Annotated in this window: 47 protein-coding genes, 3 tRNA genes and 4 pseudogenes (1 of these 54 running past the window's edge); 25 read left to right on the top strand and 29 right to left on the bottom strand. The window is 69.1% G+C overall.

Going from position 1 to position 56,293, the window contains the following annotated elements; translation table 11 throughout:
* Positions 1-215: 215 nt before the first annotated feature.
* The 4 genes and pseudogenes from ACZ4WQ_RS28040 to ACZ4WQ_RS28025 all read right to left on the bottom strand — a co-directional run.
* Positions 216-524: pseudogene (locus tag ACZ4WQ_RS28040) on the bottom strand (hypothetical protein); the annotation flags it as partial.
* A 230-nt stretch (positions 525-754) separates the two neighbouring features.
* The gene (locus tag ACZ4WQ_RS28035) at positions 755-1,429 is read right to left on the bottom strand and encodes a hypothetical protein (protein WP_398376074.1); all 675 of its coding nucleotides are present in this window, start codon (positions 1,427-1,429) and stop codon (positions 755-757) included.
* A gap of 124 nt (positions 1,430-1,553) precedes the next feature.
* The gene (locus ACZ4WQ_RS28030) at positions 1,554-1,799 is read right to left on the bottom strand and encodes a hypothetical protein (RefSeq protein ID WP_398376076.1); all 246 of its coding nucleotides are present in this window, start codon (positions 1,797-1,799) and stop codon (positions 1,554-1,556) included.
* On the bottom strand, positions 1,796-2,221 hold the full coding sequence (locus ACZ4WQ_RS28025; protein ID WP_398376077.1) for a DUF1622 domain-containing protein: 426 nt from the start codon (positions 2,219-2,221) through the stop codon (positions 1,796-1,798). The genes ACZ4WQ_RS28030 and ACZ4WQ_RS28025 overlap by 4 nt, the downstream gene beginning before the upstream one ends.
* Before the next feature lie 1,042 nt (positions 2,222-3,263).
* On the opposite strand from ACZ4WQ_RS28025, the gene ACZ4WQ_RS28020 reads away from it, so the two are divergent.
* From ACZ4WQ_RS28020 to ACZ4WQ_RS28010, 3 genes are all read left to right on the top strand, one after another.
* Complete coding sequence (locus tag ACZ4WQ_RS28020; RefSeq protein WP_398376078.1) at positions 3,264-4,700, top strand: hypothetical protein; 1,437 nt, start codon at positions 3,264-3,266, stop codon at positions 4,698-4,700.
* Between the two features lie 87 nt (positions 4,701-4,787).
* Complete coding sequence (locus ACZ4WQ_RS28015) at positions 4,788-4,925, top strand: hypothetical protein (protein ID WP_398376080.1); 138 nt, start codon at positions 4,788-4,790, stop codon at positions 4,923-4,925.
* 793 nt (positions 4,926-5,718) lie between these two features.
* Positions 5,719-6,849, top strand: coding sequence for a hypothetical protein (locus tag ACZ4WQ_RS28010; protein WP_398376082.1), 1,131 nt, complete (start codon positions 5,719-5,721; stop codon positions 6,847-6,849).
* Positions 6,850-7,041: 192 nt separating this feature from the next.
* On the opposite strand, the gene ribD is transcribed toward ACZ4WQ_RS28010, so the two are convergent.
* Both ribD and ACZ4WQ_RS28000 read right to left on the bottom strand, forming a co-directional pair.
* Positions 7,042-7,926, bottom strand: a complete 885-nt coding sequence (gene ribD / locus ACZ4WQ_RS28005; protein WP_398376084.1) for a bifunctional diaminohydroxyphosphoribosylaminopyrimidine deaminase/5-amino-6-(5-phosphoribosylamino)uracil reductase RibD — start codon at positions 7,924-7,926, stop codon at positions 7,042-7,044.
* Positions 7,926-9,473 (bottom strand): hypothetical protein, encoded by a 1,548-nt coding sequence (locus ACZ4WQ_RS28000; RefSeq protein WP_398376086.1) that lies wholly within the window; start codon positions 9,471-9,473, stop codon positions 7,926-7,928. The genes ribD and ACZ4WQ_RS28000 overlap by 1 nt, the downstream gene beginning before the upstream one ends.
* A 137-nt stretch (positions 9,474-9,610) precedes the next feature.
* Between ACZ4WQ_RS28000 and ACZ4WQ_RS27995 the strand changes: the two genes are divergently transcribed.
* Positions 9,611-10,096 carry an ATP-binding protein gene (locus ACZ4WQ_RS27995; protein WP_398376088.1) on the top strand — a complete coding sequence of 162 codons (486 nt, stop codon included), beginning with the start codon at positions 9,611-9,613 and terminating at the stop codon, positions 10,094-10,096.
* 520 nt (positions 10,097-10,616) lie between these two features.
* Here the strand turns inward: ACZ4WQ_RS27995 and ACZ4WQ_RS27990 are convergent.
* The 4 genes from ACZ4WQ_RS27990 to ACZ4WQ_RS27975 form a co-directional block, all read right to left on the bottom strand.
* A complete protein-coding gene (locus tag ACZ4WQ_RS27990; RefSeq protein ID WP_398376090.1) occupies positions 10,617-10,925 on the bottom strand; it encodes a hypothetical protein in 309 nt (102 codons plus the stop codon).
* A gap of 151 nt (positions 10,926-11,076) precedes the next feature.
* Positions 11,077-11,149 (bottom strand) — tRNA-Arg (locus tag ACZ4WQ_RS27985).
* 270 nt (positions 11,150-11,419) lie between these two features.
* Positions 11,420-11,509, bottom strand: a tRNA-Ser gene (locus tag ACZ4WQ_RS27980).
* A gap of 187 nt (positions 11,510-11,696) precedes the next feature.
* Positions 11,697-11,837: a hypothetical protein gene (locus ACZ4WQ_RS27975; RefSeq protein ID WP_358846678.1), complete on the bottom strand. Its 141-nt coding sequence runs from the start codon at positions 11,835-11,837 to the stop codon at positions 11,697-11,699.
* On the opposite strand from ACZ4WQ_RS27975, the gene ACZ4WQ_RS27970 reads away from it, so the two are divergent.
* Both ACZ4WQ_RS27970 and ACZ4WQ_RS27965 read left to right on the top strand, forming a co-directional pair.
* Positions 11,776-12,165, top strand: a complete 390-nt coding sequence (locus ACZ4WQ_RS27970; RefSeq protein WP_358846676.1) for an SSI family serine proteinase inhibitor — start codon at positions 11,776-11,778, stop codon at positions 12,163-12,165. The two genes, ACZ4WQ_RS27975 and ACZ4WQ_RS27970, sit on opposite strands and share 62 nt — an antisense overlap.
* Positions 12,166-12,390: 225 nt before the next feature.
* Positions 12,391-16,920 (top strand): response regulator, encoded by a 4,530-nt coding sequence (locus ACZ4WQ_RS27965; protein ID WP_398376091.1) that lies wholly within the window; start codon positions 12,391-12,393, stop codon positions 16,918-16,920.
* Between the two features lie 34 nt (positions 16,921-16,954).
* On the opposite strand, the gene ACZ4WQ_RS27960 is transcribed toward ACZ4WQ_RS27965, so the two are convergent.
* On the bottom strand, positions 16,955-17,614 hold the full coding sequence (locus ACZ4WQ_RS27960) for a TetR/AcrR family transcriptional regulator (protein WP_358846656.1): 660 nt from the start codon (positions 17,612-17,614) through the stop codon (positions 16,955-16,957).
* A gap of 285 nt (positions 17,615-17,899) precedes the next feature.
* On the opposite strand from ACZ4WQ_RS27960, the gene ACZ4WQ_RS27955 reads away from it, so the two are divergent.
* Positions 17,900-19,528 carry an IS200/IS605 family accessory protein TnpB-related protein gene (locus tag ACZ4WQ_RS27955; protein WP_398376093.1) on the top strand — a complete coding sequence of 543 codons (1,629 nt, stop codon included), beginning with the start codon at positions 17,900-17,902 and terminating at the stop codon, positions 19,526-19,528.
* Between the two features lie 12 nt (positions 19,529-19,540).
* Positions 19,541-20,838, top strand: a pseudogene (locus ACZ4WQ_RS27950) (MFS transporter).
* On the opposite strand, the gene ACZ4WQ_RS27945 reads toward ACZ4WQ_RS27950, so the two are convergent.
* From ACZ4WQ_RS27945 to ACZ4WQ_RS27910, 8 genes are all read right to left on the bottom strand, one after another.
* On the bottom strand, positions 20,810-22,474 hold the full coding sequence (locus ACZ4WQ_RS27945; RefSeq protein WP_398376094.1) for a long-chain fatty acid--CoA ligase: 1,665 nt from the start codon (positions 22,472-22,474) through the stop codon (positions 20,810-20,812). The pseudogene ACZ4WQ_RS27950 and the gene ACZ4WQ_RS27945 sit on opposite strands and share 29 nt — an antisense overlap.
* A gap of 176 nt (positions 22,475-22,650) precedes the next feature.
* A complete protein-coding gene (locus tag ACZ4WQ_RS27940; RefSeq protein ID WP_311726116.1) occupies positions 22,651-23,181 on the bottom strand; it encodes a SigE family RNA polymerase sigma factor in 531 nt (176 codons plus the stop codon).
* Positions 23,182-23,357: 176 nt separating this feature from the next.
* Positions 23,358-24,239: a DUF1906 domain-containing protein gene (locus ACZ4WQ_RS27935; protein WP_311726115.1), complete on the bottom strand. Its 882-nt coding sequence runs from the start codon at positions 24,237-24,239 to the stop codon at positions 23,358-23,360.
* A gap of 53 nt (positions 24,240-24,292) precedes the next feature.
* On the bottom strand, positions 24,293-25,459 hold the full coding sequence (locus tag ACZ4WQ_RS27930) for a lipid-transfer protein (RefSeq protein WP_311726114.1): 1,167 nt from the start codon (positions 25,457-25,459) through the stop codon (positions 24,293-24,295).
* Positions 25,456-25,911, bottom strand: coding sequence for a MaoC family dehydratase (locus ACZ4WQ_RS27925; RefSeq protein WP_385342359.1), 456 nt, complete (start codon positions 25,909-25,911; stop codon positions 25,456-25,458). The genes ACZ4WQ_RS27930 and ACZ4WQ_RS27925 overlap by 4 nt, the downstream gene beginning before the upstream one ends.
* On the bottom strand, positions 25,908-27,026 hold the full coding sequence (locus ACZ4WQ_RS27920) for an acyl-CoA dehydrogenase family protein (RefSeq protein ID WP_398376098.1): 1,119 nt from the start codon (positions 27,024-27,026) through the stop codon (positions 25,908-25,910). Before ACZ4WQ_RS27920 ends, ACZ4WQ_RS27925 begins: the two co-directional genes overlap by 4 nt.
* Positions 27,026-27,979, bottom strand: a complete 954-nt coding sequence (locus tag ACZ4WQ_RS27915; protein ID WP_385342355.1) for a bifunctional MaoC family dehydratase N-terminal/OB-fold nucleic acid binding domain-containing protein — start codon at positions 27,977-27,979, stop codon at positions 27,026-27,028. The genes ACZ4WQ_RS27920 and ACZ4WQ_RS27915 overlap by 1 nt, the downstream gene beginning before the upstream one ends.
* Positions 27,976-29,145: an acyl-CoA dehydrogenase family protein gene (locus tag ACZ4WQ_RS27910; RefSeq protein WP_311726110.1), complete on the bottom strand. Its 1,170-nt coding sequence runs from the start codon at positions 29,143-29,145 to the stop codon at positions 27,976-27,978. Before ACZ4WQ_RS27910 ends, ACZ4WQ_RS27915 begins: the two co-directional genes overlap by 4 nt.
* A 668-nt stretch (positions 29,146-29,813) precedes the next feature.
* On the opposite strand from ACZ4WQ_RS27910, the gene ACZ4WQ_RS27905 reads away from it, so the two are divergent.
* Positions 29,814-30,563 carry a hypothetical protein gene (locus tag ACZ4WQ_RS27905; RefSeq protein WP_398376100.1) on the top strand — a complete coding sequence of 250 codons (750 nt, stop codon included), beginning with the start codon at positions 29,814-29,816 and terminating at the stop codon, positions 30,561-30,563.
* A 21-nt stretch (positions 30,564-30,584) separates the two neighbouring features.
* On the opposite strand, the gene ACZ4WQ_RS27900 is transcribed toward ACZ4WQ_RS27905, so the two are convergent.
* Entirely contained in the window at positions 30,585-30,911 is a 327-nt protein-coding gene (locus tag ACZ4WQ_RS27900; protein WP_311726108.1) for a helix-turn-helix domain-containing protein, read from the bottom strand.
* A gap of 324 nt (positions 30,912-31,235) precedes the next feature.
* Between ACZ4WQ_RS27900 and ACZ4WQ_RS27895 the strand changes: the two genes are divergently transcribed.
* From ACZ4WQ_RS27895 to ACZ4WQ_RS27885, 3 genes are all read left to right on the top strand, one after another.
* Positions 31,236-31,454, top strand: a complete 219-nt coding sequence (locus tag ACZ4WQ_RS27895; RefSeq protein WP_398376102.1) for a hypothetical protein — start codon at positions 31,236-31,238, stop codon at positions 31,452-31,454.
* 225 nt (positions 31,455-31,679) lie between these two features.
* Positions 31,680-32,291 (top strand): RNA polymerase sigma factor, encoded by a 612-nt coding sequence (locus tag ACZ4WQ_RS27890; RefSeq protein WP_311726106.1) that lies wholly within the window; start codon positions 31,680-31,682, stop codon positions 32,289-32,291.
* On the top strand, positions 32,288-32,890 hold the full coding sequence (locus ACZ4WQ_RS27885; protein ID WP_398376105.1) for a hypothetical protein: 603 nt from the start codon (positions 32,288-32,290) through the stop codon (positions 32,888-32,890). Before ACZ4WQ_RS27890 ends, ACZ4WQ_RS27885 begins: the two co-directional genes overlap by 4 nt.
* A 44-nt stretch (positions 32,891-32,934) precedes the next feature.
* Here the strand turns inward: ACZ4WQ_RS27885 and ACZ4WQ_RS27880 are convergent, their stop codons facing one another.
* A complete protein-coding gene (locus ACZ4WQ_RS27880; RefSeq protein WP_311726104.1) occupies positions 32,935-33,519 on the bottom strand; it encodes a TetR/AcrR family transcriptional regulator in 585 nt (194 codons plus the stop codon).
* A 67-nt stretch (positions 33,520-33,586) separates the two neighbouring features.
* Between ACZ4WQ_RS27880 and ACZ4WQ_RS27875 the strand changes: the two genes are divergently transcribed.
* On the top strand, positions 33,587-34,078 hold the full coding sequence (locus tag ACZ4WQ_RS27875) for a GNAT family N-acetyltransferase (protein ID WP_385342439.1): 492 nt from the start codon (positions 33,587-33,589) through the stop codon (positions 34,076-34,078).
* A 433-nt stretch (positions 34,079-34,511) separates the two neighbouring features.
* Positions 34,512-34,994, top strand: coding sequence for an SLATT domain-containing protein (locus tag ACZ4WQ_RS27870; RefSeq protein ID WP_385342345.1), 483 nt, complete (start codon positions 34,512-34,514; stop codon positions 34,992-34,994).
* 24 nt (positions 34,995-35,018) lie between these two features.
* Here ACZ4WQ_RS27870 and ACZ4WQ_RS27865 read toward each other — a convergent pair.
* A pseudogene (locus tag ACZ4WQ_RS27865) lies at positions 35,019-35,111 on the bottom strand (IS5/IS1182 family transposase); the annotation flags it as partial.
* 35 nt (positions 35,112-35,146) lie between these two features.
* On the opposite strand from ACZ4WQ_RS27865, the gene ACZ4WQ_RS27860 reads away from it, so the two are divergent.
* Positions 35,147-35,440 (top strand): hypothetical protein, encoded by a 294-nt coding sequence (locus tag ACZ4WQ_RS27860; RefSeq protein WP_385342343.1) that lies wholly within the window; start codon positions 35,147-35,149, stop codon positions 35,438-35,440.
* Between the two features lie 215 nt (positions 35,441-35,655).
* Positions 35,656-36,114, top strand: a complete 459-nt coding sequence (locus ACZ4WQ_RS27855; RefSeq protein WP_385342341.1) for a hypothetical protein — start codon at positions 35,656-35,658, stop codon at positions 36,112-36,114.
* A gap of 1,027 nt (positions 36,115-37,141) precedes the next feature.
* Here the strand turns inward: ACZ4WQ_RS27855 and ACZ4WQ_RS27850 are convergent.
* Positions 37,142-37,450 (bottom strand): annotated as a pseudogene (locus ACZ4WQ_RS27850) (tyrosine-type recombinase/integrase); the annotation flags it as partial.
* Positions 37,451-37,629: 179 nt separating this feature from the next.
* On the opposite strand from ACZ4WQ_RS27850, the gene ACZ4WQ_RS27845 reads away from it, so the two are divergent.
* A complete protein-coding gene (locus ACZ4WQ_RS27845; protein ID WP_385342339.1) occupies positions 37,630-38,364 on the top strand; it encodes a GntR family transcriptional regulator in 735 nt (244 codons plus the stop codon).
* Between the two features lie 384 nt (positions 38,365-38,748).
* On the opposite strand, the gene ACZ4WQ_RS27840 is transcribed toward ACZ4WQ_RS27845, so the two are convergent.
* Positions 38,749-40,119: a hypothetical protein gene (locus ACZ4WQ_RS27840; protein ID WP_398376112.1), complete on the bottom strand. Its 1,371-nt coding sequence runs from the start codon at positions 40,117-40,119 to the stop codon at positions 38,749-38,751.
* Complete coding sequence (locus ACZ4WQ_RS27835) at positions 40,119-41,951, bottom strand: hypothetical protein (RefSeq protein WP_385342335.1); 1,833 nt, start codon at positions 41,949-41,951, stop codon at positions 40,119-40,121. Before ACZ4WQ_RS27835 ends, ACZ4WQ_RS27840 begins: the two co-directional genes overlap by 1 nt.
* A 1,104-nt stretch (positions 41,952-43,055) precedes the next feature.
* On the opposite strand from ACZ4WQ_RS27835, the gene ACZ4WQ_RS27830 reads away from it, so the two are divergent.
* Complete coding sequence (locus tag ACZ4WQ_RS27830) at positions 43,056-43,931, top strand: ETEC_3214 domain-containing protein (protein WP_398376114.1); 876 nt, start codon at positions 43,056-43,058, stop codon at positions 43,929-43,931.
* Positions 43,932-44,377: 446 nt separating this feature from the next.
* Here ACZ4WQ_RS27830 and ACZ4WQ_RS27825 read toward each other — a convergent pair.
* Together ACZ4WQ_RS27825 and ACZ4WQ_RS27820 are read right to left on the bottom strand one after the other, a co-directional pair.
* A tRNA-Ser gene (locus tag ACZ4WQ_RS27825) sits at positions 44,378-44,464 on the bottom strand.
* Positions 44,465-44,508: 44 nt separating this feature from the next.
* On the bottom strand, positions 44,509-46,020 hold the full coding sequence (locus ACZ4WQ_RS27820; RefSeq protein ID WP_398376116.1) for a S1C family serine protease: 1,512 nt from the start codon (positions 46,018-46,020) through the stop codon (positions 44,509-44,511).
* Between the two features lie 216 nt (positions 46,021-46,236).
* On the opposite strand from ACZ4WQ_RS27820, the gene ACZ4WQ_RS27815 reads away from it, so the two are divergent.
* The 3 genes from ACZ4WQ_RS27815 to ACZ4WQ_RS27805 all read left to right on the top strand — a co-directional run bounded on the left by ACZ4WQ_RS27815 (position 46,237) and on the right by ACZ4WQ_RS27805 (position 48,912).
* On the top strand, positions 46,237-47,070 hold the full coding sequence (locus ACZ4WQ_RS27815) for a glycerophosphodiester phosphodiesterase (RefSeq protein ID WP_311726074.1): 834 nt from the start codon (positions 46,237-46,239) through the stop codon (positions 47,068-47,070).
* Positions 47,071-47,210: 140 nt separating this feature from the next.
* The gene (locus ACZ4WQ_RS27810) at positions 47,211-47,774 is read left to right on the top strand and encodes an ATP-binding protein (RefSeq protein WP_398376118.1); all 564 of its coding nucleotides are present in this window, start codon (positions 47,211-47,213) and stop codon (positions 47,772-47,774) included.
* A 169-nt stretch (positions 47,775-47,943) separates the two neighbouring features.
* Complete coding sequence (locus ACZ4WQ_RS27805; RefSeq protein ID WP_358846672.1) at positions 47,944-48,912, top strand: DUF5926 family protein; 969 nt, start codon at positions 47,944-47,946, stop codon at positions 48,910-48,912.
* Positions 48,913-49,479: 567 nt separating this feature from the next.
* Here the strand turns inward: ACZ4WQ_RS27805 and ACZ4WQ_RS27800 are convergent.
* On the bottom strand, positions 49,480-50,154 hold the full coding sequence (locus ACZ4WQ_RS27800; RefSeq protein WP_311726073.1) for a bifunctional DNA primase/polymerase: 675 nt from the start codon (positions 50,152-50,154) through the stop codon (positions 49,480-49,482).
* 579 nt (positions 50,155-50,733) lie between these two features.
* Here ACZ4WQ_RS27800 and ACZ4WQ_RS27795 point away from each other — a divergent pair.
* From ACZ4WQ_RS27795 to pdxR, 3 genes are all read left to right on the top strand, one after another.
* Positions 50,734-52,242, top strand: a complete 1,509-nt coding sequence (locus tag ACZ4WQ_RS27795; RefSeq protein ID WP_468022505.1) for a PP2C family protein-serine/threonine phosphatase — start codon at positions 50,734-50,736, stop codon at positions 52,240-52,242.
* 142 nt (positions 52,243-52,384) lie between these two features.
* Positions 52,385-53,881, top strand: a complete 1,497-nt coding sequence (locus tag ACZ4WQ_RS27790; RefSeq protein WP_311726071.1) for an aminopeptidase P family protein — start codon at positions 52,385-52,387, stop codon at positions 53,879-53,881.
* Between the two features lie 63 nt (positions 53,882-53,944).
* Entirely contained in the window at positions 53,945-55,561 is a 1,617-nt protein-coding gene (pdxR, locus tag ACZ4WQ_RS27785) for a MocR-like pyridoxine biosynthesis transcription factor PdxR (RefSeq protein ID WP_398376124.1), read from the top strand.
* Here the strand turns inward: pdxR and ACZ4WQ_RS27780 are convergent.
* Entirely contained in the window at positions 55,527-56,012 is a 486-nt protein-coding gene (locus tag ACZ4WQ_RS27780) for an ATP-binding protein (protein ID WP_311726069.1), read from the bottom strand. The genes pdxR and ACZ4WQ_RS27780 overlap by 35 nt on opposite strands.
* 213 nt (positions 56,013-56,225) lie before the next feature.
* Between ACZ4WQ_RS27780 and ACZ4WQ_RS27775 the strand changes: the two genes are divergently transcribed.
* Positions 56,226-56,293 carry the beginning of a hypothetical protein gene (locus ACZ4WQ_RS27775; protein WP_398376126.1) on the top strand. Its footprint extends 724 nt past the window's final position, so the window shows 68 of its 792 coding nt (coding positions 1-68); its start codon is at positions 56,226-56,228; its stop codon lies beyond the right edge, outside the window.

Raw genomic sequence — 56,293 nt, 5'->3', positions numbered from 1 at the left:
GTTCTTGCGGCGAGGTGGCTGAGTACGTCGGCGGAGCGGCTGAGTACGCGGACGGATCCGAACCGGGCGGCGGCCGGCCCAGCATCGTGGCCATGCACGACCAAGCAGGGAACGCCGGGACGGGCTGGCAGGTCGAGGCGGAGCACGACGCGGCGATGGCCGCAGCCCGCAAGGGGCGGCCGGATAGGGCCGGTATGGCGCTGAATGATCGTCCAGCAGCGCTCCTCGATGGTTGCGGTACTCGGGTACTCGTCCTTGTCGATCATGTTCTTGTCGAAGGTCTCGGCGTACAGACGCCTGGCCTCGTCGTCCATCCAGGTGCCGACGAAGGTCGCAAGGTTCAATCGCGCGTTGCCGTCGAGCATCGCCTCGTCGTGAACAAGCTGGTACGCGGTCTCCGGCAGCATCGGCTGCTCACCGATCTGGAGCCGCGACCGGCGGCGAGCCTCGCCAGGGCCTCGACGGAACCGTCCACGGAGTGCCGATCCGACATGCTCTCCACCTCGATTTGCCTGACGCGACAACCGGCCCAGCCGGGCGTCTTTTACCCCTTTGCGTCTTCGGGTCCTGCGGCGAGCGTTCTCACAGCAGATTAAGGACATACGACACGCTTTCGCCTCTCGGGAGTGAGACCGGCGAAGGCCCCGTGACCGGGGCGCACCGAGCGCTGCGCTTGCCGACTACCTCGTCCGTGCAGGTGGGAGAGAGTTTCCGGGGTGCTGGCCCGAGATCGCCCGCGTCGGTTTCCTGCGGGTCATTTCGTCGGCCCTTCCAGGTGCGGCGGACGGAAATTGATCACAAGGATGTGGCCGCTGACGACCAGGATCCACAGCGGGAACGCAAGCACGATCCATGTGGTGATGCCGACGACGAAGATCAGCCCCAGGAACACGAGGTAACCGAGCAAGACGAGCCAGCGCGGGAAGATGCCGAGGTGCTGCCCGATCATCGTGGTGGACATGGTGAAGACGGCGGCCAGGCGCGTGGCGTAGCTGGAGATCAGACCGAGGATGGTCTGACGGTCGTGCTCCCACAGGGGGAACAGTGCGGTGGCATGAGGGTTGTCGGCCACCGTGATGACGCCGAACGCCGTCCCGGCGAGGAGGAAGAGCACAGCGGCGAACAGGAACCCGCCGCCCAGGAAGATCGTGCTGAAGAACTTGTCCTCACTGGGTCCGATGTAGGCACGCACCGCACCTATGAACCAGAGGAAGAAGATCCCACCGAACGGCAGCAGACGCACGGCTGCCCGCAACTCGTCCCGTCTGGACGAGTCGGCGAACCAAACAGCCGGATCAGTGGACTCGGTCGGAACCGCGTCGCGGAACAGCAGGATGACGGTGGCCAGCAGCAGGGCTGAGATCACGCCTACCACCCCGGCGGCGCGCGGAGTGCTCAGCGCGGCACCTGGCGGCCTGTCAGCTTGCATGAGCTCTATGCTCGGGCGCGGCTGGGCACCCGAGCCCTCCGCCACGCGGTGACGGTCAACGATCACCCCGATGACCTCCGGTCCGGCCCGGGAATCAGGACGCCAAGCCGAGCGCCACGCTCGGTTACCGCTTCGGCTGGATGCGGAGGCTGGAGCTGACCAGCAGTCGTACGCCGATGACGGCTGCGGCTGCTGCCAGGGACGTCCAGGAGGGGTGGCCGGCGAGGTGGATGAGGCCGGCTGCCACGAGGAAGTCCGTGAGCACCGCCACGGCGGGCTGCACCCGGCGCATCCGGACGGCGACGCACACGGCGCTGATCAGTCCGAGAGCCGTGACCACAACGGCAGTCTGCGCCAGCAGCATGGTCACGGTGCGGTTCCTGGAGCCGTGGCATCGTCCCTGGGGGTGAGCCGCTCGATCTCCCGACGCTCTTGTTCGATCTCGCGGGCGAGGATGTAGTTCAGCGCGGTCCGGATCGCGGCGATCGCGGCCAGCTGGCCGATCTCGGTGAAGGAGGGCGCGATGGCTGTCCGCAGGATGTCTCCGGCGAGCTGGAACTCAAGCCCCAGGGCCAGGAAACGGCCGAGGGTCAGCCGGATCCGGTTGAAGCCGGAGGCGGCGGCCTCGGGCTCTCCCCGGCCGCGCAGCCGGCCGGCTCCGTACCGGACGAACTGCACGAACGCCCAGGCAGCGCCTGCGAAGATAACCAGCGCGCCAGCGAACTCGACAAGGCGTACGGCCAGGTCGACGACATCGCGCAGGGTGGATTCCGGCAGCAGATCCGCGTACATGGCAGCATTGTCCGTTCGCGCGGGCACCGCTACCTGCGCGCCACCCCCATGTGTTGGCGAGTACAAGGCGGACGCGGCGCAGCGGCCACGGCGGCCTGAGCCACCGCGCGGCAGCATCTGCCCCCCGGCCGGGCGCCCCGGAAGCCCTCGGACACAGCTCGATCCGCGTGACCATGGACGTGGCCATGCGGGGCCTGTCGTGGAAGGAACAGGCGCAAGCCATTCGTAATCACTCGATTACCGATCGCAATCAACCCGCGCGACGGTGCGCCATGCCGGAGGGCGGCTGCGGCCGGTGTTCGAAGCGCACGGCGGTTGCCGTCGACGACCGCCGCCAGGAAGGGGCCTCTGGGCTGGGGCGCGCTCGGCAGGATTCGAACCTGCAACCTCTTGATCCGTAGGTTCGGGCACAGCACTGGGCTAGGGCTCCGCTCTCCGCCGCGACGGTCGCCCGGGGTGGCTTTCGGCGGCTTGTATGTGCCGTCTGACCGGTCTCGTTTCCTCGCCCCTCGCACCCGCCACCACAGTGAGGGCAGCGGTGGGTTCTCGAATGCCCGTCATGTAGGCAGCGCCATACGGCTGAACCGCACCCGACACGACACCCGTCAGCCCAGCAGTGAGCGGACGACCTGGATAACTAGGTCTTCCAAACAATCACATGAGTCACCCGCCCTCATATTGTGGCCTCGAAGCGTGCCCCTGGCGCGCGGGGTCGCGGCAGCCCCCGTAAACGCGTGGGGTTCGTCTCGAATGCCGCCATCGCCACGCGGCCGAACGGGTCCGGCTCACCGACCCGTTCGGAGGTTTGATGCACGTATCCCGTGCCTTGCGTTCGATCGTTGCCGTCGCCTCAGTGGGGGCAGCGTTGCTGGCCTCCCCCGCGTGGTCCGCCGTGCCCGCCACCAGAACGGTACTCAAGACGGTCGACCACTCACAGGCCACTCGGTCCCCTGACTCCGGCCCCGCGGTGCACCATGACACCTCGCCACCGTTGCGTGAGCTGTCGCGAAGATCCGGACAGCCCCGGCGCGCTTCCGACCCCGTGCCCCCCAGAAAGGGGCCGCACCCGCGCTCCGCCAAGGCCACCGGTCCCGAGCAGGTGGTGCAGAACCGCAATGGCAGACGGGGTCGGATCCGGTTGGGCGTCAATTTCGAGGGCATCCGGGAGGGCGGGGGCACCCCTCCTGACCCCAACGCCTCGGTAGGCTCCCGCCAGGTCGTAGAGATCACCAACTTCAAACTCGCGGTGTACTCCAAGTCCGGTACCACGCTGCTGGGGCCGCTGACGACCCAAACCCTGTTCAGCGGGTTCGGCGGACCGTGCGAGACCGCTCAGAACGACTTCCTCGGGGACCCCGAAGTCCGCTGGGACTCCCTGGCCCACCGCTGGATCCTCAACCAGTTCGCCAGCGACCCCGTAACCAACACGAACCGACTGTGCGTGGGCGTCTCCCGCACCGCGGACGCCACCGGCGAGTACTACCGCTACGCCTTCGGGTATCAGACCCTCCCCGACCACCCGAAGTTCGCCGTGTGGCCGGACGCCTACTACGTGACCGCCACCGCCGCCGGGTCGCTCTTCGAGGCGTGCGCCTGGGACCGGCACAGGATGCTGCGCGGAGCCGACGCCGACCAGCAGTGCTACACCCTTCCGGCGTCGACCATCCCGCTCGGCTCGGACCTCGACGGCAAGACCCCACCACCGCGAGGCGAGCCCAACCTGCTGATCAACCTCGGCCCCACCGACGACAGGCTGCAGTACTGGCGGTTCCACGCCGACTGGACAGACCAGACCCGCACCACCCTCACGGGCCCGCAGGAGCTGAAGGTGGCCCCCTACACCCGGGCCTGCGAGAGTACCGATCCCACCCGCTGCGTCCCCCAGGTCGGCACCGCCCAGAAACTGGATTCGCTCTCCTACTCTCCTATGTACCGGTTCGCCTACCGCAACTTCGGCGACCACCAGTCCCTGGTCGTCAACCACGCGGTCGATGCCCGCGGCGGCGTGGGCGTGCGCTGGTACGAACTGCGGCTGCGTCACGGCCGACCGGTCGTCCGTCAGCAGAGCACCTACGCTCCGGACCCCACGTACCGGTGGATGGGCTCCGCAGCCATGGACAAGAACGGCGACATCGCCCTGGGATACTCGCAGTCGTCTTCCCGGACCCATCCCTCGATCCGAGTCACCGGACGCCTGGCGCACGACCCGCCGAACCTGATGACGTTCCACGAAACCACCGTGTGGACCGGCGCAGGCTCCCAGACCGGGAGCAACCGCTGGGGTGACTACACCTCCATGGCGATCGACCCGGTGGACGACTGTACGTTCTGGTACACCAACCAGTACCAACCGGCCAATGGCACCGGAAACTGGAACACCCGTATCGCCTCCTTCCAGCTCTCCGACTGCCACGCCCACCATCGCCGCCATCACCACCATGGCCACAGCCGCCGGCACGGCCACCACCGTCACGGGTGACACCCCCGGCGGACGGCGCACCACCGTCCACCCCGGACCCGCCCTGCAAGCCGGGGGCTGCGGCAGAACCGCCGCAGCCCGCGGGCCATGGCGTCTTCGCTCAGCTCAAGCTTCGTCCGGCTGGACCCGCAGCGCTCCGTATTCGATCGCGTCGGCGATGCCCTGCGTGACGGCGACGGCCCAGACGATGACGACAGTGCGGGCGGCGCGCTGGTCGCCGTCTGATCGGAGCGCTCGGCGGTTGCCGTCAACGACCGCCGTCGATGGTCAATGCAAGAGGCCCCTTCCATCTCTGGAAGGGGCCTCTTGGCTGCTGCGCGCTCGGCAGGATTCGAACCTGCAACCTCTTGATCCGTAGGTTCGGGCAGTGGCCTGGTATGGGTCTCAACAGCGGTCTGACCTGGTGCCCAGGGAGGGCAGCTGGCGGGCGTCATGTGCCGTCGTTGCCGTCACGGTTGCCGTCGAGAGCGCCATCAAAAACAGCGTGAGTCTCTGGGCTGGTTAGGGCCGACGCCACCTACTGATCTCTAGGACCATCCGAGGGACGCAGTCTTCACCCGCACCTTCCCGGTCCAGCCCCCGACTGCCAGGCAGTCCACCGCCCAAACCCGCTTCGCTGGCCTTGCGGCAACGCAAGGACTCAGTTCCTGCGTCCAGCTGCGTAACACACAGCCGCGACCGAGAGCACGGCAAACGCCAGCACTCTTATGTCTGAGGCGCTACGGCCATCCGAGATAGCGGCCAGGAGGACAACCATAATCACATACGCCCAATTTTGCGGCTTCTGTGGAGTTTTTCGAGAAGACACTAGCTTTACACCATTTCTACTATTTGACCGCCTTTACCCTCAAGTAAAGCTGTCCGGGTTAAGAACGTCTAGAAACTTGGACGAAGCCAGCGAAACCCCGGACAACCGGCAGACCTTCGGCCTAGTCTTCTGCCCAACTACCCGGACATCCCCGGACCGTCTCGGACAAGCGCGGACCTAGCCGGACGGCAACCGATGCTTGGAGTTGGCGTGACCGACGCACTTGCGACTCACCTTCGAGCCCTCCGCGTTCGCGCGGGCGATCCACCTATTCGAGAAATTGAACGACTGATAAATACACAGGGCAGACGAGAGACAATGGCCCGTTCAACCATTCAGGACAAATTCAGCGGCAAGAGTCGGGCGACCTTGATACAGGCGCTTTCAATCGTCGAGGCATTGTCTGACTACGCTCGATCCATGGGAGCACCGCTAGAGTCAACAGAAACGGATGTCCGAGTCTGGCGCGAGCGAGTCTCCATACGGGATAAATCAAACGAGACCGGAGCGCCAACCAACTCTCCCGCAACACCGGCCACCGAAATCGAATGGGACATTACACCATTAAAAAGAGCAGGAATGCTTGATGTGGTAGAGATGATCGAATCCTCCCGCCACTTAGAAGTAGCCGACTGGCTGCCTCAAGTCGTATCCATAATCAGGCAAGCAGGAATGAACTACAATAAATTCCTAAAAAGCGCCGCACGGGACACGCCCCAAGGGATTGCGATGACGACCTCAGCAATTCATAACTTGTTTCCTGCGGATGCCCACCCATGGGATGTTTCACCTAACGACACCTGCACCGTAGCAAATAGCCTGATCAGACTCTCGTCAACTCTTCATTCCCCCAAAAAAGCTCCGGTCATCTTGGTCGCTTTACGGAGAGCCGAAGTGGGGCAATATGCGGGAGAATTTCTATACGCTGTTGCAGCCTATAGAAATCCTCAAAATATCGAACGATCGGTGGATGCACTGCGGTCCGCAGAGTTAGCAAGAGATGCAAAGTCCCTACTCACCTGGGTCGGCAGTAATCGTGCAGCAGATAGGTCACTGGAGGTTTTAAATCAATTCCAGGAGGGAGCAAGGGAAGCAGATGTAAACGATATCTTGATCGGCGTCGCCAAGGAAAGCTCGAATCGGTTCACTGCCATCATCAAGGAACTCCAGAAAGTTGAACACGCCCACACTAGTGAGTACCTAGACGTCATGATGAGGCATATCCCCCTTAGCCAAAGAGAGGAATACGCAGACTGTCTAGCGAGCCTCGGATATGAGGAACGCAGCGCCAGCATTCGGCCTGTCGCCTTCAATGAATACAGCGACGAACCGCCCTTTTAGCGGTTACCCGACAATCTACCGAACGCATCAGGGCACCCTGTGACAGGGAGCCTCCTATGGAGCGCAGTGCTCAACACCTCCACCGCAATCGCACCATCTTCGAGTAGGAGAAGGTGAGGAATGGCGGTGAACGCGGCCGAGCACCGCAGCTTCTCCAGCTCAGGTCCATCGTCTGGAGAGTTGTGTGCAGCGTTAATGGCTTCGGCTTACTGCTCGCTTTGCGGTTAGACGCACATACAGGCCCAAGGCCGTTGCATCCACCAGCCGGAACCCGCTCGGGACCGCCCCAGTTGCTGGCGTCGGCACTGAGGAAGGCGGCAAGCCGGGCACGTCGATGATTACGCGGTCTACAAGGTCGGCAAGCAAGCACGCTGCCTCGTTCCCGCTGCCCTCGATCAGCACAGATCGTGCCCCTGCCTCAGCCAAGGTGTCCAGGACCTTATCGGACTCATCACCAAGCGGCCCACCGGGCACGTGAAAGACGTCCGTCCCGTGCCCTCCTGGCACGCCTTCCTCGATCGCGCCCGTACGCCGGATCACAAGATCGTGGGTGCGACGTAGTTCAGCAATGCTCGCGCAGTCCTCGTCTGAGCCGTCAGCACCCGTTGTGTATGCCCAAGTGATATATGGCCTTCCTGTGCGCAACGAGTGCAACCACGGGCCGAGAACGAGCAACGCTTCCTGCTCAAGAACGCCCTGCTCCACCTCAATGCCGGCGTGTTCCAGCACCACCGCGCCACCCTCCCCACGTGAAGTGGGGTCCATGACGGCCATCAGTACGCGGGACGCCCTCGCATCGATCAGGGCCTGTCGGCACGGCGGGGTCCGGCCGTGGTGGTTGCACGGCTCCAGCGTCACGACGGCCGTGCCGCCCTCGGCCCGCTCCCCCGCTGCGGTGAGCGCGTTCACCTCGGCGTGATGGTCTCCCTTGCGGAGGTGGTATCCCTCGCCGACCGGCACGCCGTCGCGGTCGAGGATCACGCACCCAACGGGCGGGTTCGGGCTCGTCGTCCCAAGTCCTTGGGCAGAGATGGCGATTGCTCGCCGCATGGCCGCTAGTTCGTTCGGCGTGGCCATCAGAACCCCGCATTCTCCTTGACTGCGTCGAGTAGGTCTCGCACGGCTGGAACATTACTCTCAGCCGCAAGAGCATTGATCGCCGTGACTGCCTCTTGCAGAGTGCGACCGGAGCCGGAACTGTGGGCCATGTCGAGAACCGCTGCCGCCTCGGCTGCGGCCTGCTCGTATTCCCGGATTCCGACGTAAGCCATGGCAAGGCGCGCCTGGGCGAACCCTCGGTCCCGCTGGTAGACGTCTGGAAGATCAGCCAATGCGGTTCGAAAGGTAGCTACCGCACGATCCGGACGCGACAGGTTGAGCCAGCAATTCGCGCGCTGGATCTCGATATAGCTGGGCGTACAAAAGTCGCCGTGCCCGGATCGTGCATCGCCGGATGATTCAACGGAAGCGGCGAATGCATGCGCCTCGTCCATCTTTCGATGACAAGCGACTTCATCACCGTCGAGCGCAAGACCTTGCGCTTCCTGCTGGATGGCTGCCGCTTTCATCGGCCTGGTGAGAGCCCGTTCATGGCGCTGTACCGCCTGCGCGAGGCCGATCGCCTGACCCGCGTTCCGCTTCCCCGCTGCGAGCTGGCTCCGACGAAACAGAGTCCACGACAACATGGCCTCGTCTCCGGCCTCCATCGCCCATTCCATGGCCCGGCTCGTCCACGTCTCGGCGCTGGTCACGTCCATGGAGTCCTCGTGAAGCCATGCGGCCGACTCGGCGTACTGGGCAGACAGCTTCAGCACCTCGTGCCGGTACTCGCCCCTGCTGTCTTCCAGCAGACCTTGCAAGACGTCGAGCTGTTGATGAACGGCCATAAGAGCATGGCGCGGACCGAAGAGGTTGTCTGCCCTGACAAGGACGTGCCACATATCGCGAAGATGCTCGATCGCCGCTTCATTCCGCGCTGCCGGAAGTCGCGGCTGCCTCACTGGCTTGGAGCGCACAACCCCAGCCGATACGTTGCCAGGCTTGAAGACCCCATCCCCCTGCAAGGCGATACCAATAGCATGCCCGAGAAGGGCTCGGCGATTTATCGGCACGATCTGCTCTTTCCCGTCGACGCACACCGAAACAAGAAGGATTTCGGGTAGCGCATCCGCATCCGCCGGATCCGTTGGATCTACGTGAACGGTCGGCAGACCGGAAGGAGTGTCTATCTGGAAGGCGGACGATGCTCCGTCCGGGCCGTCTTGGCCACTTCGAGCGTAGTCACGGGTTTGGGTGATGGCGTCCGTTGCCGGGGTACCCTCCCACGGACGTTCGGGGAGGTCGAGCATGTGGCCGGGAATGCCCAGTCCGTCAGCGATGCGTTCCATGACAGCCTGGCCACGAATACCCCGTACACCTCGGATCACGTCGCCGACGCGGGCGCTGGTCATCTTGCCGACAGCTGCGGCGATTTCGGCATAGCTCGCTGGTCCTCGTCTGTTGACGAGCCGGAAGATATCCCCGAAGTCCCGTCGCTTGCAGGCCCTTTGCATGTCTTCGCTCTGCAAGAGGCGGTCCGGGATCGTGAGGAGGTACCCCCTGCGTCTGGCTTCACGTTCACTCATGGGCGGCTCGCGAGGGTCTAGGGACGTACGCGTCAGTCCAGCGTAGATCGCGCCAGCTGATGGGGTACCCCAATTCGCACCCACGGGTACCCCATTGAGTGGCCCGAACGGGGCTTCTGACCTGCAAGCTTGTGGCCATGAAGCCAGAGCTGACGAACCCGAGTGAGCGTGAGGTGGTCCGGCGTTGGGCCCGCCATCCACGTTCCGTCGGCCTGGCACGCGCCGACTTGCGTAAGGCCCTGAGTGGTTGGGGTCTGACCACCGTCGAGGAGGTGGCGCTCCTGGTGCTGTCCGAGCTGGTGACGAATGCTGTTCGGCACGCGCGGGTGTCGCCTGGCCGGGAGATCGAAACCCGGTACCTGCTCCAGGGCGAGAGCGTACGGATTGAGGTTCACGATGCTTCGGACGAGTGGCCCAAGCTGAAGATCCCGAGCATTGAAGTTCCCCATGGCAGAGGGCTGGTCCTGGTGGAAGCGCTCGCGGACCGGTGGGGTGTGACCCCGCGCCCGGTGGTCGGCAAGTCGGTGTGGGCCGTGCTGACGGCTCCTGGTTCGGATGTTGGTCAAGGGATGAAGGGTGGGATGCAGCATGGCGAAGCGGACGCCGAGATGGGCGGCACGTGAGGCAGAGATCATCACCGCGTACCGGGACAACATGCGAGTCACAGAGATTCAACGACGGTTCGGCATAGCGAGCACCATGCTCTACGACCTGCTTCACCGCCGAGACGTGCCGCTGCGCTCAGGCGGACGACACGCCCCATGGTGGCAAGGCGGCGCGCTGCTGCCCTAGAGACGGGACGAGGGCTCCCGCGCCTTGGGAAGGACCCGGTAGCCCTCGCCCCTCAACTCCCCTTGGCTCAGTGTCCGTGAGGCAAGCACACATCCTGTGAGCTCCCCCGCCTCACTGACGTCACACACTGCGCCTCGGGGATGGCGGTGGACTCTGCCCCGTCCGCCGTCTGCGGTCCGGCTCTCCGCATCTTCATACCCGACCGGCGGGTGGAGGGCCGGACCGCGCATGAGTGGCCCCCGGCCCTGCCGAAATCACCGCTGATCCCGGGTGCGGCGGGCCTGTCGAGCCATACGGCAGCAGCCCAGCTGATCGGCTTCCGCGCCCACGGCACACCTGGGCGTCGTTGCCTCAAGAAAGCAGGGCCGACGTGGCCATTCGGTGCAGGCGCTGACAGTATCCGAGCTCTTCCGCATCGATGATCATCGGCAGGGCTCGATCAAGGTCCGCGATGCAGTCGCGCAGTATCCGGTGGCGCCCTGCGTCGAGGGAGCCGCCATTGTTCTGCCAGGTGGAAACGCACCCGGCGATGGTCGCGTCGAGCAGCACCACGTCGATACCCGCCGGCTCCGCGCCGCGCAGTCCGGTCGGGAATGGCGCGCTCAGGTGTTCCCGCCACAGACGGGCCAGGGTCGCCTCACACTCACCCGCTCTGCTCATATGGCTCACCTTCCCGTAGATGTTTCGGGCTCAGGCGACGGTGAGCGCTCGCGGTCTTTGATCCACGTGCGCGACGGTTGCTGTCGGGACTGCTGTCAACACATACGCCAGAGGCCCCTTCCGATGTTCGGAAGGGGCCTCTGAGCTGGGGCGCGCTCGGCAGGATTCGAACCTGCAACCTCTTGATCCGTAGTCAAGTGCTCTATCCGTTAAGCTACGAGCGCTTGGCTTCCCGGCGATTTTTCTTGCCGGTCGGCGTTGCGGGGACAACATTACATGACCTGTGGCGTCAGGTGAAATCCGTTTCCCGCACCCCCCCTGACCTGGGAAAACTCTCTTTTGGCGGTCATCCGGAAGATCGGCAGGGGGTGCCGGATGATCACTGTGGTGGGGCAGGTGGGCCACGGATGGGGCAGCGGGCCGGGTGGGGGTGGACGTGCCCGAGGGGAAACGCAGCGGAGCCCCGGCCGCAGGGGCCAGGGCTCCGGTGAGAGCGGAGGCTCCGGGATTTGAACCCGGGATGGGGGGTTACCCCAAACCGCATTAGCAGTGCGGCGCCATAGACCAGACTAGGCGAAGCCTCCATACACACCGACGCTTATTCGCGCGAGCGCGACGCGGTGTGTGCAGATGATGTCACAGCCCAGTGGGATGTCACCAATCGCCGCCTACGGTACTCGGCTGGCAGGGCGCATCGCAAAGCCCTTATGGCGGCGCAACGCGCACGACGGCGGCGCGTTAGAGGGGCAGGGGCAGTGCGCCCCGTCGTGATCACACCTGGAGCGCCCCGATGCCCCTGCTGCACCGCCTGGCCGTCGCCGTCGTCGCGGCGGCCGCCTCCGCCGCCACGATGAACGCCGCCGCCTGGGCCGCGCCCGTGCCGCTGCCTCTGCCGTACGGGGACGGGAGCACCGATCACCTACTGGTCACCGTGTCGCGGATCGGCAGTGCCGCGGACTCCGTCACGTACTCGCTGTCATGCCATCCCACCGGGGGGACGCACCCGGCCGCGCAGGGGGCCTGCGATCAGCTGGACTCGGCGGTGGTGTGGGGGAGGGATCCGTTCGCGCCCGTGCCGCCCGGGGCGATGTGCACGGGGCAGTACGGGGGGCCGGCCACCGCGCAGGTGCGCGGTCATTGGGCGGGGCGGCCGGTGGACGCGCGGTTCTCCCGGGCCAATGGGTGCGAGATCGCTCGATGGGACAGATTTTCCACTGTTTTGCGCCTTCCTGGGAGCTGACCTGAGGATTGGCCGGGACTGGCACGTAACGGGCCCGTAAGGCTCGCCAGGAGGTTTGTCCAGGCGTGCGCCGAGACGCGTACGTCGTGCTGCGACCTCCCTCTCATCTACCGCCGCGTCCGCCCCCGCTGCCCGTAGACTCCCCTGAGGACACTCCACGGATGCGGCGGCACAACGACCGCGAGTGTCGGGCAAGGTGCGGTACATCAGGGAGGAAGCGTCGTCGTGAGCAGCAGGCCATCCCGAGGCGCTGCTCGCCTCGCAGCCATACTCGACGCACTCCCCGACGCGCTGCTGCTGGTGAACTGCAACGGCACGGTCGTCAACGCCAACCACATCGCCCTCGAGACCTTCGAGGTGCCGGGAACGGCGCTCGTCGGCCGCGGTCTGCTGGATCTTCTCCCCTCCTTCGACTCCAATCGCATTCCGGGCTCGATGCGCCGCCCCGACGACCAGGACGAGGCAGGCCGCACCAAGCCGACGCGGATGATGGCGCGGCGCACGGACGGCATGCAGTTCCCCGTCGAGGTCACCAGCGCGAATCTGGAGGACGGCCGGACTCCTTACGCCGACCAGTACAGCTACACCGGCGACGAACTGCTGATGCTCGTCGTGCGCGACCTGACCGGGACGCTCGACACCGAGGCCGAGCTCGCCCGCCAACAGCGCCAGACCGAGATGATCCTGCGCGCGGCGGCGGAGGGCGTGGTCGGCGTGGACACCGAGGGCAAGGTGGTCCTCGTCAACCCGTCCGCGGCGCAGATCCTCGGCTACCGGGCCAGCGACCTGGGCGGTCAGGAGCTTCATCCTCTTGTACACCACTCGCGCCCGGACGGTTCCCCTCTTCCGTACGAGGAGTCCCCGCTCACCGAGACCCTGCGCTCCGGCCGTAAGTACCGGGTGCGCGGCCAGACGCTGTGGGCGAAGGACGGCAGTGCCGTACCGGTCGACCTGACGACCGCGCCCGTGCGGGACGGGGAGCAGCTCGTCGGCGCGGTGATGACCTTCACCGACCGGCGGCCCGAGGAAACCCTCGTGGCGAAGCACGCGGAGGAACTCGAGAGCCTCACGGCCGAGCACGCCGAGGAGCTGAAGAAGCTCACCGCGCGCCACACGGAGGAGCGGGAGAAGCTCACGAAGCAGCTCGCCGAGCAGCGGAAGGAGCTCACCGCCCAGCTCGCCCGGGAGCGGGAGGGACACGCCGAGCGGTACGACGCGCTCGCCGCCCGCAACACCCAGCTGCTGGCCGTGCTCGACCAGTCGCTGCGCGGCCCGCTGCTGGAGCTGCGCGGCGAACTCGCCGTGCTCGCCGACGACCCGGCCGGGCAGCTGTGGCCCGAGGCCAACCAGATCCTGCACCACCTCGCCGCCGGGTACACCCGGATGACCACGCTGGTGGACAACGTCCTGAGCTATCAGCGACTCGACTCGGGCGGCGAGGACTTCACCCGGCACGCGGTCTCCATGGACGAGGTCGTCTCGGCCGGCGTCGAGGGCGCGGTCGAGCTGATCGGCCCCGGGCGGGCGCAGTTCGCCGTGCACGCGCCGCCGATCGAGGCCGAGGTGGACGCGGAGCGGCTGGCGCAGGCGCTGGCCCACCTGATCGCGGACGTGGCCGGGGTCGACTCCACCGGCAAGGCGACCGGGGGCCCGGGCGGTGCTACGGGCGACTCGACCATCGTGGTCGCGGCGGCGCAGCGCGGCGATGTCGTACGGATCGAGGTGCGCGGACCGTACGCGGGCGGCGACCCGGTGCACGAGCCGATCGTCCGCGGGATCGTACGGCGGCACGGGGGCGTGCTACAGACCCACGAGATGCCGGGCATGGGCGGGCACGCGTACGTCCTCGAGGTGCCGATCTCCGCGGCCGCCGCCGAACAGGCGAGGCAGGGCGACAGCGCCGCGGCGGCGGGGCGTACGTCCGGGACCGGGGAGGTACGGAACACCTCCGGCCGGGGCACCTCCGGCGGCGGCGCGGGCACCGGCCGGACGCCGACGGCCGCCGCGGCCGCGGCGGCACAGGCAGGACGGCGCGCGCGGCGCGGCCCGGCGGGCGGACCCGGAAACGGAACGAACGGCGCGGGTACGAACGGCGCGGGTACGAACGGCGCCGGTACAAACGGGGCCGGTACGAGCGGTGCCGCTACTAACGGCGCAGGTACGAACGGAGGCGGCGCCAACGGGGGTGCCGCGCCGCGCACGCCCGGCGCCCAAGGCGCCGATCCCCGCGCCCCGCACGCCGGTTCCGCGCCCCCCGTGTCCGCGCCCGGGAACGACGACACCGCCGATGAGCCGCGCCCGACCGGGCGTCGTCGCGCCCGTCGCCACCCGGACGAAGAACAGCCGGCACCCGCAGCCGCGAACGCCGATACCGACAGCCAGGGTTCGGGGGCCCATCGCCATGCCCGTGGCGGTGCGCCACAGGCCGGTCCGCCGCCCGCCGCGATGGGTCCGGTGCCGCCCCAGGGCATGGCCGGGCAGCCGTCCGCCCCGGGCGGGCGGCGGGCCCGGCGCGGCGCCCCGGCCGAGGCCGGACAGGGGCGTTCCGCTCTCGCGCTGCCGCCCGCGGCGGCCGACGCCGCCCCGCAGGGCGGCGGCTGGCCGGCCGCTCCCGGCCCCGCCACACCCCCGGCCCCCCAAAGCGGCCGGGCCATGCCCGCACTCCCCGCCGCACGCACCCCCGAACAACAACAGAACAACTGGAACCAACCCCAGAACAGCCCCAACGGCGGCCCGGGTCCCATGCCCCCCGCTCAGCCCACCGCCCAGCCCGCCGGGCGGCGGCGGGCCCGGCGCGCGCTCGGCGAGGCGCCCGGACGGGCCGGGGCCGACGAGGCGCAGCCCCAAGGTCAGCCCCAGGCCCAGCCGCAGCCCGCGGGTGACCCGGCCGGCGGCCGGTCCCCGTTCGCGCTGCCGCCCGCGGCGGCCGACCGGACGCCGGAGTCCGCGCTGCCGCCGGAGCTCGGGCCCGTGGGCCTCGTCCCCGCCCAGCACGGAGCGCGGAACCCCCGCGGAGGCGCGGCCCAGGGCGGACCGGCCGGGCCCGGCGCCCAGGCCGCCCAGGGCGGCGTGCCCGTGCCGAGCAGGAGCGGCGGCGGTGGCCTCGCCGTACGAGGCGGCCCCGTACCGCCCAACGCAGCCCCGCAGGGCGGCGGCTGGCCGGCCGCTCCCGGCCCCGCCACACCCCCGGCCCCCCAAGGCGGACGGGCCATGCCCGCACTCCCCGCCGCACGCACCCCCGAACAACAACAGAACAACTGGAACCAACCCCAGAACGACCCGAACGCCGGCCCGGGCGGTCCCTACGGCGCGGACGAGGGTCCGTACGCCCCGGACGACGAGCAGTACGACACGGGCGGCGCCCCGCAGCCCACCGGACGGCGGCGGGCCCGGCGGCCGCTGGCCGACGAACAGCCGGAGCCCGGGGCGCAGGCCGTGCCCGCCATGCCCGCCATGGAGGAGGGCGCAGGGCAGCCCGGTTCCTGGCCGGGCGGCCCCGCGGAGCACCGCCCTCAGCCTCAGCCCCAGCGTCGGCCACAGCAGTTGCCCGCCGCCGAGCCCGCGCCGGGCCCCGACACCACGCAGGGGCGCGCGATCAGCGTGCGCACCCTGGGTCAGGGCGTGCCGTTCGCGCAGCAGGTCTCGGAGCATCACCCGCACAACTCGCAGGCGCAGCTCCAGACGCCGTCCGGCGGCACGGCCGCGGCGGGAGGCCTGGGCAGGCGGCGCAAGCTGGCGGCGAAGCCCGACCCGGCGGGCCAGGCCGCCTCGGCCGAGCTGGAGCCGGTCGGCCACCCCGGCGCTCCCGGCGCCCAGCCGCGCCCCCAGCCAGGGTCCGGGCCAGGGGCAGGGCCGGGGTCAGGGCCTGGGTCCGGGGCGCATCCGCAGCGCCCCGGCTCGCCCCAGAGCTCGGGTCGCGCCTTCGCGATCGGCGCGCCCGACGAGGGCGCCGAGGGCCCGGAGCCGCTGGACGGGCCGAACGGCGCCATCGAGGTCGTCGACGACCGCACTCCGCCGCCCGACGACGAGCTGCCCCCCGAGCCTCTGGACAACCCGCGTCGGCTGCTCGTCTGGCCCGCGCCGGACATGTCCACGCAACAGGCGCTCAGCGACCGCGGCTACCGCCCGGTGATCGTGCACTCGCGCGAGGAGGTGAACGCGCAGATCGCGGCGTACCCGGCCGCGCTGTTCGTCGACCCGCTGACCGGGCCGATCACCCGGACGGCGCTCCAGTCGCTGCGTACCGCCGCGGTCGCCGCCGAGGTGCCGGTGCTGGTGACGGCGGGGCTCGGCCAGGCGTCGCGCGAGGCCGCGTACGGCGCCGACCCGGCCGTGCTGTTCAAGGCGCTCGCCCCGCGCGACAGCGAGCAGCACCCGCCGCGGGTCCTGCTGATCGAGGAACACCAGCCGATCTCGGACGCGCTGACGGCGACGCTGGAGCGGCGCGGCATGCAGGTCGCCCGGGCGGCGACGGACGCGGACGCGGTGGCGCTCGCCGCGCAGATGCGGCCGAATCTGGTGGTGATGGACCTGATGCAGGTGCGCCGCCGACGGGCCGGGATCGTGGACTGGCTGCGCGGGAACGGGCTGCTCAACCGCACCCCGCTGGTCGTCTACACCTCGGCGGACATGGATCCGGCCAATCTGTCGCGACTGAGCTCGGGCGAGACCGTGCTGTTCCTCGCGGAGCGCTCGACGAGCGCGGAGGTGCAGGGCCGGATCGTGGATCTGCTGGCCAAGATCGGCAACAACTGAGGTCCGCCGGGCCCTGTGCCGGCGGACCGCCGCGTCATGAACTGCCGGTGCCGGTGCCGTCCGTTCCGGTGCGGTCCGAGCCGCTGCCGCTCGTGCCGGTGCCGTCCGTGCCGGTGAGGAGACCGACGGCGGTACGGAGCGAATCGCGCAGCCGTGCCGCGGCCTCCTCCGTGTCGCCGAGGAGCAGCTTGCGGATCTGCGAGACGGCCAGGGGCCAGCCCGCCAGCGCGCTGATGATGAACACCAGGTGCTCCGGCGGGAGGTGCCGCTCGATGGCGCCCCGCTCCTGCGCGGCGCCGAAGGCGGCGGCCTTCGAGGCGTAGAAGGCGCGGCGCTGCTCCTGCCGCTCGATCCCGACACCGCCACCGCCGCCGTACTCCAGTCCCTCCCAGAGCATCAGCCGCAGCAGCTCGGGGTGGTCGGCGTGGTAGGCCATCAGCCGGTCCAGATAGTCGCCCGGGTTCTCGGCGTCGGGCGGGACCGCGGCCGCGATGGCCAGCATGGCGTGCTGGACCACCTGCGTGAACAGTTCGGCCTTGTCGCCGAAGTAGGCGTAGATGAGCTGCTTGTTGGCCTTCGCCTCGCGGGCGATGCGGTCGATGCGGGCCCCCGCGATGCCATGGGCGGCGAACTCCGCGGTGGCCGCCGCGAAGATCCGGGCCTTGGTCGCCTCCGCGTCCCTTGCTGGTGCCATGAGCCCAGAGTAACCAACTACCTGGTTGACAACGTTCCCCTGGAGCCACAGACTCGACAACCAACCAGTTGGTTACTTAGCGGCGGACGAGCCCGCACGGAGGGGTTTGGAGCTGCTGCCGGTTGACAGTGCTTGGGCGCGTTTGGGTGTGCATGAGTGAGCATCGACGACCGTGCGACGGGCCTGTGGAGGGAACGGAAGTTCTTGAGTCGAATGCGTGACCTTCACGGGAGGTGCTCGTTGGGTGCAGTGGCGGGGGACTTCGACTCGTGTAGGGGGTGGGGGATGGGTCGGCTGCGCGAGGTGGCGGCGCCGTTCGTGGCCCCCGGCCCGACCGGGGTGGCCATCCGCGGCAGCCTCAAGGGCCTGACCGGGCAGGACGAGGAGGTCCTACGCCTGGTCGGTAGTCTGCTGGGCTCGCTGGCCTCCCGTGACCTGAAGGCCCGCTGCGCGGCTGGGCTGGAGCATGACAGTGATCAGTGGGCGCAGCGCAAGCGGGCTTTGACCAGGGAGGCCTCCTCGCGGTGGGCGGGCAGCATCACGAAAACCACGAATGATCAGTGGGCACTGGCCCGGCGCGGTCAGCTCGCGCATATCCAGAGCCTCCAGGCAGGCATCGATACGATCGCTCGTCGGCTGTCGCTCCCGGTTGGGGCGAAGGGTTCCCAGGGCTCGCCGGGTGGTTACCGCTCCCGGCAGGAGTGGTTCGCCAAGTCGAGGCGCCTGCACCTGCTCGAGGACCGGCTGGAGCGGGAGCGGGCCGACCGTGCGGCCGGGCGGGTGCGGGTGGTGCGCGGTGGCAGGAAGCCGCTGCGCAACCGCCACAACCTCCAAGCCGGCCAGCTTTCCGAGGCGCAGTGGCGGGAGCGGTGGGAGGCCGAGCGCTGGTTCCTCCAGGCCGATGGCGAGTCGGGGAAGGGCTGCGGAAACGAGACGATCCGCGTCACCCCGAACGGTGAGGTGAGCATCAAGCTTCCGGCGCCACTGGCCACATTGGCGAACGCGCCCCACGGCCGGTACGTACTCGCCTGCCGGGTCCACTTCCGGCATCGGGGCGCGCAGTGGGCCGACCGTATCGCGGCGAACCGGGCCGTGGCGTACCGCATCCACTTCGACGTGGGGCGTGGCCGCTGGTACTTGACTGCTTCCTGGCAGATCCTGCCCGTGAGGACAGAGCCGCTGGAGGCGGCCCGCTCCGGCGGGCTGATCGGCGTGGACATGAACGCCGACCATCTGGCCGCCTGGCGCCTGGACGCCCACGGCAACCCCGTCGGCGAACCCCACAGGTTCGACTACGACCTGTCTGGCAGCGCACCGCACCGGGACGCGCAGGTGCGGCACGCCCTCATCCGCCTCCTGCACTGGGCCCAACGCCACAGTGTCGCCATCGCGATCGAGGACCTGGACTTCCAGGCGGAGAAGACCCGCGAGAAGCACGGGCGACGCAAGCGATTCCGCAAGCTGATCTCCGGCATACCCGTGAGCAAGCTGCGCAGCAGACTGGTGTCCATGGCAGCCGAACTCGGCATCACCGTCATGGCCGTCGACCCCGCCTACACCTCCCGCTGGGGCGCCCAGCACTGGCAAAAACCCCTCACCACCAAAACCCGCAAGACCACCCGCCACGACGCCGCCGCCGTGGCCATCGGACGGCGCGCCCTGGGATGCCCGATCCGGCGACGGACACAACCGCCCCCACAGCACCGGAGCGATGCTGCGGGGCATCGGAGCGTCCAGGCCGCATCGGGCGTCCTGGGGCGTGAGGAAACCCGCCCCCGCATTCCCGGACCACGGACACGATCCGCCGGCGCCGGACGCGGAGCGAAAGCGGGGAACCAGTGTGCCCACAACCGTTCGGGGCACACGGCTGAGCATGGGTTCTGGCACCAGGACTCACTCCCGCTCAGTCTCTAGGAACGGTTGGCGATGACGGCTACAGACGCAAACAGGGACAGGGGCCGGGGCAGGGCTACGGATACGGATACGGATACGGATACGGTCACGCCGACCGCCATCAGCACCCCCGCCCGCCGCGGCACCCCGCCCACCGGCGTGTTCCTCGCGGTCATCGCCCTGTGCACCGCCGTGACCGCCGCCAACATCTACCTCGCCGCGCCGCTCCTCGACCTGATCGCCCGCGACCTCGGCGTCGCCCCGTCGGCCGCCGGGTGGATCGCCTCCGTCGCCCAGCTCGGCTACGCGGCCGGGCTGCTGCTCTTCGCGCCCTCGGGGACACCGCCGACCGCCGCCGCCTCGTCGGCGCGCTGTCCGCCGCGGCGGGCGTGGCCCTGGTCGTCGCGGGGCTGGCGCCGGGGCTGCCCGCGCTCGGTGCCGCCGTGTTCGCGGCCGGCGCCGCCACGGTCGTACCGCAGCTGCTGGTGCCGCTCGTCGCCGAGCGCGCACCCGCCGAGCGGCGCGGCCGCCACCTCGGCGTGGTCGTCGCGGGGCTGTTCGCCGGAGTGGTCGCGGCCCGGGTGCTGGGCGGGCTCGCCGGGCAGGCGTACGGCTGGCGCGCGGTCTTCCTCGGCGCGGCGGGCCTCACCGCGCTCATCGGCCTGGCGACGGCCGCGCTGCTGCCGGCCGAGACCCGCCCGCGGACGAAGAGCGACCCGCCGGCGGTCCTCAAGGGCGTCGCCCGGGTGCCCCGGGTGCTCGCCGCCTCGGCCGAGGTGCGGAGCGCGTGCCTGCGGCAGGGCGGGATGTACGGGGCGTGGAGCGCCCTGTGGACGGCCCTGGCCCTGCTGCTCACGGGGCCCGGCTACGGGATGTCGACGGGCGCGGCCGGGCTGTTCGGCCTCTTCGGGCTGACCGCGAGCGCCATGGGGCCGCTGTCCGGCGGGCTGGTGGACCGGTTCGGCGTGACCCGGGTGGTCGGCGCCGCGTACGTGCTCGCCGCCTCGTCCGTACCGCTCTTCTGGCTCGGCGGCTCGCGGATCTGGGCGCTGTGCGTGGCGGCGGTACTGCTGCACGCCGAGCTGATGACGGGACAGGTCGCCAACCAGACACGGGCCCTGACCGCGACCTCCTCCCCGGCCGCGGCCAACACCGCCTACATCGTCGCCGCGTTCGTCGGCGGAGCGGCCGCCTCCGCGCTCGCGGCGCCGGCGTACGGGCACTGGGGCTGGGGCGGGGTGTGCGCCGTCGCCGCCTGCTGGCTGGTCCTGGGCTGGCTGGGCGCCGCCCGGCGCCCCGGCCTCACGCCCCGGACGGGTCGAGCTGCGTGACGTCCAGCTCGCCGTCCGCGTACCGCCTGCGGATCACCTTCTTGTCGAACTTCCCGACGCTGGTCTTCGGCACCTCCTCGATCAGCGCCCAGCGCTCCGGCAGCTGCCAGTGCGCGATCCGCTCGGCGAGGAACGCCCGGAGCGTCTCGTAGCCGACCCCGGTGCCGTCCTTCAGCACCACCGTCGCCAGCGGGCGCTCCCCCCACTTCTCGTCCGGCACCGCCACCACCGCCGCCTCGGCGACATCGGGATGGGCCATCAGGTGGTTCTCCAGCTCCACCGACGAAATCCATTCACCGCCCGACTTGATGACGTCCTTCGCCCGGTCCGTCAGCGTCAGGAAGCCGTCCTCCGAGATGGCGCCGACATCGCCGGTCTTCAGCCAGCCGTCCGGCGTGAACTTGTCCTCCGGGCGGAAGGGCTCGCCGTCTGCCCCGCCGAAGTACGCACCCGCGATCCACGGGCCGCGCACCTCCAGCTCGCCCACCGAACTGCCGTCCCACGGCACGAGCCCGCCGGCGGCCGCGGTCAGCCGGTACTCCACGGATGCCGGGAACCGGCCCTGGGACACCCGGTACGGCCACTCCTCCTCCGCCGTGAGACCGCCGGGCGGATGGGCCACGGAGCCGAGCGGCGAGAGCTCCGTCATGCCCCAGGCGTGCACGACCCGGATGCCGTGCCGCTCCTCGAACGCCCTCATCAGGGACGGCGGGCAGGTCGACCCGCCGATGTAGACCTCGCGCAGGCTGGACACGTCCCGCGGCCTCGCGTCCAGCTCGGACAGCAGGCCCTGCCAGATGGTGGGGACGGCGGCGCTGAGGGTGGGCCGGACCGACTCGATCATGTCGGCGAGCGGCGCGGGCTGGAGAAAGCGGTCGGGCATCAGGATGGAGGCGCCCCCCATGAAGGCGGCGTGCGGAGTGCCCCACGCGTTTGCGTGGAACATCGGCACCACCGGCAGCAGGGTGTCCCGCGCGGACAGGCAGAAGCCCTCCATGCTGTTGATCTGCATCGAGTGCAGATAGATCGAACGGTGGCTGTAGGCCACGCCCTTGGGGTCGCCGGTGGTGCCGGAGGTGTAGCACAGCGCCGCGGCCCGGCGCTCGTCGGTGACGGGCCAGGGGTAGCGCGTGGATCGGCCCTCGATCAGCTCCTCGTAGTCGTGGACGGCGGCGCGACAGCCGTCCAGTACGGAGCGGTCTCCCGGCCCGGTGACGACCACGTGCTCGACGGACGTGAGCAGCGGCAGCAGCGGGGCGAGCAGCGGCAGCAGCGAGCCGTTGACAATGATCACGCGGTCGGCGGCGTGGTTGACGATCCAGGTCAGCTGGTCGGCGGGCAGCCGGAGATTGAGGGTGTGCAGCACGGCGCCCATCGAGGGCACCGCCAGATACGCCTCCAGATGCTCACAGTTGTTCCACATGAGCGAGCCCACGACCTGGCCCTCTTCGACCCCGAGCTCTTCGTGCAGGGCGTTCGCGAGCTGGGTGGACCGCAGGGCCACGTCGCGGAAGGTACGGCGCTGCGGCTCGCCGTCACCGGTCCAGGTGATCACCTGGGCCTTGCCGTGCACCTGTGCCCCGTGGACGAGGATGCGGGTCACGGTCAGCGGTACGTCCTGCATCGTGCTGAGCACCGGGGCCTCCAGGGGTGGTTCCGGTTACGCGCGGGTCGAGGTGTCCGCCGATTGTGCAGCCGACCGGGCGGTATGTCACTACCTGGTGGTCACGACACCCAACTCCCTCCCCTGACCACGCCGCCCGAGCTCAGGCCGCCCGCGCTCAGGCAGCCCGCGCTCAGGCAGCCCTGGGCTCAGGCAGCCCGAGTGAGCGCCGGGTCCTCGCGCAGCTTGCCGAGCGCGCGCGAGACGGCGCTCTTGACCGTGCCCACGGAGACGCCCAGTACCTCCGCCGTCTGAGCCTCGCTCAGGTCCTCGTAATACCTGAGGACGAGCATGGCCCGCTGCCGGTCCGGCAGCCGCAGCACCGCGCGCCACATCGCGTCCCGCAACACCTGCTGTTCGGCGGGGTCCGGAACGGGAACCGGGTCCGGCTCGGGCAGTTCCTCGCACACGAACTCGTCGACCTTGCGCTTGCGCCACTGCGAGGTCCGCGTGTTCACCAGCGCCCGGCGGACATACCCGTCCAGCGCGTTGTGGTCCTCTATCCGCTCCCACGCCAGATATGTCTTCGTCAGCGCGGTCTGTAGCAGGTCCTCCGCGTCCCAGGCGTTGGCGCTCAGCGAACGGGCGGTGCGCAGCAACACCGGTCCCCGCGCCCGCACATATGACGCGAAACACGGAAAGGCGGCGGTGGACGCGCCGGTGCACACACTCGTGGTCATACCTCCCACGCTAGGAGCGGGCCGCGGGCCAGGGATCCGCCGTAAGTGCCGAAGACGCCTCAGCCTCAGGTTGTAGGGGTAGGGCTGGCACCACCTCCTGCGGGCGGAGGGGTGGCGGGGAGTACCTCAGGGTTGCACCCCAGGGGGTGTGCCGCAGAAGTAGTGGGGCCGGGGAGTCAGTCGATGATCGCCACGGGTGCGTCCACCTTGTTGCGGTCGATGTGCAGGGTCCGGCCGCCGTGCTTCTCGGTGACATTGCCTACGTACTGATGGATACGGCGGTGCGGATGCCAGGCGCTCTTGGCCAGGACCGGTTCACCGGACAGCGACGCCTTCCCGCTCCAGCGCGCGAACCACATCACGGAGGGGAGGTCGTGCTTGCCCGCCTTCCGGGCCTTCTCCAGATGCAGCACCCCCGACTCGGCGCTGCTGTAGAAGCCCGGGAAATATCCGCGTGAACGCACTTCGCGGCACCAGCCTCGGATGAAGGAGAGGGTGGTCTTGGCGCAGCCGGTGCGCGTCTGGTCGTATGCCTCCATGTCGAGATAGAGCGCGCTGCGCTTCTTGATGGCCAGCGCCTTGGCACGCTTGACCGCGTCCTTGCCCTCCTCGCGCCCCTGCGACGAGGGCTTGGAGCCGATGGGGACGTGCTTCTTGTTCGTGTTGCGGACGCAGGGGGACTGGGAACCGACGTAGATGGGCAGCACCCGCCAGCCGATGGTGCGGGTCCCCCGCATCCAGGACACGGTCAGGTGCGGCTGGCTCGGGCAGGCGCGGCCACGGCCGCCGTAGTAGACACCGACCGCGCGGTACCGGGAGCCGCTCCAGGCACGCAGCGTCTCGAGCGAGGGGGCATGACACGTGTCGAAGCCCCAGCCCTGGAAGACCTTGGCGCCCAGCGGCCGGGGGTCGGGGAGGGCCGCCGCCGAGGAGAAGCCGGGGGCCGCCGCCGGAGAGGAGGCGGCGGAAGGGGCGCCGACGATCAGCGTGGCCAGCGTCGCGGACAGGCCGATCGCACATCCGACGACCTTCCATCTGATCTTCTTTCTTCGGTCCATATGAAGAGTGAAAGTGCCCGTAGGGGGACCGGGCCCGCAGACACGCGCACGGTTCAGCCGTCTGCGCCGATGAGCAGCCCGGATGTCGGTACCCCGGTGCCCGCCGTGACCAGGACGCGGGCCGCGTCCTGGACCTGGTTGACCGAGGTGCCGCGTATCTGGCGCACCGCTTCGGCTATCCCGTTCATACCGTGCAGATACGCCTCGCCGAGCTGGCCGCCGTGGGTGTTGAGCGGCAGCGCGCCGTCGGCGACGAAGCCGGGGGCCTCGCCCGGCCCGCAGAAGCCGAACTCCTCCAGCTGCATCAGCACAAACGGGGTGAAGTGGTCGTAGAGGATGCCCACATCAATGTCGGCGGGGGACAGCCCACCGCTGCGCCAGAGCTGGCGGGCGACCACTCCCATCTCGGGCAGCCCGGTCAGATCGTCCCGGTAGAAGCTCGTCATCTGCTCCTGCCCGCGGCCGGCGCCCTGCGCCGCGGCGGTGATCACGGCGGGCGGATGCGGCAGATCGCGCGCCAGCTCCACACTCGTGACCACGAGGGCCTGGCCGCCGTCCGTCTCCTGACAGCAGTCCAGCAGCCGCAGCGGCTCGACGATCCAGCGGGAGGCGGCGTGGTCGGCGAGGGTGATCGGCTTGCCGTAGAAGTACGCGGCCGGGTTGGTGGCGGCGTGGCGGCGGTCCACGACGGCCACCTGACCGAAGACCTCCGGAGCCAGGCCGTACGCGTGGAGATAGCGCTGCGCGGCCATGGCGACCCAGGAGGCGGGGGTCAGCAGGCCGAAGGGCAGCGACCAGCCGAGCGCGGTGCCCTCGGCCGAGGGCTCGCGGTGCAGCACGCCGGACCCGAAGCGGCGGCCGGAACGCTCATTGAACGCGCGGTAGCAGACCACGACGTCGGCGACGCCCGTGGCCACGGCGAGCGCGGCCTGCTGAACGGTGGCGCAGGCGGCTCCCCCGCCGTAGTGGACGCGGGAGAAGAACGAGAGCTCGCCGATGCCGCACGCCTGCGCCACGGTGATCTCGGGGCTGGTGTCCATGGTGAAGGTGACCAGCCCGTCGACGTCGGCGGGGGTGAGCCCGGCATCGTCCAGGGCGGCCTGGACGGCCTCGACCGCCAGCTTCAGCTCGCTGCGGCCGGAGTCCTTGGAGAACTCGGTGGCCCCGATCCCCACGACCGCGGCCCGGCCGCCGAGCGTGTCGACTCCACGGACGCTCATCGGGCCTCCCCGTGCGGGGCGTCCGGGCAGTCCGGGAAGTCCGGGAAGTCCGGGGGGAGCCGCAGGGTGACCTTGCCGGTCACATGGCTCCCGATCGCGTTGCGCCCGGTCACTGAGACCTCCGCGGTGCCGTCGGCGACGGCCGTGACCCGCCCGGTCAGCACCATCTCGTCGCCGGGGTAGTTGGGTGCGCCGAGCCGGATCGCGACCTTCTGGAGCCGGGCGTGCGGCCCGAAGTGATCCGTGATGTACCGGCCCACCAGGCCATTGGTGGTCAGGATGTTCATGAAGATGTCCGGCGAGCCCTTCTCCTTGGCGGCCTCGGCGTCGTGGTGCACGTCCTGGTAGTCGCGGGAGGCGATCGCGCCGGAGACGATGAGGGTCCGGGTGATCGGGATGCGCAGCGGCGGCAGCTCGTCGCCGACCCGGATCGCGGTGGCACGGACCGTCATCCGGCCACCTCCGCCAGCCCATCGCCCAGCTCGGCCAGGAGCCCGGGCGCGGGTCCGAGATACGCGTCCAGCTGCCGACCCCACAGGAAGTGCCGGTGGACGGGGTACTCCACATCGGCGCCGATGCCACCGTGCAGATGCTGGCCCGAGTGCACCACCCGCTTACCCGCCTCGCAGGCCCACCAGGCGGTGGTGAGCGCATGGGTGGCGGCGGGCAGGCCCTGGTCGTAGCGCCATGCCGCCTCGTACGCCGTGACCCGGATGGCCTCGGTGTCCATATGAGCGTCCGCCGCGCGCATCAGCACGCCCTGATGCGTGGACAGCGGGCGGCCGAACTGCTGGCGGACCGCGGTGTGGTGGACCACCCGGTCGAGCGAACCACGGCAGACCCCCGCCTGAAGCCCGGCGAACGCGGTGCGGGCCCGACCGAGCACATCCGCATGGGTCTCCACGCCGCCGAGCGGCTCGGCGGGCGCCCCATCGAGGCTCAGCCGGCCCGCCGCCCATGGCGCAGTGGTCTCAACAGCCTCGATCCCGACGGCCTCGGTCCCGACGGCCTCGGTCTCGACGGCCTCGGTCTCGACGGCTTTGCGCTCGACGGATCCGGCCCCGGCGGCCTGGACCTCGACCAGGAAGCAGCGCGGCCCCGCCCCGGCGACGCGGGCCGAAACCAGGACGTGGGTCGCCGCCCGCAGCCAGGGCACGGCCGGGAAGGTGCCGCTCAGCCGCCAGCCGTCCGCCGTCCGGCGCGCGGTGGCCACCCGCGGGCCGAAGGCGCCCGTCGCGACCGCCGTGCCGTCCCCCAGGGCGGGCAGCAGCCGCTCGCGCTGCTCCGCCGTGCCGTGGACGGCCACCGGCAGCACGCCGTACGCACAAGTCGCCGCGAGCGGCACCTGGGCGGTGGCCCTGCCCTGCTCCTCCACCAGCAGCACCAGCCCGACCAGGCCGATCTCCTCCACGGCGGCCGGCAGCCCGGCCGCGCACAGCGCCTTCCACAGCTCGGTATCCGTGCCGGTACCGAGGGCGGACAGCCGCTCGTGAGTGGACAGATCACCGAAGATCTCCGCCGCCAGTTCGCGCGCGGCTTGTTGCTCCACGGTGGGCGCGAAGTCCATCAGGCCACCGCCCCTCGGAAGACGGGAAGCTCCAGATCGGCGTCCACGCGCAGAAACTCCAGCTCGACGGGCATGCCGATGCGGACCTTGTCGTACGGCACGCCCGTGATGTTGCTGATCATCCGCACCCCTTCCACGAGCTCGATCAGGCCTACGGCGTATGGCGGGTCGAAGGCCGGGAACGGCGGGTGATGCATGACGACATAGCTGAACACCGTCCCGGCGCCGGACGCCTCGACCGTCTCCCACTCCTGGCAGCCGCACGCACCGCACCCCGGGAGCCAGGGGAAACGGAGCGTCCCGCAGCCTGTGCAGCGCTGGATGAGCAGTCTGTGCTCGGCGACCCCCGCCCAGAAGCCTTCGTTGTCACGGTTGATCACCGGGCGCGGGCGCCTCGCCTCCTTGGCCTCCGTCGGGCGGTCCTTCCCCTCCGACGCCCGTCGCGCCGGGGCGTACTTGAGGATGCGGAAGCGGTGTCTGCCGACCAGCTCCCCACCCGCCCGGATGTCCATCCGCGTCGTGACGAAGTGGCCGGAGCCCAGCTTGGTGGTCTTGCGCGGCGAGACCGACTCGATCACCGCGTCGAAGGTGATGCGATCGCCCGGCCGCAGGGGGCGCAGATACTCCTGCTCGCAGTCCGTGGCGACGACCGAGGTACAGCCCGCCCCGTCCAGGAGGTCCAGCAGTTCGTCGTACGCCTCGGAGCGCGCCGAGCCGCCCGCATGGCCGGACAGCCCGCCCATCGTCCACACCTGGAGCATCGTCGGCGGCGCGATGGCCGGATAGGCCGCGTTGGCGTCGCCCATCGCCTCGCACCAGTGCCTGATCATCGGCTCGTTGACCGGGTCCTTGCCCACGCCCCCGATCGCGGCCGCCCGGCCCTCGTACGCCCTCAGGCGCCCGTATAAATCGTCGCCGGCCACCCCGCAACCGACCTTCCGCTCACCGGTCATCGCTGCCCCCGCCGCATGCCGAGCCGCATCGTGGCCACGATTTCCCGCTGCACCTCACTCGCACCGCCCCCGAAGGTGTTGATCTGCGCGGCCCGGTTCATCCGCTCGAGCTCGCCGTCGCCGAACGCGCCCGGCGATCCCGCCCGGATCAGCCCCGCTTCCCCCACAATCTCCTGACACATCCTGTACACCTCGACGGCGCTTTCGGTTCCCGCGAACTTGACCCCACTCGCATCGCCCGGGCTCAGCGTCCCCGCCCCCACGTCCCCCACCAGCCGCCAGTTGAGCAGCCGGGTGGCCGCCAGCCGGGCGTGTGCCTCCGCGAGCCGGGACCGCACCCAGGGCCGGTCGGCGGGGCGCTCACCGGTGTGCGGGTCCGGCGTGCGGGCGTGGGCGAGCGCCGCCTCGTAGCAGTCCTCGGCCTGCATGCCGATGGCGGCGAGCGCGACCCGCTCGTGGTTCAGCTGATTGGTGATCAGCCCCCAGCCGCCGTTCTCCTGGCCGACGAGATGGTCGGCCGGGACGCGGACCGAGTCGTAGTACGTCGCCGTGGTGGTCAGTCCGGCCACCGTCTCGATCGGCGTCCACGAGAAGCCGGGGGCGTCGGTCGGCACCAGGATGATGGAGATGCCCTCGTGTTTGCGAGCCGCCGGGTCGGTGCGGCAGGCCAGCCAGATCCAGTCGGCGTTGTGGGCGTTGCTGGTGAAGGTCTTGGCGCCGTCGATCAGCCAGTCGCCGCCGTCGCGCACGGCTCTGGTGCGCAGGGAGGCGAGATCCGTGCCGGCCTCCGGCTCCGAGTAGCCGATGGCGAACACGAACTCGCCGCTGAGGATGCGCGGCAGGAAGAACCGCTTCTGCTCCTCGGTGCCGTACTTCATCAACGTCGGGCCGACGGTGTTGAGCGTGACCATGGAGACCGGCGCGCCCGCCCGGTACGCCTCGTCGAAGAACACGAACTGCTCGTCGGGGCCGCGTCCTTTGCCTCCGTACTCGATCGGCCAACCGAGCCCCAGCAGGCCGTCGGCGCCGATGCGGCGCAGCAGCAGCCGCTGCCGGGCCGGGTCGTCCGGCAACGCGGCGCGCGTCTCGGGGGTGATCAGCTCGCGGAAGTAGCCGCGGAGTTCCTCGCGCAGCCGCCGCTGGCGGGGGGTGGGGGCGAGGTGCATGGGCAGCGGTCTCCCCTTCGCTCGACGGCGTCGCCCGTACGGCCGGGCGGGTCGAAAGCTTTCTGACTATCCGTCAGATAAATCGGCGGTGTCAAGGTCGTGTGGCCACAAGCGAAACCGTGCGGCGGCGCACAAAGCCGTGCGACGGCACCCCAGTACCGCCGCACGGCCGTATGACCTCACCCGTCCCCTGGGATCAATGAATCACTTCCTCCGCGGTCGGCGAGAGATGGAAAGACGCGCAAGCAGAGCTGCCCAGCCGGTCACCGACAAACCACACGAGCCCGCCGATTCCCACGCACGCATGATGGGGAAGCGCGGGCGCGGTGTGCGGGGTGAAGGCGCACGGAGCGTTTGAAACGGGTTTCCCGGCCCGCGCACACCCGTCTGCACGGGAACTCCCTACGCGTGACGCAAACCACGATCCAAAGTTGTACGGAAAGTGACCTGTGCGCTACGCGTTCGGGTGGGACTATCGTGATGGCGCGACGAGGCGCTCCGCGAGGGGATGGCACGGCCACTGGCCGACACTTCCGCACTGAGGCGGACAGGGAATCCGGTTTCCCGCTCTCCCCACGGCCGGACGCCCGGTATCCGGGACGGTTTAACCAGGGGGAGCGGTGTACGAGCTCTATGAACAGGGGTGGTTCCAACACTTCGTGTTACCCATGGGGCTCTGCGCGCTGGTCACCTGGATCTCGCTGGTGCACCGGTTCGCCGAGAAGGGCCGCCTGCTGGGGACCGCCCGGTCGGCCGCGCTGTGCGGCACGATCACGGCCTGCACCTGCGCCGCCGCGCTGATCACCATCACGCTCCTGCTCCCGCACGCCGCGGACGTACCCCCCGCCGTGGCCGCGGCCGCCGCCGGGGGCGCGCTGGCACCGCGGGTCCGCCAACAGCAGAACCAGCAGTCCACCCCGCCGTTCGTCGCCCTGATCACGCTGGGCATCGCCGTGCTGCTCGGCCACCTCGAACGGCGGCTCGTCCACGACATGTACGGCCGCTGCCACCGGCTGGTCAGGGACTTCGAGGACATCGCGCAGCTGCGCATGTTCGCCTTCGACGCCCGTGCGCATCTGCGCGGCTGCGCCATGCAGACCAAGGACAAGACGGCCATCGACGGGCTGCACGAAGACGTGCAGGCGCTCCTGGACGAGGCCGTGAAGGTCGAGGCCGACGCCGAGGCGAGCCGACGGCGGCGAGAGCTACAGGACTTCCCGAAAGAGCTGCACCGCCGGACGCGGGAGGAGGCGGAGGACTGTCGGCAGGCGCTGGCCAAGGCCAGGGAGGCCTGCGTGCAGATGCTCGAGTTCGGCTACAAGCACGGGAAGCGCAGCAGCGACAGGGACCTCATGCGAATCCGGCGGACGGCCATGGCCGTCGAACCGCTCGCCGAAGCCCCTGCGCCACATCCGTGACGCGCCCGCCCGTGCCCCTTTTCAATGGGTATAGACGAACGCGTCGGAACTGCCCTGCCCCATGGCGGCCGAGTCCTGATGGACCACCTTGGGCTCAACGAAGCTGATCTGCACGTCGAGTTCAAGCGCCTCCGCCACGGCGGCGATGCTGCGCAACGTCAGATTCTCGTCACCGGACAGGATCTGACTCACCCGGCCCGGGCTCACGTCCATCAGCCTGGCCAGATCGGCCCGGCTCATGTCCCGCTTGCCCAGCACCCCGGCCACCTCGACGGTGGCCTGCCTGGCCAGCCGCGCGCCAGTCGCGTCCGCGGCCTCCGCCCTCACACCCTTGCTCTTCCACGGCAAGATGCATCACTCCAAACCGCGCTGTGTCGGCGTCATGGCATCCTTCTTCCTTCTCTTCACAGTGTCAGGATCCCACCTTTAGCTTCAGCTAAAAGTCCACTTTCGGCTCAATCCCGCGAGGAGGGCACGGATCGCACTTCATCCCGCGGCCGTGACCTGCGGCGACGGCACGCACCACACGTTTTCGGCCAGATCGCGGCAGAAGGGGCGCGCGGGACCCGGGATCACCTCCCCCGGAGGGAACCCCTCGTCTCCGCCAACCGTCTTTCCAACCAAGGCCGGCCATTCATGGCGAGCGTGTCCTGTCCACGGAAGGGAGCTCCCATGCAGGCGGACGACCCGTGCAAGCTCGAGACCACCCTGCCCGACGGTCGGCGCATGACGCTGTCGCTGCCGACGACGGACGCGGAGTGGGCCTCCGACGGTATCAAGGGTCTGCGTGCCGTCCCGGCCACGCACACCGGCCGCGGCGAGGAGCCCCCGGCCCTCCCCGTACGGCCCGCGATCCCCCTTGAAGTGGCCATTCTCAGCCTGGGGACCTAAGAGTCCAGGGGGCTGGCCGCCGCTGCGAGGCGGCACGTGCCACCGGCCGGGACCTCTGCTTTCCCATCCTCCTGACGATCACCATCACAGAAGGGCGGATCGCCGAGGTCCGCCCTTTCCATGGGGGCACCGCCGCGATCGCCGACGCGCGTGACGGATGAAACGAATGGCTGCCGCCCGTCCAAGTAGTGGGTGAAGGGACCACCGACCACCTTGGAGGAACGGGTGCCCTTGATACCCGAACGGGCCTCAGCGCCCCAACGACGGGCGAGCCGGGCCGCGCCGCCGCGGCCGGACGCCGCGGGATTCGCGGCGTTCTACGAGGAGAACTTCGACGCCGTCCTCGGCTTCGTGACCCGGCGCACCACCTGCCCGCAGTTGGCCGCGGACCTCACAGCCGACATCTTCGTCGCCGCGCTGGAGGCCACCGGCCAGTACGACCCCGGGCGCGGGACGCCCGCCGCCTGGTTGCACGGCATCGCCCGCAACGTCCTGTCCTCCCACTACCGGGGCAGCGCCCGCGAACAGCACGCGGTGGCCCGGCTGAACGGGCGCCGGATGTTGGACGAGGAGGACATCGCCGCGCTGGAGGAGCGGATCGACGCGGAACGCGCGGCGCGCGAGCTGGTGGAGCGGCACAGCGCGCTGAGCCGGCCGCTGCGCGAGGTGCTCGATCTGGTGGCCGTCGACGGCCTCACCCCGCGCGAGGCCGCCCAGGTCCTCGGGCTCAACCAGGCGACGGTGCGGGTCCGCCTGCACCGCGCGAAGCGCGCGGTGCGCGCCGAACGCCCACCCGTCATCACGCACGCAGAAACCACCCTGGAGGCCGTCTCATGAACACGCCCACCCAGTTCAAGCAGCGCCTGGCATCGGAGCTGTCGGCCATGGCCACGCACCCGGCCCCGGCCCCGGCCCCCGCCACCCGGGCCCCGGCCCGTCGCCTTCGCCTCCCGTTCGCGATCGCGGCGGTGGCGACGGCGGCCGCCGCGGCCGTGGTCGTGCCGACGCTGACCGGCTCGGGCAGCTCGCCCGCGTACGCCGTGACCCGGGAGGACGACGGCTCCCTGACCCTTCTCCTGAACCGCCCCGAGGGCCTGCCCGGCCTCCAGAAGCAGCTGAAGAAGATGGGCGTGCGGGCGGCTGTCCTGGAGGGAGACAAGAACTGCCCCACGGGCGCGCCGCCCCATGCCCCCTGGGCCACCGCGGGCTACGCGCTGACGTTCCCGTCCGACCCCGCGAAGGCCATCGTCCACCCGGACATGATCCCGGACGACACCGTCTTGTCGAACGGCCGACGGGTCGCCGGGGCGACGCTGCTCATCGTGGCGGAGTTCGGCAAGGACAACGCGACCAAGGCGGTGTCGTTCCGGCTGGTGTCGAAGGTCCCGAAGTGCAGCGTGCCGGGGATAGGCGGCGGTCCGAGCGCGCACGCCTGATCCGGGGGCGGAGCCGTGCCGACGCCGTTCGGCGGCGGCCCGCGTCACCCCATCCGGGCCGGCTCGAGGTGGAGGTGTACCGCCGCGGTGGTGCGCGCGGCATCGCCGGTGGCGAGCAGGTCCAGCAGCGCGCCGCGCAGGACGGCGAGCACGAGGGTGCGCTGCGCGAGCGCCTCCTCGGTATCGCGCAGTGCGGCGGGCTGGCCGGCGGCGAGCAGTTCCAGCCAGTCGTCGACCGTGTCCCGGGCGAAACCGGCCCACGGCCCGTCCGGGTCGGTGAGGGAGCGCGCGTAGCTCTCCACCCACAGCGTCAGCAGGCCACGGTGAGCCTCGTCGGACAGCCACCGCCACAGCTCACGCGCGACCGACCGCAGCTCACCGCTGTCATTCCGCGAGTCCGCGATCCGCTGGATGTGTGCCAGCTCATCGGCCCTGGCCCGGGCGAGCAGGGCGCGGATCAGGCCGTCCTTGCTGCCGAACAGATAGAGCAGCACGCGTGGGCTGGACCGGATCTCCTCGGCGAGGGGGCGCAGGGACAGCTCGCCGAGACCGCTGCGCAGCGCGTAGGCGTAGGCCGCCTCCAGCAGTTCCTGCCGACGCGGGGACGGGCTTGGTTCGGATCGGGTCACCGGGCTAGCCTACTGAAACAGTCGTTTCAGTGCGAAGGGCGGAGTGACGGGCGTGGGTGAGGACATCATGGCGGAGCGTGAGGTGGCCATTCGGCCGCTGGACCACCCCGGTGACCTGGGCTGGGTGGTGATGGCACACGGCGATTTCTACGACCGGGAGTTCGGCTGGGACACCAGCTTCGAGGCGCTCGTCGCCCGGATCGTCGCCGACTACGCCGACGCGAGGGAACCCGGGCCGCAGGCGGCATGGATCGCCGAGGTCGACGGGGTGCGGGCCGGCTGTGTCTTCTGCGTACGTGCGGACGACCGGACCGCGAAGCTGCGGCTGCTGCTCGTCGATCCGGCGGCGCGCGGCCTCGGCCTGGGAGCCCGCCTGGTCGAAGAGTGCCTGCGCTTCGCGCGGGCGGCCGGATACGAGGCGATCACCCTGTGGACCAACGATGTGCTCGGCGCCGCCCGGCGCATCTATCAGAAGCACGGCTTCGAACTCGTCGCCGAAGAACCTCACGACAGCTTCGGTCACCACCTCGTCGGCCAGACCTGGCAGCGCCACCTGTAGCGACCGCCCCACTGTCGCTGACGCTCAGGCCCGGGGCGGTGAACAACCCGGCCCCCGGCACGGGAAGTCTCCCTCTCCGGAAGTCCGTGAATCCACGCTCGCGTCGCCGAGATCGTCAGCCGGTACCCCCGCTCGTTCCCAGTCGAGTTCCGGTCAGGTGACGCCTCCCAGCCATGGAACAGGGGAGGTTGGCGTCCCCTTCGAATCGCATGTGCACAGGAGACAGCGGCCGACGCTCCTGTGCGTCCATCACCCACACCACTGTCGGTGTCCTGTGCCATCGCGTCTTGACCAGGTGCCAACGCAACTTGACCGCCTTGATCACCTTCTGTAGCAGGGGGTTATCGTGGGCGACGCCAGGGAACCGCGTGATGCCAGGGCAGCGTCTGCCGGGGAGCGAGCTGCAAGGTCGCGACAGAGCTTTGGGGGCGGAGTGCTGCCGGACAGTGGACCAGGTGTCGGTCCCAGCCCGAGGGAGGCAGCCGCCTTCCTGCTGGACAAGATTCGTCAGGGCAACGGCTACGCCCGCGGCAAGAAAAAGCGGTTCGGTCGAAGCGCCTCCATCACCAAGGTGACGACGCTCGCACTGTCCGCTGCGTCCACCGTCATCCTGGGCCTTCAGAATCTCAACGCGTGGGCTGGTCTGGCCTTGGCGTGTGTGGCACTGGTGACGTTGCTAGGAGCCGTCGAACCGTTCTTCGATTGGCGCTCCCGGTGGATTCTGATGGAGGAAGCGCAGTATCGGTTCCAGCGGCTTGCCGATGACCTCGAATACCTCATGGCGTCGACGGCCGCCGACGAGCTCACATTCGATCAGCTTAATGAGATCTTCGGCCGGTATCAGACAATCTGGGATGACCTAAGCCGCACCTGGCTGGAGCATCGGCGGGAACCCGCGCCGTCGACCAATGCCTAGAGATGCGCGCACTTAGACCGTGTCCTATGTGGTGAGGCGGACGAGGCGTTTGTAGCAGCAGATGACTGCGGCAAGTCCCAGAAAGGCCAGGTAGTTGCGGGAATGACGCTCGGGCCGGCGGCACCAGCAGTCGAGGCGAGTAGGTTGACGCAGTGGACAATGAAGAGTTCACCATCAAGCTCACACGCGATCAAGCGTTCGTGTTGTCGGACTGGCTTTACCAAGTCATCTTCCAGTCCGACGACCTTGAGGGGATCGTTCGCGACCGGGCCGTCTGGTCACCGATCTACACGATCTCGGGAACGCTGGACACGACGCTGAGCGAGATCTTCATGCCCGACTACGCCGAGCGGCTCGACGCAGCCAAGGAGCGACTCCAAGCCAACCTCTACGGCGATGCCGACGGACCAACGGCGTCAGGCAAGGACACGGACGCCGCACCATAAGCGCACCAGATAGAGCGGGGAACAGCGGGGAATCACGGTGAAAGCAGCGAAGGCCGATGAGGCCGCGCAGCGGATATTCACCCAGGTCAGCGAGCACAGCAGGCCCTGAATGATCGCAGATTCCCAAGCTGATGCTGCCAACGGAGCAACGGAGTCAGTAGGAGTAAGCGGCCTCAGCCCTGCCGTCGCAGTGTTCGCGTGCCTACGATCGCGCAGTGAGCTACGACATCTACTTCTTGCACCGACGCGACGGGCAGTCCTGGGATGAGGTCCTGGAGGCGATGGAGGACGCAGCCGAGGACAGCGAGCCGATCCCCACCCACCTCCTTGAAGCTTGGGACCGAATAGTGCCGCAGGCTCGGACCCTGCTGGGCAAAGTAGAGATCACAGAGTACGAGCAGGAGTCGCGGGACCTGAGCCACTCGCGCACCGGCATCGACCTGTCCGTCTTCGGTGACGAGGTGAGCATCACTGTGCCCTACTGGCATGCGGGGGACGACGCTGAAGTCGTGCTCGGCCAGGTCTCCGCCCTTGCGGCCATCGTTGAGAAGGAGACCGGGCTGACTGCCTACGATCCCCAGACAGAACGTCCACTGACGGAGACGCCACCGGAAGGCCCGATTGGGCTGATGTCGCGAATCACCGAGGATTTGCGCAGCCGCTACGGCGGTTGAGCGTCAGGCACCGGCGGAGCCGGCCAGGTTCCGAGCCGTCTGCTCGCCGTGTGCCACAGTCGTGCCAGATGCAAGGGTCAGCCACGGTCAACGGGGGTGTCTCGCGGTCGAGTTCTCGGTGGCCCGACCAGGTATCGAAGCTCCAGGTCAGCGCCCCCACTCCCCCGCCTCTCTCCTCAAGCGGTAGTCAGCGAGTACCCGCAGCCGACCGCTACAGGCCCCAAACGCCAAGTGGTCGCCTGACGCCAGCCGTGACGCCAACGGCCCCGCACTCCGACGCCACCAGCGGACGTCGGCGGACCGCCGAGCCATCCGGCCCAGCCGCCGAGCTGCGCGCCAGCAGCAGGCACCTTGGCCGAGGAGAACACCGTCGTGGCTGGGGGTCGGCTCCACGGCTTTACCCACCTCCCCGGTTCGGGGCCCGCGTCGAGCAAGACCAGGGGGCCACTCGTGCTCATTGCGGGCAGGTCCAAAGCCTGCCCGAGTTGCCAACCAGCGTACGGCCCCCTGATCATGCTCGACCCAAACCGGGCAGGACACCGGCCAAAGCCGTTCCACCGGCTGGGGCACGTGCCCCCGCGTGCCCGGTCGAGCGGGAAACCACAGGGACCAGCGGCCATTGGCGGACAGCGGACAAGGCGAAGGCCCCCGACCTCGATCGCAGGTCAGGGGCCATATAGCGGCGGAGGCTGAGGGTTTTGAACCCTCGGTGACATCGCTGCCACGACGGTTTTCAAGATCTCTCGGCGGTACGGCGGCCAGGTCACTCCGCCGCAGGTCAGATGGGCACGAGCGCCCTGGCGGAGCCGTCGTCAGCGTTCTCGTGCCCGCAACGTGCCCTCGGGAAGTGCGCCCCTTCTGGCCGCATGCGCGCATGTGGGAACCGGCGATCCCCCGCTCTGCGGCGGCCCCGCCAGCGGCAGGGGCGGACAGCAAGATCACCGGCCCGTGTCCCCAAACTTGTCAGCACCCGGGGCAGCAGCAGCCTAGCCAGATGCCACCAGTCCGACAGCGCATTTTCACAGCCTCACGTCTCGTCCAACCACTCGTCCGCAGCAGCGGCGACCTGGTCGTCGCGACCGGCGACCGGCCGGGCGTAGTGCCGGGTGGTCACGCTCGCGTTCGAGTGGCCGAGCCGGTGGGCAGCGGTGATCACGCCGTACCGGTCGGCGATCCAAGTTCCGTGCGAGGCCCGGAGGTCATGCGGAGTCACGTCGGTCAGCCCGGCCGCCGACACAACAGGGTCGAAGTACGCCTTGCGCCACTGGTTGTAGCGAAGCGGCTTCCCGCTGGGCGTAGTGAACAGGAGCGCGTCATCCCCACCGGGCAGAGCCTCGCCCTTCTTCAGGGAGTCTTTACCTCCCTAGGGAGACTTAATCCAGACCTCCCTAGGGATGTCAACGGGACCTGCGGATAGACGTGAGCGGGGTGAGTGATCGGGTATGCGTTCGTGCGACCGGCAGGGGGTGGCGGGTAGGCTGACCACCCTAGGGAGCATCGAGGAGTGGAGAGACAATGCCCGAGACTGCGCGGCAGATCGCCGACGATCTCCGGGCGCGGATCGAATCCGGTGACCTACAGCCGGGCGATCGGCTGCCCGGGGAACCCTCGCTCGTGCGGACGTACGGCGTCGCCAAGATGACCGCCAACCAGGCCCTCAAGATCCTCGTGACCGAGGGACTCGCATACGCCCGCCCCGGCTCCGGCACCTACGTCAGGGAGTTCCGGCCGATCCGGCGAGTAGCGAATGACCGCCTGTCCAAGTCCCGCTGGTCCTCGGGACAGTCCATCTGGGCCGCCGACGTCGACCGGCGGCCGCTGGCGACCGACGTCCAGGTCTACGAGGCCGAGACCCCACACCAGATCGGGCGTCTGCTCAACCTCGAACCCGGCGCTCCTGTCATCGTGCGCAGCCGGAAGTACGCCGTCGAGGACCGCCCAGTACATATCGCGACTTCCTACCTCCCGGCCGACCTGGTGCGAGGAACGGCGATCACCGAGCCCAACCCGGGCCCCGGAGGCATCTACGCCCGCTTGGCCGAGCTGGGAGCGGAACCGGTCAACTTCGCCGAGGAGTTGCGGGCGCGGATGCCGAGCGGGGAGGAGCGCGCCGCCCTGAACCTCGCGGCCGGCACTCCGGTCCTTGAGATCTGCCGCACCGCCTTCACCGAGGACGAGCGCCCCGTGGAGGTCAACCAGATGCTTCTGGACGCCGGTTCGTACGTCCTGGAATACCGCCTCAGCAGCTGAGCTGTTACGGATTTCCCTACCTCATCAAGGCGGCTCGCTCACGCTCGCCGCGCGCGGCCCGGCCCCCGGCCGGGCCTGCGCTCCTGTCTCCGCCCCGCTCCAACCCGGCCGCCGCCCGTGCCGCGCACACAGCAATCAGCCACCTGGTGCCAGAGAAGGGGTACGTCGTGGCTGGGGCGGTCGGCTCCACGGCTTTACGGAGCCACTTTGGCGCGAGCCTCGAAGATCATGGCCCCAACGTCGTGCTTTACCGGGCAGGTCCACAGACTGCCCGACGCGCCGGAAGCTTACGGTGCCATGATCACTCGCGCCAAAGCAGCGCCACCCCAAAGCCGCTCCACCGACCTCCGAGGTGGAAGGAGACCACAACTTCAATGAGCTATTTCAACCGCGCCTCGGAATCTTATGCACGGTATGCACCAGGATTCGTGACACGATGGCAACACCTTGGTCCACCTCATGCCTTTCAGGCTCACGAGGCGAACGGCCGTGGACTACGTCATTCCTGACCTTACGCAGCTTCGACAGGAGATCTACGTCTGACTGACTCACCGGAGCACCGTCCAGGGCGATTCGCCGACGAAACCGCACGAAGAGTGGAGGATTATTAATATCCCCTAGCAGGTTTTCTATCCGGGCCGCCTTGAGAGGGTCATCGAACTTAACAATAGACCTACGGATGGCGCGCTTATCCGCTTTCGAGAAAAGATCCGGAACCGGCGTCTTGCCTACATAGAATTCAATTGACTCCCAAAGCGCCGTAATGCGACTAATATTGTCGTTCCCTCGCGCGGCCCTCGCACATGCAAGAATTGCCTGCACGACGTTGCGAGGAAGGTCACGTGGCATGGGAGGTCGAGCGACGCCGATGTGTCGGTTAGACGGCTCCAAAGTAGTGGGATGGGGCTCCTGCTCCGGAACACGCAGCCAGCGTCTATGACTGCGGAGCCCTCTCACATATACAAGACGTCCTCGATGCGGAGATATAAACAGGCTCTGCCTATCCCAGTCGCCAGTCGACCCATCTGGCAATGGCGCAATTGAGTACCTTGATCGAACCGTCAGCCAGGATAGGGCGAGATCAAAATCTTGAATCGCTTTTTCTTCCGCAACGAGCGCGAGATTGCTTTCTACGTAGGTAGCAGCATAAGCCTTCGCCTGGACGAACTCCTTCTCCAGCCCGTTTAGTTCCGGGAGTGAGGAGAGATCCAGAACGCCGTTCGGATAAAGCGAAACTGATCCAAGGCGTATTGACTGTTCAACCTCAAGCCCATCGACGGGACTGACGACCTCGAACACCTCGCTAGGAAGTTTCTGGAATCCATGAATTCTTATCTGCTCATCGCGCAGGCCTCCTCCTCGCGCGAGAGTGTAAAGCATTTCGATCGGCGGCATATCTGCTGTAGCCATGGGAGCGACACGGCGCTCAGCGAACTCGGGACGAGCGCTGCATGTGATTCTTATTAGATCCGCTTCTGCAGTTGCCTCAACAACGAAGCCCGCGAACATCAGTTCCGAGTAGTCTCCCTGTACTCGCTCTACGGTGACCTCGCTACTCAGATCCATTCTACTTACGATTGACGACCTACTATTGATTGCCAACTTGGCCTGTGTGATGTCATTGAGCTTACCTCTCACAGTAATAGAGGAAACGGCGTGGCTGACATCTACTGAGCCGAAGCGTACGATCTCCCGCCTCACCCCACCTCCCAGCGAAAATAGATTTTGATAAATTTCCCCCTCATCGGCAGCCATTAGTCTGCCGATTCTTCCTGCGCGGCAGCTTTGTACATGAGGGCATCCTCTACCAATCGTCCGATTGCTTCGTACCAAAAGTTGGCGAGATTGAAAATCTGCTCAATAGGCTTGTCTTTACCCAGTGCCAGATCTTGCACTAGTGCCATGAGCTGCAGAGTTGGCGCTCGAAGTTCGCTGCGCGACCCGGAGCTGACAATCCTCGCTACCTGGTCAGCTGAATCATCCTGTCCGCCCAGTCTAATAGCGATTCTGCGAAGCGTCATGCTGCAGTAGAGAAGCGAGGCTTCCGGCAACCCCTGGTCCATCGCCAACCTGCTCAGATTTAGAAACAGCAGGATGTCGGCGGCAGTAGAGTCCCCCTCAGGCCCTGAAGGATCAACATCCTGAGATTCCTGCAGATCGATAAGCCGATCTCGCCGATTAACGACTCGGAGAGCAACTTCGGCCGCCCTGCGCACCAAATTGAATGCACCGGATTCCCACCAGTGAGTTTCAGCCCCCGTAATCAAATCAATTTGTGTTGCGGTTGGCTGCTGGAGGGTTCGCATCACGTTTACGAGGTTCCGCAGCGAATGCACTTCGGCTATTGCTGCCTGATTCAGTGCGCTCCGGATTGGAGTAACGTCGGGGTCAGGCGTGACGTCGGCCGCAGTCATCGGAAAACGAACTGTCACATGACTGTCTGGGCCAGCGTTTCGATCCTGCTTATCAATGTGCGATTTGAGGGACGAGAGAAATGAGTACCATTTATTAAGCGCTTCCTTCTGAGGCTCACGGCCCTCATCTAGGACCAGAGCAGACCAGCGCTTCTCCAGATCTGTGCTCAAGCTACTGACGTAAGTCAGAAGCATTTTCAGATCTGAAGCTTCGAGCACATCCGTTACTTCTCTATCTTTCGTCGCTTCAGACGTTACGGGAGCAACTTCGGGAGCGCCCTGCGCTTCAGTTTCGACTTCTCCGTCTGTCCCTCTACCAAGAAGATCCTCAGCCGCATCTACGGCCCGGAGGATGCCTTCTAGATTTGGGCGCTCGACAGGGCTGAAGGAAAGATCTCCCCCTTTGCCGAGATTAGCCAATGTGCTATTTTGTACCAGAGCCGGATGCCCGTAAAGTGTCTCTCCGTATAGAGAAAGGACAACCTGGCCAGATGTTTCGATTTTTCGCCTGTAAGTTTTGAGAATCGTCGCAGCTAGATACTGCAGCCGCGAAAGCCCCACTGCCAACAATTGCTGAACAATCCAATTATCCGCACCTGGGACGCCGGCAGCTCGTAGGGCTTCCCTCCGGAAATGGGCTACCAGGTGTTTTTGCCCTTCATGTTGCCATGTCCCTACGGAGACCAGGGAATCATCGCGAAGGTTTGCTATGTGCTCTAATGTTAGAATCGGCGACCCTTCGGATAGCAGCCTTTTTGCCGCATCCGATATCATCTCTTGAGCTTCGGACGTGTCTCCCAGATTCTCATATTCTCCATTCAGGACCTTCCTGGGCCACGATGCTATAGCTTCCGCAGCCTCCACAGCTGCCCTAGAAAGCATCGACCTGTCATTTTCGCTTAGGTGCCCGCTTGCCTTTTGCATGCCCAGGATGGACTCTTCGAAGGCCTCGTTAAAGCGTTGAAAAGAGAGGTCCGACACATTGCCTTGCCAGTTGACAGAAAAGGATCTCAACAGCTTTTGCGCATCGTCAATTTCTTCTTTTTCACCACCGCGAAGATCCCGAATATAAGCCAGGGAATGATGGTCCTTGCTACCAGGTTCCTTCGAAACCATGCGTACGAGACACCAGTGCGTCAAGGTTCTCTCCCCGTGATCTGCAGCTTCTTTCACCTATCCAAGTCTGCTCTAAGGGTGCCTGATAAATGAAGACAACGCATGCCCTTTACGTGGAAGAGGCACAGTTAAGGAGCATGCGCACAGGTGAACGACCATGCACACACCCATGGCATCACCAGCAGAGCACCCTGGCCCCCGCTCTGGAGCGCAACGCACCGGTAGGCGGGCCAGCGCGCTGGCTGTGCTGCAGCGGAGTGGTGCGGCTCGCGTCCACGGCACACCGTGAAAACTCAAGGACTCGCGATTCGGAACGAAAGCAGCGTGCCAAACCCGTGCCAGATCGTGCAGGGAACCACGGGGAACACCGGGTACCAACTCAGCAAGCGGTCGGACACCGTCAGAGCTCCCGTGCAGGTCAGCCGAGCCACCGCCCCTAGATCACCTCAGCTTCCCAAGCTGAGGGCTTCCGGCCGTCGTAACGGGCTGGCCGTCGCCGCTTGCTCTGGTCGACGAACGCCCCCATAGCGTGGCTGAGGTCGGTGGGGGTGCAGCGAGGCATACGCGTGCGTGGTCGGCCGGCACACCCGCCGCCGTGGCTGACTGTCGTCGGCTGAGGTTCGTGCCACAATCGTGCCAGATGCAGGGGTCAGCCACGGTCAAAGGCATTGGCGCGCGGTCGAGTTGCCAGCCACCACACGACGTATCGAAGCCGCAGGTCACCAGCAAGGCACCCCCGCCGCTCTCCTAAAGCGGTGATGGATCGCCCGGCCACCGTACGTCCGTGCAGGCCACCAGCGCGCCGCCGTCCTGGGTAAGGAAGAGCATGAAGACTCATGCTCCATCGACAGCTGTAACCTGCCCAAGGCGCACTGGCTGGTTTTGCTGGCGAGGAGGTGCACCGCTCGTTCCAGTCCCACAGTCTCAACGCCCTTCCGCCGCGTGTGCCGAAGTCGGCGCCCATAGGGCCGGGCAAACCACTCAGCAGGCACAGTCCCATCCCACTCCACGAAGGAAGCACCGCTGAGGACGGTAGCCAGGGCAGCCACGGACGCATCGTCATCACCGGCCAGCAGCCGCACCAACCGATCCCAGTTCATTGGCACCACGTGTTCTAGCGACTGGTACCGCCGAGAGCTGACAGTGCGGCAGGATGCGGCCGTGCACTGGATACCGACCGTTGACACCAAGCTCAACATCTGGATGATCGCCGCGGTGTTCGGCGCCTACGTCACCCTCTACAACACGCTGCGCGGATGGTGGCGCAGCACACTCGGCAAGCGGGCGTTGTTCACCAGGAACTACCGGAAGCTGGCTCCGCACGTCCGACATGAGTACGTCAAGGAGCTGTTCGGCGAGCCTGCCTGGCAGTACAAGCAGAGCGTCGAGCAGTTCGTCGGCGACCCGGAGCCCGAGGGCACAGGCATCAGCATCGCCGAGCAGGAGATGACCGTCCGCACCTGGCCGCTGAGCAGGATGGCCTACCTAACCACATGGTGCACAGAGGACGACGAGGTCGCGATGTACAGTCTCACGACCCGGAGCAGGATCTTCCGGCCGGCCATCCGAATCGGCACCGAGCATGTCATCCGTCTTGGGAAGTCGCACCTCTCCTCCCTCCCTCACCCCGAGGTCGCCGGTCCTCCCCTCTGGGCTGTCGGTGCCCAGCGGTACTCCTACTCCGAGTCTCACTACTTCGGGAGTCCTGGCGGCTACCGAACCTGGGTAGTGGGAGTCTCCGATGCCGGATACCCCGCCACTGCCCCCGTCGGTCTAGGCGCCAGCTCGGAGGAGTGCGAGGACCCTTCGCAGATCGAAGGTTACCGAGCACTGGCCCGGATCAACTCCGTCCTCATCACGGGCGGCAGCGCCCTCCGCCTCGAATCTATCTTGCCATCAGCAGTCGGCCCGGAGATCGGCCGCGTCATCCTCGTCGAGCCCGAATACGGCCTGCGGGCGCGCCTCGCTCAGCTGCGCTGGAAGGTCCGGTTCGCCGCAGCACGCCTGCGCGAGCTAAAGAGCAACGCGGTCCCTTAGCGGCACCTGGCCCAGCTTTCGCCCCCTCGATCGAACTCCTAAAGCGATGGTCAGCGACTGCCCGCAGCCGAACGCAACAGGCCCCAATCACCAAGTGGTCGCCTGACGCCAGCCGTGATGCCAACGGCCCCCTACGCCGACGCCACCAGCGGACGGCAGCGGACCGCCGAGCCAGGCAAACGGCCCCCAGGAAGCACCCCACCCGGTCTGAAAAGCGAACGGTCGCCGGTTCGACCCAGGCCCCGTCCCAGCTTCGGCGCAGGTTGTCCGGCTCGTACGGCATCCCGATCCGGGCAGGACACCGGCCAAAGCCGCTCCACCGACTCGGGCGCGTGCCCCCCGCGTGCCCGGTCGAGCGGGAAACCACGGGGAACAGCGGCCAGCGGCGGGCAGCGGACAAGGCGAAGGCCCCCAACCTTGATTGCAGGTCAGGGGCCATTTAGCGGCGGAGGCTGAGGGATTTGAACCCTCGGTGACATCGCTGCCACGACGGTTTTCAAGACCGTTCCCTTAGGCCGCTCGGGCAAGCCTCCTCGCGCCGGCCCGCCTGGGGTGGCGCGGGGATCAGCCTAGCGCGTCAGCTGTCACCCTTGCGCTGTCCCAGGGTGACATGGGTGGTGGACTGTTTGCCGTCGCGCTTGTAGGTGATGGTGACCTTGTCGCCCGGCTTGTGGGTCCAGATCTCGCTGATCAGGGTGGGGCCGCTGTCGATCACGGTGTCGTTCAGCTTGACGATGACGTCGCCGGCCTTCAGGCCCGCCTTGGCGGCCGGGCCGCCGGGGACGACCGCCTGGCTGCCGCCGGCGCCGTTGCCGGCGATGGTGGCGCCGTTGCCGGTGTCCTTCATGTTGACCGTGGCCTCGATGACGGGGTAGACGGGCTCGCCGGTCCTTATCAGCTGCTGGGCGACGTTCCTGGCCTGGTTGATGGGGATGGCGAAGCCGAGGCCGATGCTGCCGGACTGCTGGGTCTCGCCGCCGAGGCCGCTGCCGTTGCCCGCGGACTGGATGGCGGAGTTGATGCCGATGACGCCGCCGTCCGCGTTCAGCAGCGGGCCGCCGGAGTTGCCGGGGTTGATGGAGGCGTCGGTCTGTAGGGCGCTCATGTAGGAGGCGTTGCCCCCGCCGCCGTCGCTGGAGGCGACCGGGCGGTTCTTGGCGCTGACGATGCCGGTGGTGACGGTGCCGGAGAGGCCGAAGGGCGCGCCGATGGCGACGGTGGCGTCGCCGACGACGACCTTGTCGGAGTCGCCGAGCGGGAGGGGGGTGAGCTTGGCGCCGGAGGCGTTCTTCAGCTTGATGACGGCGACGTCGTAGCCCTGGGCCCGGCCGACGACCTCGGCGGTGTACCGCTTGCCGTTGGAGAAGGTGGCGGTGAGCTTGCCGTTGTCGGCGGCGGAGGCGACGACGTGGTTGTTGGTGAGGATGTGGCCCTGCTTGTCGTAGACGAAGCCGGTGCCGGTGCCGCCCTCGCCGTTGCTGCTCTCGGCTTCGATGGTGACCACGCTCGGCAGGGCCTTGCCCGCGATGTCGGACACCGAGCCGGGGGCGCGGCTGTCCGCCTTCGGGTTGCCGAGGGCCGAGATGGTGGTGGAGTCGCCGCTGTCCTGCCGGTCGGCGGCCCAGTAGCCGATGCCGCCGCCGATGCCTCCGGCGACCAGCACGGCGGCCAGGAGGGCGGCGACGAGCCCGCCGGAGCGCTTGCGGGACGGGGGGTCGGACGGCAGGGCGGGAGTGTCCCCCCAGGGGGCGCCGGGGGCGCCCGGTCCGCCGGGCGCGCCGTCCTGTGTCTTGCCGGCGTCTTCGGGCCACCAGGCCGGGTCGGGGAGGGGCCGGTCGGCCCCGGAGGCGTCGGCGACGGCCGGAGGCGTGGCAGGCGGTGGCGCGACGGTCGGCGTCGCGGGCAGGTTGGCCCCAGCCGCCGGCTCCCCCGGCGGGCCTATGGGCGCGTCCGGGGCGGCCGGGGCGGCGCCCACCGCCGGCTTGAAGTCGGGCGCCGGGGGCACGGCGGGGTCGGGGTGCGGCGCCGGAGGGGCCGGACGCGGCCCGGCCTCAGGCGGAATGGCAGCGCCCTCGTTCTCGGTGCTCACAGCTCTCTCCTCATGTGCACGACAGTTTTCTTCGACGGCCCACGCTTGCGGATGTGCGACGTAAGCTTTTCCCACCGCGCGTCAGACCGCTGTAAGGAGCGGAGACCCCGTGGGCTACCACCCTTTATCCCGGACAAAACGAACCGCCGCCAATCCGCACGGCGGCGGACGGGACCTCCCGCGACGCCCGATGCCGGGCGGTGGCACCATAACGCGGTGACCTATGAGCGCCCGGACCGGGACATCCGCCCCGGTCCGCACACCCCCGCCGTCGTGGCCCACCGCGGCGCCTCCCAGGACGCCCCCGAGCACACCCTGGCGGCATACCGCCGGGCCATCGAGGACGGCGCCGACGCGCTCGAATGCGATGTCCGGATGACCGCGGACGGACACCTGGTCTGCGTCCACGACCGCCGCGTCAACCGCACCTCCAACGGCCGGGGCGCCGTCTCCGCGCTCGAGCTGACCGATCTCGCCGCCCTGGACTTCGGCTCCTGGAAGGGGCAGGCCGGCGACAAGGAGGCGCCGGACCGCGACAGCCGCGACAGCACCGCGGTCCTCACCCTCGAACGGCTCCTGGAGCTCGTCGCCGACGCCGGGCGCCGCGTCGAGCTGGCCATCGAGACCAAGCACCCGACCCGGTGGGCCGGGCAGATCGAGGAGCGGCTGCTCACCCTGCTCCGCCGCTACGGCCTGGACGCCCCGCCGCCCGGCGAGCCCCCGTCCGTGCGCGTCATGAGCTTCTCGGCGCGCTCGCTGTACCGGGTGCGCGCCGCGGCGCCCGCGGTCCCCACCGTCTATCTGATGCAGTTCCTGCTGCCGCGCCACCGGGACGGCGCGCTGCCGCGCGGAGTGCGCATCGCGGGGCCGAGCATCCGGATCGTACGCAATCACCCCGACTATGTGGCACGGCTGCACCGTGCGGGGCACCGAGTGCACGTATGGACCGTGGACGATCCGGCGGACGTCGAACTGTGCGCCCGCCTGGGGGTCGACGCCGTGATTACGAACCGCCCCAAACAGGTACTGTCGCAACTCGGACGCTCATAATGGGCATTACAAGGCGTGCACCGGCGCGTTCGGTACGTATTCGATCGTGACGAGTGCGTCACCAGATGCCACATGGCCTGTTTCTGCTCCAGCCCCGCGGGGCATCCATCCCGTGGCGTGGGGCTAAGGAGGTCTCGGGGGTGGCGTTGGTGGTGGCACGGCAGGTGCCGACGTCTTCGACCATGGCCGTACCCCATGGTCCTGCGGGCGTAGGTGCGGCACGGCACCGGATGCGTGACGAGTTGAGCAGGACTGGGGTACCGGATTCGGTCACAGACGACGCGGTGCTGATTCTTTCGGAATTGCTCAGCAACGCGTGGCGGCATGGCCGGCCGCTGCGCTCCGACCATGGCCATGAGACCGTCCGGGTGGCCTGGCATATCGACGAGTACGCCCGGCTGACCGTCGAAGTGACCGACGGCGGTGGCCCGACAAGGCCAGTTCCGGCCAATCCCTCCATCACCGCGCGCGGCGGTCGCGGGCTCAACATCATCACGTCGCTCGCCGAGGACTGGGGGGTGCGGGACGGCACCGGGGAAGTGACCGTATGGGCGTCGCTGCCCGCCCATGAGGATCTCCGCAGGCGCGTCTCCCTCCTCTCGGGGCTCGACCCCGACCCCGATCTTGATCCCGACCTCGATCCGGACCTCGACCGCGGCCTCGGTTCCGACCTCGGCTTCGCCGATCTGGACGAGCTCGCCTAGGGCGCGCGACCGGCCTCGCCGACGGGGTTCGCCGACTGGGTTCGGCCAAAGGGCTAGGCTCCCGCCCGTACCAGTCGTACGGGCCGTGCGGAGCGACCGCGGCCCGACGAGAAGCACCGCGGCCGTGACCACGAAGCGACGCGCCGCACGATCGGGAGACTGCCACGCCATGGGCAAGAAGCGCCGCCCCCAGACGACGAAGGCCGGACCGCGGGTCACGAGCGCGGAGATCCCCGTGGTGGGGGCGCGCGAGCCCTGCCCGTGCGGCTCCGGCCGCCGCTACAAGGCCTGCCACGGCCGGGAGGCGGCGCACGCCGTCACCGAGCTGGTGCACCGCCCCTTCGAGGGGCTGCCCGGCGAGTGCGACTGGGTCGCGCTGCGCGAGCTCGTCCCCGCCGCGACCGTCGAGCTCAAGCTCGCCGAGGGGCTGCCCGAGGACGTTCCGTCCGTGACCCTCGCGACCGTGCTGCCCATGGCCTGGCCGGCGCTGCGCCGCGACAACGGCGCCGTCATGCTCGGCCTCCAGAACGACACGGCCTCCGGCGACATCAGCCGCGACCTGGCCGACACCCTCCAGCGCGCCCTGACCGCCGAGCCGGGGACGCCGGTGGCCGCCGAACGGGTCTCCGGCGAGGGTCCGCGGCTCCAGGATCTGCTCGATCCGAAGGGCGGTTTTTCGCCGACCCTGCACGAGGGGTTCGAGTTCTGGCTCGAGGACGCCGCGAGCGCCACCGGTGAGGTCGCCGCATCCCTCGAACGGGCCAACGCCGCCGCCATCCCGACCGCCCGGCTCGCCGGCGTCGAGGCCGCCTACTGGTGCCGGACGCCGGAGAAGAACCACCTGCGCTGGGTGATGTCCCACCCGGAGGAGCAGCTGCTCGACGCCCTCGCGCGGCTGCACGCCGCAGGCGCCTCCTCCCTCGGTGAAGGCACCCGGCTGGTCGGCTCCTTCCGGGCGCACGGCCTCACGGTCCCGGTGTGGGACCTGCCCGGCGAGATGGGCGCGGAGGACGTGGAGAAGCCCGCCGAGGCGTTCGCGGAGCGGCTCGCCGAGGCGCTGGCCTCGGACGCTCCGCTGACCGCCGAGCAGCGGCGGGCGCGCGGCGGGCTCACCAACCGTCAGGTGACGCTCAGCTGACGGTCATACCGGGCTCAAATGCGGGGAACCGTACGCGTGACACTGCTCACAACTCAGCGCTACGCCCTGCAATTACGCGTCCGGAAATCCGCGATCGAATTTGCGAACCGCCGATCTCTTGTTACGGTTTTAAAAGCCCGGTCGCTGGTGCATCCCCCGTCGCCAGCGACCGGGCGCTTCCATGTCCGCTCCGCGTCCGCCCCGCACCCGCGTCCCGTACGGGCCGGGCGGCGTACGGGCAGGGCGAGGGTGAGGGGTTCCACCGAGGGCGGCCAACGCGCCCCGCGGTCTACGAAGTTGAGTCCCCTGCGCGGAGCCGCCGCGGACCGTCCCCATCGCAACCGCAACCGCCGCGAGGGCACACACGGCCGTCTGCGCGCCGTGGGCGGCCTCCGGGCCACCGGACCCCGGGGCGGGCGTGCACGGCGCCCCGCGGCCCCTCTCCCGCGTTCTGAGGGCAGCCGCGGAGCCGGGCACCGGACCCAACACGCCGACACCCGCCCCCAACGCGTCGGGGCCCGCAGCGCACGTCACGCGCCGGGGCCCCGCACACACGCCTCCGCGAGGTCAGTAGGCCAGCCTGCTGCCTCCGTCGGGCGCGCTGCTGCTCGCCTCGACCAGCGCGTCCACCACCGTGGCGACCTCGGGCAGCCACGGCCGCCCGCCACGGCGCAGCGGGGCCCGCTCCCAGCGCACCCCGCCCGAGCCGAGCTGCGAGGGGGGCAGCGCCAGATAGCCGCCCTCGCCGTGGAACCGCAGCGAGCTGGGCACCCAGTCCTGGTGGTAGAGCAGGTCGCCGAGTTCTTCGAGGGAGTACGGAGCCACCAGCAGCGCCCAGCGGGTGGGCGTGGCGATCACTGGGCCGAGCCGTACGCCGGACCGCTCACAGGCGGCCAGCGCCCGCATGCCGGCGACCGCGGGCAGGCTCACCGCGCACGGGCCGCGCCCTCCGGTGGCGAGCAGGACGGGCGCGGTCGGGCGGTTCGCCCACCACCAGCGCACCATGCGCGGGTCGGTGGTCGCCGCGAGGAGGACCGGGTCGAAGGGGTGGCCGCCGGGCACCGCGCAGTCCGGCTGCGGGCATCCGCACGCACGCGGCCGTCCGCCGCCGGGCGTCAGGCCCACGCCGGGGAGTACGGGCCACTGCCACTCGGTGGCGCAGGTGAGCGCCGCACGGAGCAGCGGCGACCGCGCACCGCGCCGCAGCGAGAACTTGCGTCGCCTTCCGAGGATCTCGCGCATGAGCGCTCGTTCCTTTCCGTTAACGCCGAGGGCTGTTCCGTCGCACTACATGGACATGGCACTTCGCATGGCACTACGTGGCGCTGTCCGGCATTGTTCGGCCCGTCACACCACGTGGATCACAAGTCACTGCGCGTACAAGGCAGCGCATCACGCCGCAGGCCGAGCGTGGAACGTGGCGAGGGGTGGCGCGCACATGGCGCTTGCCGCCTTCTTTAGTGCGCTTCCTCGCCACTCGGGGATGGGCGCCGGCCGTTGCCGTCTATGACGCCTGGACCGGCCACGGGGTTCCGGGGCGGTCCCAACTGCCCCTGCCCTTCTCCGAATGTGTACCCGCCGCGATGGAGACGACGCGCTGTCGAATGACGCCAGTCGACCCTAAATCGGCAACGCAACTACCTCTTTTCAGCCAAGTTCAATTCCGCACAGACACCAACAAGACCACCGGGACAATGCTGGACATCGCCTCTCCGGTGCGTGTACATGTGGAGACAGTAGCGGCACCTTAGCGGCGCAGCACGACAGGGGGTTTGCGATGCGATCGAGCAAGCCGGAGGCCGCGTGCGAAGGCGGCGGGCCATGAGCTCGCCCCACCTGCCGAAAGTGGCCGGAATCGATCCTTCACTACCCGCCCCCACACACACTTCCGACCCCGTCACGCCGCCCACCGCCTCCGAATCCTCCACCGCCGCCGTCTCCGGTCCCGCCCTTCAGGACCATCTCGCCCGGTGGGTCTCGGACCTGACCACCCTCCACGAGCTCACCGAGCGGCTCGCCCTCACGGGCACACTGGACGACGCGCTGCACGAACTCCTGCGCGCCGGAGCCGCGCTCGTGGGCGCCCGGCGCGGGCTGGTCGCGCTGGAACCGGCCGACGGGCTCGGCCCGGTCACCACCGTCGGCCTCGGCCTCGGGCGCGCCGACCTCGGCCATATCGAGACGCTCCCGCGCGGTTCCGCGTCGGCCGGCCACCTCCTGGACGGGCTGCCCGAGCCGGACGGCGAGCCGCGGCCCGGCGTCGCGCACCCCGACATCCCGGGCGAGGCCGAACTCGACCCGCGCCACCGCGAAGTCGCCGCCCGCCTCGGCTACTCCGCGAGCTACGCCGTGGCGCTCGACCCGCTCGCCGGCCCCGGCACCGCCTCGAAGAGCCCCACGGGCGCCGGGGGACCCACCGGACGGCTCGGCGCGGCGGCCTGGCTGTACGACGAACCGGCCGAGCCCGCCGAGCGCCAGCGCCACCTCGTGGGCCTGTACTGCCGCTACGCCGCCGCGCACATCGCCCGGCTGGTCGAGCTCACCCGCGCCCGCGCCACCGTCGCGACCGTCCAGGAGGAGCTGCTGCCCACGCGGCTGCCTCGGATCCCCGGGGTCCGCCTCGCCGTGCGCCACCGCGCGGCTCCCCTCGGGGGCGGCGACTGGTACGACGCGCTGCCGCTGCCCGACGGCGCGCTCGGCCTCTCCGTCGGCGGGGTGACCGGTTCCGGACCCAGCGCGATCGCCGCCATGGGGCGGCTGCGGGCCTCCCTGCGCGCGTACGCCGTGATGGAGGGCGAGGATCCGGTGGCCGTGCTCTCCGACCTCGAACTGCTGCTGCGGCTGACCGAGCCCGCCCGCTCCGCGACCGCCCTCTTCGCCTACTACGAGCCCCTGCCGCGCAAGGTGGTGCTGGCCGGGGCCGGCCACTGCCCGCCGCTGATCACCGGCGAGCGGCGCACCGAGTTCGTGGAGACCGCCCTGTCCGCGCCGCTCGGCATGCTCTCCTGCTGGGAGGCGCCCAGCGTGGAACTCGAACCCGCCCATGGAGAAACGCTCCTCTTCTACAGCGACGGGCTGCTCCACCGCACGGGAGAGCCCATGGACCGGGCCTTCGCCCGGCTGCACACGGCCGCCGCGAGCGCCCCCAGGGCCGTACGGCACGATCCGGACGGCTTCGCGGACCACGTGCTGCGCACGGTCCTCCCCGGAGCCGGAGCCGGGGCCGGAGCCGGAGGCGGAGGCGGAAGCGGAAGCGGGGCGGGCGGGGGCGCGAGCGCCGCCGACGACTGCGCGGAGGACGTCGTCCTGCTCGTCGCCCACTTCGACTGACCGCGCGCGTGAACGGCGATAAACGGCGATGAACCCCCGAGAACTCCGACCGGTCATCGAGTGACAAAAAGTCTCAAATCCTCTTTGACCGGCAATCGACGGCAGATCAGGCACGTCCCGGCCGTCATACCCCGCGCCTACCATGGACACGGTCCAACGCGAGGAGGATGACGTGACCGAGGAGCCCACCTCCGAGGCCCTGGAGACCCCAGAGGCCGCGGAGCAGCCCATCAAGCAGCGGAAGAACGGCCTTTACTCAGGCGTTTCCGACGAGCTGGCCGAGAACATGCAGTCCGGCTGGGCCGACACCGAGCTGCACGGCCTTGAGCCCATCGAGCAGGCGCCCCACACCGCCCGCCGCCGCGCCGCGCTCTCCGCGCGGTTCCCCGGTGAGCGGCTGGTCATTCCCGCGGGCAACCTCCGCACCCGCTCCAACGACACCGAGTACGACTTCCGGGCCGCCACGGAGTACGCGTACCTCACCGGCGACCAGACGCATGACGGCGTCCTGGTCCTGGAGCCGGACGGCCCCGGGGGCCACACCGCGACCATCTATCTGCTGCCCCGCTCCAACCGGGAGAACGGCGAGTTCTGGCTGGACGGCCAGGGCGAGCTGTGGGTCGGCCGCCGCCACAGCCTCGCCGAGGCCGAGCAGCTGCTGGGCCTGCCCGCCAAGGACGTGCGCAAGCTCGCCGACGAGCTGCGGGCCGCGACCGGCCCGGTGCGCATCGTCCGCGGCCACGACGCCGGTCTCGAGGCGGCCCTGACGGACAAGGTCACCGCCGAGCGCGACGCGGAGCTGCGCACGTTCCTCAGCGAGCAGCGGCTGGTCAAGGACGAGTTCGAGATCGGCCAGCTCCAGGCTGCCGTCGACTCGACCGTGCGCGGCTTCGAGGACGTGGTCAAGGTCCTCGACAAGGCCGAGGCCACCTCCGAGCGCTACATCGAGGGCACGTTCTTCCTGCGCGCCCGCGTCGAGGGCAACCACGTCGGCTACGCCTCCATCTGCGCCGCCGGCCCGCACGCCACCACGCTCCACTGGGTGCGCAACGACGGACCCGTCCGCTCCGGGGAGCTGCTGCTCCTGGACGCGGGTGTGGAGACCCCCACCCTCTACACCGCCGACGTGACCCGCACGATGCCGGTCAGCGGCCGCTTCACGCCGCTTCAGCGCAAGATCTACGACGCGGTGTACGAGGCGCAGGAGGCGGGCATCGCGGCGGTCAAGCCGGGCGCGAAGTACCTCGACTTCCATGACGCCGCCCAGCGGGTTCTCACCGCGAAGCTGGTCGAGTGGGGCCTGATCGAGGGCCCGGTCGAGCGCGTCCTGGAGCTCGGCCTCCAGCGCCGCTGGACGCTGCACGGCACCGGCCACATGCTCGGCATGGACGTCCACGACTGCGCCGTGGCCCGCCGGGAGGCGTACGCGGAGGGCACCCTGGAGCCCGGCATGTGCCTCACGGTCGAGCCCGGCCTGTACTTCCAGGCCGACGACCTGACCGTCCCCGAGGAGTACCGGGGCATCGGGGTCCGCATCGAGGACGACATCCTCGTCACGGAGGACGGCAACCGGAACCTCTCGGCCGCGCTTCCCCGCACCTCCGACGACGTCGAGGCGTGGATGGCGGCGCTTCTTTAGGCCCTTCTTCAGGCCCTGAAGAGCCGAGCTCGGGAGAAGAGACCCGGGGTATCGTCGGTCGCCGTGGCGGAATCCTGGGTCAATTCGGCGGCGGCCCTCGGCAGTGATCTCCATCTGGAGCTGGCCAGGGCGGGCAGCCGCCGGGCGGCGTTGACGGGGGCGCTGCGCGAGGCCATCCGCGACGGCCGGCTCGCCCCCGGCACCCGGCTGCCGCCGTACCGGTCCCTCGCCGCCGACCTCGGCCTGGCCCGCAACACCGTGGCCGGCGCCTACGCCGAGCTGGTCGCCGAGGGCTGGCTCACCGCCCGCCAGGGCTCCGGCACCCGCGTCGCGCCCCGGGCCGCGCCGCCCCCGCCCAGGCGAGTGAACCGAAGGGGCGGCGCGGCCGTGGGCTTCGGCTCGGCGCCCGTGCGGCGCGCCCGCAGCGCGCCCGCGCGTCCTCCCGAGCCCGTCCACAATCTGCTGCAAGGCCAGCCCGACGCGGCGTCCTTCCCCCGTTCCGCCTGGCTGGCCTCCGCCCGCCGCGCCCTGACCTCCGCACCCAACGAGGCCTTCGGCCCCGGCGATCCGCACGGCCGCCCGGAGCTGCGCCGCGCGCTGGCCGGCTATCTGGCCCGCGCCCGGGGCGTGCGCACCGACGCGGACCGGATCGTCATCTGCTCCGGGTACGCCCACGCGCTGCGGCTGCTGGCCGGGACGGCGGCGCTGCGCGGCACGGCGGCCGTGGAGGCGTACGGCCTCGGCTTCCACCGCTCGCTGCTCGCCGCCGCCGGGATCCGTACCGTGCCGCTGTCGCTGGACGCGGACGGCGCCCGCACCGAGGAGCTGGCCTCGCTCCAGGGCGTACGGACCGTCCTGCTCACGCCCGCCCACCAGTTCCCCACCGGCGGGCCGCTGCACCCCCTGCGGCGGGCGGCCGCCGTCGACTGGGCGCGCGCCCGCGGCGGGCTGGTCCTGGAGGACGACTACGACGGCGAGTTCCGCTACGACCGCAAGCCCGTGGGCGCCGTCCAGGGCCTGGACCCCGGGCATGTCCTCTACGTGGGGTCGGCCAGCAAGAGCCTGACCCCGGCCCTGCGGCTGGGCTGGATGGTGCTGCCCGACCACCTCGTGGACGAGGTCCTGGCCGTCAAGGGGGAGCGGGAGGCGTGGGCGAGCGCGCTCGACCAGCTCACCCTCGCCGACTTCATCGAGTCGGGCGGATACGACCGGCACATCCGCAACATGCGCCAGCGCTACCGCCGCCGCCGGGACCAGTTGGTCGCCGCCCTCGCCGAACGCGCCCCGCACATCCGCGTCAGCGGCGTCGCGGCGGGGCTGCACGCGGTGCTGGAGCTGCCGCCGGGCACCGAGCGGTCCGCCGTCCAGGCCGCCGCCTGGCAGGGGCTCGCCCTGGAGGGCCTGGCCGGCTACCGCCATCCGGACGCGGCGGGGCCGCCCCGCGACGGCCTGGTCGTCGGCTACGCCACCCCGCCCGACCACGCCTTCGCGGGCGCGCTGGACGCGCTGTGCCGCGGGCTGCCGCCCGACCTCTCGGCCGATGCGGCCGAAGCGGCCGAAGCGGCCGAAGCGGCCGAAGCGGCCGACACGGACGCGGCTGACACGACCGGCGCGGCTGACACGACCGACGCGGCTGACACGGTCGTCACACCCCCGTCAGGGAGTCCTCGCGCCACTTGAGGATCTTGTCGAAGCTGACCACCACACCGCCGCGCCCCGGGCGGTCGCGGTAGCGGACGTGGTCGGTCAGCGCCTCGATCAAAAAGAGCCCTCGCCCGTGCTCTGCCTGGGCGGGGGCCGGCTGTCTCGCGGCGGGGTGGGGCTGCGGGGCCTTGGCCCAGTCCCCCGGGCCGGCGGGGACGGGGCGGCGGTGGAAGCCCGGCCCGGAGTCGGTGACCTCGATGCGGCAGGTGTCGCCGTCGATGAAGGTCGTGACTCTGTAGTCCCCGTCGGCGCCGTCCGCGCCGCCGTGCTCGACCGCGTTGGCGCAGGCCTCGGAGAGGGCGACCGACAGGTCGTAGGAGATCTCGGGATCGACCCCGGCCGTCTCCATCGTGCCGAGGAGCAGGCGCCGGGCGAGCGGAACGCTCGCCGCCTCACGCGGCAGATGGAGTGACCACCAAATGCTCATACTCCAGCCTCCCGGCCACGGCTCGACATACCGTTACGTATTGCCTGCGTCCATGGTCCGTAAGCGTCCAATTGACGTGACTCCCCTCATTCGGCGGAAGCGCATATTCCATATCGCGGTGTATGGAGCGGTGCATGGAGCTGTCCAGGTGTGCGGCGGTACGCCCCACCCGCCGTGGGGGAATTCGGGGCCCAGTGGGATGATGGCGCGGCCATGTCTGCCCCCCACGGACGCGCCGGAGCCGATCTGCGGATACTGCGGGCCGCGGTGTTCACCGCGGT

This window comes from Streptomyces sp. NPDC028305, assembly GCF_055569495.1.
This window is presented reverse-complemented; position numbering and strand designations above follow the sequence as displayed.

What these genes read in the sequence shown, in the direction of transcription:
- ACZ4WQ_RS28035 (WP_398376074.1), bottom strand. Translation starts at nt 1,429, where the DNA reads ATGCAAGCTGACAGGCCGCCAGGTGCCGCGCTGAGCACTCCGCGCGCC.
- ACZ4WQ_RS28025 (WP_398376077.1), bottom strand. Translation starts at nt 2,221, where the DNA reads ATGTACGCGGATCTGCTGCCGGAATCCACCCTGCGCGATGTCGTCGAC.
- ACZ4WQ_RS28015 (WP_398376080.1), top strand. Translation starts at nt 4,788, where the DNA reads ATGGCGTCTTCGCTCAGCTCAAGCTTCGTCCGGCTGGACCCGCAGCGC.
- ribD (WP_398376084.1), bottom strand. Translation starts at nt 7,926, where the DNA reads ATGGCCACGCCGAACGAACTAGCGGCCATGCGGCGAGCAATCGCCATC.
- ACZ4WQ_RS28000 (WP_398376086.1), bottom strand. Translation starts at nt 9,473, where the DNA reads ATGAGTGAACGTGAAGCCAGACGCAGGGGGTACCTCCTCACGATCCCG.
- ACZ4WQ_RS27995 (WP_398376088.1), top strand. Translation starts at nt 9,611, where the DNA reads ATGAAGCCAGAGCTGACGAACCCGAGTGAGCGTGAGGTGGTCCGGCGT.
- ACZ4WQ_RS27990 (WP_398376090.1), bottom strand. Translation starts at nt 10,925, where the DNA reads ATGAGCAGAGCGGGTGAGTGTGAGGCGACCCTGGCCCGTCTGTGGCGG.
- ACZ4WQ_RS27970 (WP_358846676.1), top strand. Translation starts at nt 11,776, where the DNA reads ATGAACGCCGCCGCCTGGGCCGCGCCCGTGCCGCTGCCTCTGCCGTAC.
- ACZ4WQ_RS27960 (WP_358846656.1), bottom strand. Translation starts at nt 17,614, where the DNA reads ATGGCACCAGCAAGGGACGCGGAGGCGACCAAGGCCCGGATCTTCGCG.
- ACZ4WQ_RS27955 (WP_398376093.1), top strand. Translation starts at nt 17,900, where the DNA reads ATGGGTCGGCTGCGCGAGGTGGCGGCGCCGTTCGTGGCCCCCGGCCCG.
- ACZ4WQ_RS27940 (WP_311726116.1), bottom strand. Translation starts at nt 23,181, where the DNA reads ATGACCACGAGTGTGTGCACCGGCGCGTCCACCGCCGCCTTTCCGTGT.
- ACZ4WQ_RS27935 (WP_311726115.1), bottom strand. Translation starts at nt 24,239, where the DNA reads ATGGACCGAAGAAAGAAGATCAGATGGAAGGTCGTCGGATGTGCGATC.
- ACZ4WQ_RS27930 (WP_311726114.1), bottom strand. Translation starts at nt 25,459, where the DNA reads ATGAGCGTCCGTGGAGTCGACACGCTCGGCGGCCGGGCCGCGGTCGTG.
- ACZ4WQ_RS27925 (WP_385342359.1), bottom strand. Translation starts at nt 25,911, where the DNA reads ATGACGGTCCGTGCCACCGCGATCCGGGTCGGCGACGAGCTGCCGCCG.
- ACZ4WQ_RS27920 (WP_398376098.1), bottom strand. Translation starts at nt 27,026, where the DNA reads ATGGACTTCGCGCCCACCGTGGAGCAACAAGCCGCGCGCGAACTGGCG.
- ACZ4WQ_RS27915 (WP_385342355.1), bottom strand. Translation starts at nt 27,979, where the DNA reads ATGACCGGTGAGCGGAAGGTCGGTTGCGGGGTGGCCGGCGACGATTTA.
- ACZ4WQ_RS27910 (WP_311726110.1), bottom strand. Translation starts at nt 29,145, where the DNA reads ATGCACCTCGCCCCCACCCCCCGCCAGCGGCGGCTGCGCGAGGAACTC.
- ACZ4WQ_RS27905 (WP_398376100.1), top strand. Translation starts at nt 29,814, where the DNA reads ATGGGGCTCTGCGCGCTGGTCACCTGGATCTCGCTGGTGCACCGGTTC.
- ACZ4WQ_RS27895 (WP_398376102.1), top strand. Translation starts at nt 31,236, where the DNA reads ATGCAGGCGGACGACCCGTGCAAGCTCGAGACCACCCTGCCCGACGGT.
- ACZ4WQ_RS27885 (WP_398376105.1), top strand. Translation starts at nt 32,288, where the DNA reads ATGAACACGCCCACCCAGTTCAAGCAGCGCCTGGCATCGGAGCTGTCG.
- ACZ4WQ_RS27875 (WP_385342439.1), top strand. Translation starts at nt 33,587, where the DNA reads ATGGCGGAGCGTGAGGTGGCCATTCGGCCGCTGGACCACCCCGGTGAC.
- ACZ4WQ_RS27845 (WP_385342339.1), top strand. Translation starts at nt 37,630, where the DNA reads ATGCCCGAGACTGCGCGGCAGATCGCCGACGATCTCCGGGCGCGGATC.
- ACZ4WQ_RS27840 (WP_398376112.1), bottom strand. Translation starts at nt 40,119, where the DNA reads ATGGCTGCCGATGAGGGGGAAATTTATCAAAATCTATTTTCGCTGGGA.
- ACZ4WQ_RS27805 (WP_358846672.1), top strand. Translation starts at nt 47,944, where the DNA reads ATGGGCAAGAAGCGCCGCCCCCAGACGACGAAGGCCGGACCGCGGGTC.
- ACZ4WQ_RS27800 (WP_311726073.1), bottom strand. Translation starts at nt 50,154, where the DNA reads ATGCGCGAGATCCTCGGAAGGCGACGCAAGTTCTCGCTGCGGCGCGGT.
- ACZ4WQ_RS27795 (WP_468022505.1), top strand. Translation starts at nt 50,734, where the DNA reads ATGAGCTCGCCCCACCTGCCGAAAGTGGCCGGAATCGATCCTTCACTA.
- ACZ4WQ_RS27790 (WP_311726071.1), top strand. Translation starts at nt 52,385, where the DNA reads ATGGACACGGTCCAACGCGAGGAGGATGACGTGACCGAGGAGCCCACC.
- ACZ4WQ_RS27780 (WP_311726069.1), bottom strand. Translation starts at nt 56,012, where the DNA reads ATGAGCATTTGGTGGTCACTCCATCTGCCGCGTGAGGCGGCGAGCGTT.